We start from the raw sequence: 57,671 nt of genomic DNA, 5'->3' as shown, positions 1-57,671 counted from the left end.
TTTGTGCATTATTACCGCGATACCGTGGATGGACGTTTGATGCTCGGCAAAGGGGGCAACCATTTTTCGTACGCGAATCGCGTCGATCCTATGTTTAATAAACCGAGTAATTATGTTGAATTGCTGTCGGCTTCATTCCAAAAGCTATTTCCAGATCTTAATCAGAGTCAGTTTGCTTACCATTGGACTGGGGCATCGGATCGCTCAGTGACCGGTTTGCCATTTTTTGGCCATTTGGATCAGCAGAAAAACATTGTGTACGGTTTTGGTTACTCAGGTAATGGTGTGGCACAAACTCGGATTGGCGCAAAAATTCTGACCTCACTGGTGCTTGAACGGCAAGATATTTGGTCGCAATGCGGTTTAGCACAAGGCCCGCTAGGACACTTTCCACCAGAGCCCATCCGTTGGTTAGGGGCGATGTTGGTCAGAAATGCGGTGCGCCGCAAAGAAGAGGCTGAAGATCAAGAACGCAAGCCGATGATTTGGGATAAATGGCTAGCCAAATTGGCAGGAGCAGCCGGTAAGGCAGATAAAGTAGTGTAATCGGATTGTCATATTTGCTTGGCACTATCAGCGTTGGTTTTATTACATCGTTTATTTATGTCGCCTCGCGCTTTTGACCAACACTGGCAACGTTTTTTGCCGCCACTTAATGCGCTTAAGGCTTTTGAATCTGCCGCTCGACTCAAAAGCCTGACCAATGCGGCGGCTGAGCTCAACGTGACGCGCGCCGCAGTCAGTCAGCAGGTTAAACAGTTAGAACTTTATCTTAATGCCACCTTGTTTGAACGCAGTGGCTCTAAATTAGTGCTGACGGAGGAAGCTGAATATTACTTACCGTTACTGACTCAGGTATTTGATTCCCTTTCGGTTGGAACCGAGCAGCTATTTGAACGCAAGCGCCGCCGTTTATTGACCCTGCACATTGCCCAGAGTTTTTGTCATCAGTGGTTGATCCCTCGTTTAGCCGAGTTTCGACAACAAAATCCACAAATTGAACTGAAGATTTCCACTACCTCTAACCCTTACCCCAATTCTAATCAGCGTGCCGATATTGAGATCATTAATGGTACGTTACCGATTGAGCAAACGGAGGCCATATGCTTAATTGATGAGCATTGGATTGTGGTTGCCGCCCCGGATTATTTACAGCAGCACCCGATTGATGATTTGGCCGATTTGGCACAAGCGGCGAAATTGGCAACCTCTGGCTATCGAGAAAATTGGAAATATTGGTTGGCCAGTTTGGGCTATGATCAGTCCGTGAGTAAGCCAATCATGCAGTTTGATCACTCATTACTCGCCATCGAAGCGGCCACATTTGGATTAGGTATCTTATTAGTCAAAGACATTTTAGTGCAACAGCTTCTAGATCGAGGTGAATTAGTGTTGGTGGGAGAGTGGCGCATCGCTTGTGAAACTCGCCATTATTTGTTACGCCATCACGTCAACCATCACGATGGTAATCTATTTATCGAGTGGTTAAATTTCAATCTCAATCAATAAGCTATGCGCCGATCGAGCTTAAACCTGGCTTGTGTATTTCGCGGAGATCAATATTTTTTGATGTCTGTCTCATTTATGCAACGCGGATAACAGGCGGATAGCAGTAAATCATTATTCACTGAGCTGATTTTTATTAGGTCTTCCTATACAATTTCGTTCCACAATAAATTGATGAAAATCACACCATGACCCAGCTATCACTCTCGGCGGCGAGCAGTGCCGATTTAGAGCAACTCAATCAATTCATGTTTGAATTGCATGATGAGCACCATCAGCAGAGTCCTGAACATTTCAAAACCGCCCACGAGATTGAACAAGAAAAGAGTATTGCTCGGTATTTGGATGATCCTCAGTGTTTGGTATATGTGGCTAAGCATGCAGGGCAATTGGTTGGTTTTATTTCGGGACACTTTTGTGAACTAATTTCAACCGTCAGCCAGCCAGTGTCGATGGGCAGTGTTGATGAACTTTATGTGGTTCCAGCATTTCGTGGCCAAGGGATTGCCAGTCAGTTATGCCATAAATTAGAGCATGTTTTCAAAGATTACGGCGTCAAACAGATGTTTGTTGAAGTGTGGGATTTTAACCGTGGCGCACAAGATTTTTATCAGGGCGCTGGATTTGTTCAGCATATTCATTGGTTGCGTAAGCCGCTGGTTTAAGTCAGTTCATTTTTTAAAAGGAAATCGTACCTTGTTGGCACATGTTCGCGTACTTTTGCTGGTGTTAATGGTTTTTTTGAGTATTGGATCACCTGATTTTGTACAAGCGAATCAAGGGGATAGTGCCGCTTATCGTGGCGCACTGTGTCTGATCCGAGCGGATAATAAATTGGTGTTAACCAAAGAAGTTTTGACCGGAAAACTGTCATTGCCTGGTGGCACAATTGAAGCCGGAGAAACACCTCCGATGGCGGCGCAACGGGAAACTTGGCAAGAAACAGGCATGGTTGTTTCTGTTGAACGTTTATTGGGGCAGACTGCTACGGCATTAGTGTATGAGTGTGTCAGTGAATCGCAGATCATTGCTTATTCTTATCAAAATGCTTTAGGTGGTAATGAGCTGCCAATCTGGTTTGCCCCGGATTATGGTGTAGAAACCGTATCGGCGATGTTGATCAATCCTCGTCATATCAAACCCGAGCAGTATCGCTATACCCAACAATGGGCAGCGATTGTCGATTTAGCTAAACAAGCCGAAGATCAAGCGGTCGATTATGTGGTTGAACTGAGTCGGGCTGCACCACGCTTTCAGCAAGTGGAACTGGAGTGGCTCAACCATCTACAACATGCGCTGTCTTGGCTGCAAAATTCTATGCCGTGGTTATCCAATCTAATCTTAACCGGTATGCTTTTTAGCCTGCCAGTGATTAGCCTAGTACTATTGCCATTAGTGTATTGGCAACTAGGTAAAGCATATTGCTACAAAATCTTATTTGCGATGAGCGTGACCTCGCTACTTTGCTTAGTCGCTCAGCAAGGCTTTGCCTTAGTAAAACCGCACGTTTATCAGCCGGGATTGGCATTATTTCCTAGTCACGGTTTTTCTTTCCCAAACTTACCGATTGCACTATGGAGTTGTTTTGGTGTGCTGCTGTGGCATGCACGAGAAGAGTTGACTTTACGTTGGGTGATGCGCCTATGGGGCGTTATTTTTGCTTGGCTAGCATTGGCCTCTTTTTATTCGGCTAGCGCTTTTGTCAGTGATATCGCCATCGGTGCGCTGTTTGGTGGTTTAGTTGCTTGGCATATTATCCGGCTTGATCTCAAACCTGAGGTGAATGTTCGGGCGTTATTAAGCACCCAGCCGATTTGGTGGGGGTTGGCGCTCGGTTGTGCAATATTACTGGTTATTTGGCCACAGCCGATTTTTACTCAGTGGCTGGCGGTATTAGTCACGATTTCAGGTGTGGTCACTTGGCTTAAACCGGCGCCAAGCATGCTTTCACTGCGCGATGCTCTGCTGATGATAGTGAGCTTACTGGTGGTCAATCAGGGAATTTCATCGGCGATTGAGCCATTTAGCTATAGTGGATTGTATACTTTGATTGGTGCGACTTTACGCTATCCACTGTTGATCTTGCTGTTTGTGGGTTTACTACGTTTACGCAGCAAGTCCGACTTAGTAACGGATACATCGAATTAATCCACATCAGCAAATACAAAAAACCGGAACCGTTGATGTTCCGGTTTTTTGTGGGCCGAAATGGATTTAAGCTGTGGTGTAAGCACAAACAAATTCGGCAATTTTGACCATATCGGTAATTGCGATATATTCCTCGGTGGTATGCACTTTCGCCATGCCAGTTGAGAGGTTAACCGTGGTTAAGCCTTTGGCATTAAAGTTATTGGCATCGCTACCGCCACCACTGAGCTTGGTTTGTGGCTCAATACCAATCGCGTTAAAACTGGCTTTGATCGCTTGAATATGCGGATGATCGTCTGCCAACTTAAACGCGTTATAAGCACGGGTTGAGGTGATCTCGACTTGAGCGCCATGTTTTTGTGCCGTGCGCTCGAAAGTTTCAATCATGTGCTGCACTTGCGCTTCCAATTTCTCGTCATTCAATGAACGAGCTTCTGCAACAATTTTCAACTCAGGCATCACAATATTGGTCGCTTGACCACCCTGCACAATACCAATATTGGCGGTGGTTTCTTGATCAATGCGTAGCAGTTTCATCTGTGTGATCGCATCGGCGGCCACAGCTATCGCGCTGATCCCATCTTCCGGAACTAGGCCTGCATGAGCCGGTTTACCTTTGATCACGGTGGTAATCGTTTGTTGACCTGGTGCGGCACGTACGATAGTACCAATTGGGCCACCGGTATCTAATACGATAGCGGTTTGGGCTTGAACTTGGCTCATATCAAAATGTTCAGAACCTTTTAAACCGCCTTCTTCATGCACAGTAAACGCGATTTCAATCGTTTTATGCGCTTGTTGACGTTCTTTTAATCCGCGTACCGCTTCTAAGATAGCGGCAATTCCTGATTTGTCATCGCCACCTAAAATTGTATTGCCTTTAGAGCGAATAATGCCATCTTCGATGATGGGTTCAATACCATTGCCCGGTGCGACGGTATCCATATGGCAGCTAAACAGAATGCTATCATTAAGAGTGCCATCGAGGCGTGCATACAGGTTAAAACCATTGGAGACGTCCGCAGGAACCGGCAGTTTGTGCACCGTAAAACCAAGCTCACCTAATTGCTCTGCCAGTGTTTCAGCAATTTGCTTTTCATTGCCAGTTTCACTGTCAATTTGAATGAGTTGTAGAAAGTGGTCAACCAAACGTTGGGTATTAATCAGGCTCATAGGAATACCTCTAAAAAAATAGAAGCCGTCACCATGCCTGTAATTACAGCATTAGGCGATGCGTTAAATCAATAAAGGGTGAAAAAGACGTGCTTGAAGAGTGTTGAGGCCAGGTGGGTGATAGGGGTACTTCGATTTTTATGTAACTAAGGTCGAAAATAATTGGCTGAGTAAAAACGATCTCAATTGAGATCGTTTTTTGATGGCCGCTCTGGATTCTGCAACCAAACAGCGGCTTATTCGCCAGTTATAACACTTTGCAAGCAAAGCCTTTGAGATAAAAACCTTCCGGATAAGCGGTATCGGTTGGGTGATCGGCGGCTTGCTCAAAGCGCTCCACAAATTTGACATCACGCCCAGCATCGAGAGCGGCATCAGCAATGATTTTTTGAAACAGCACTTGATCCATAAGGCCAGAGCAAGAGTAGGTGAGTAAAGTGCCACCCGGATTTAAAATCTGCATCGCGAGCATATTGATGTCTTTGTAGCCACGGCAGGCACCATCAAGCTGCGCTTTTGACTCAGCAAATTTAGGCGGGTCCATGATCACTACATCAAAACGAGTGCCTTGATCGCGGTATTCGCGTAGCAATTTAAACACATCGGCATTTAAGAATACCGCGCGCTTTTTACTGATATCAAAACCGTTTAATTCGGCATTGAACTTGGCCGTATCCAATGCCGGTTGCGATACATCGGCATTGATCACGCGTTTGGCTCCACCTTTGAGCGCATACAAGCCAAAACCACCGGTGTACGAGAAGCAGTTGAGCACACTTTTATCTTGTACATATTTCATCGATTGCAAACGGCTATCACGCTGATCCAGATAAAAACCGGTTTTATGTCCACCAACGATATCAACGCTGATTTTGACACCATTTTCTTCAATCACGACTGATTTTGGTGGTAACTCACCATGCAATACGCCAACCCGCTCTGGCAAGCCTTCTTTCTTGCGCACTGCTACATCGGAACGTTCATAAATATGACATTCAGGGAAGCAGTGGCGCAGGGCCTCGATTAAGGTTTGCTGATGATATTCCGCACCCGCGCTCAGCAGTTGGCAGACCAGAAAATCTTGATATTTATCGATGGTGATGCCGGGTAAGCCGTCAGATTCGGCGGCAATTAAACGATAACCGGTTAATCCATCACGTTGGATTATATCGCTACGCAGCAGTTGAGCCTGTTGGATGCGTTGAATAAAAAAGGCGCAATCGATCGGTTGTGGTTCAAAGCTCCATACCCGAGCCGAGATTTGCGAATGCGGTGAGTAGGCCGCTTTAGCTAACCACTTACCTTCAAAGGAGTAAACATCGACGGTTTCACCCAAGGTTGGGTTTCCTTCGACTTTGCTGATCCCACGAGAAAAAATCCATGGATGTTTACGGCGCAAAGATTTGTCACGGCCTTTGACCAAATAAATTGCTGAAGTCATTACGCTACTCAGATCGAAATAAACAGGGCGGCTATTGTCGTGGAACTGGGCCAGAAAAGCAAAGGAAAGCCGTATGCTTGCTCACTCGGTGGTCGGTGCGATTTATTTTAGCAACAGTCATCATATTGAGCCGGTTTAATGGGGGAGAAGCGCTATCTTGACTATGCTTTACAGGCAGCCGCGGATGATCGGCTGCTAAAGGTTCAGTACCGGCCTGAGCTACTGAGTTGGCGAGGAGTGAAGCAATGGATAAACAGTGTCACCAATTTATGGTTGCAGGACATGTGCAAGGTGTCGGTTTTCGTTACCACACCGCTCATCAGGGCTTGAAGTTAGGGCTCACTGGTTATGCTAAAAATCTGCCTTCGGGTGAAGTGGAGGTGGTTGCGTGCGGCGGATTAGCCGAGTTGGACCAATTGCATGCCTGGTTACAAATTGGCCCCAAAACGGCCAGAATCACTAAGGTGACACGCTCGGTCTCTTTGCCGCGACAACGCTATGTTGGCTTTGCTATTTTGTAGTGGTAATCAAGCTATAAACACTTAGCCGGTTTAGGTAAGCCCGCGAGCTTAGTGGCTTGTTTGGCTGGGCCTTTAGGAAACAGTTTAAACAGATATTTACTGTTGCCTTTTTCTGGGCCGTGCTGCTTTTCCAGTGCTTTGACCAACATACGAATCGCCGGAGAGGTTTTAAACTCAGCGTAGAAATTACGGACAAAAAGCACGACTTCTACATGCGCGTCAGTCAGCTCAATGCCTTCTTGCTCTGCAAGTAGGGCAATCATCCCTTGTTGCCATTGGGTCGAATCAAGTAAGTAACCTTGTGCATCGGTTTCAATTGTGTGACCGTGATATTCAAACATATTCACTATTCTAAGATGGGGAGAGTTGGGGCTAGGGTAGCGAAGCTCAGGCTAAGGCTCAAGTACAAAAAAGCCCGATGGTTTTCCATCGGGCCTAGAGCGAGCTCAAACGCTGGATTAATCGTCGTTCATGATACCGAGAATGCTCAGTAAGCTTGTAAACAGATTAAGAATATTCAGATACATCGAGATAGTGGCTGAAATATAGTTGGTCTCTTCACCGCGCACGATGCGGCTGGTATCAAATAAAATGAAACCAGAAAACACCAGCGCTGAGATGCTGCTGATCGCTAAGTGAGCGACGGTTGAACCAACGAAAATGTTGATCAGCGCAGCAACAATCACAATGATCAAGCCTGCGAATAAGAAATTACGCATGAAAGAGAAATCTTTCTTGCTGGTGATGGTGTAAGCCGACAGACCGAGGAACACCATACCGGTCAGGCCGAGTGCTTGAGCAATCACAACCGGACCATTTGGCATCGCCGCATAGAAATTGAGCATTGGACCAAGGGCTGCCCCCATCAATCCGGTAAACACAAAAGTCCATACCACGCCTGACGATGAATTAATCGCTTTTGGCATCACGAAAAACAGAATGCCAATCGCGGCTAATTGCATCACTAACGCGATGATAGGAGAAATGCCGATAGCCATGGTCGCCATCGCAGCAATTGCGCTGGTGACAAGGGTCATCGAAAGCAGGAAATAGGTGTTTTTCAAAACCTTGTTGGTTTCAAGGGTCCGTTCCAAGCTGGACGTTCTGGTAAATATTGGCGTGTTCATACTTTTCCTCTGTTAAAAGTACTGATTGCATGGCAACAGTTATGAGGCTCTCGGCTATAAATTTCAAGCCCTTTGTGCTGTTTGAACTCATAATAATCAAAATTGATGACAAAAGTGATGATGAGTTGTAACGCAATATTTCATGGGTTTTACGGCCGGTGAATGCTGAGCAAATCCATAAGCTCAATCCCCGAGCCACTAGCTAGGCTTTTCGGGGATTAAGTGGCTTTTAGTGAATTGAATGGCAATGGCGGCCGCTAATGGTGCAGAATTTGAGCAAGAAAATTTTGAGTACGCTCCGATTGTGGATTGGCAAAGAATGCTTGTGGGTGGTTTTGTTCAATGATCTCTCCAGCATCCATAAAAATCACTCGATCCGCTACTTCTTTGGCAAATCCCATTTCATGGGTAACACACAGCATGGTCATCCCTTCTTCTGCCAGTTCGACCATCACATCCAGCACTTCGCGTACCATTTCTGGATCAAGCGCTGAGGTTGGTTCATCAAACAGCATAATTTGTGGATTCATGCACAGTGAACGGGCAATCGCCACCCGTTGCTGCTGACCTCCGGATAACTGCCCCGGATATTTATCCGCTTGCTCAGGAATCCGTACCCGGGTCAGGTATTTCATCGCGATCTGTTCCGCTTGTTGCTTGGGCATTTTTTTGACCCAAATCGGCGCGAGGGTACAATTTTCTAAAACCGTGAGATGAGGAAACAGATTAAAGTGCTGAAAACACATGCCCACTTCACGGCGTACCAATTCGATGTTTTTTAAATCTGCCGTTAATTGGTGACCAGCAACGGTAATTTGCCCAGTTTGATGCTCTTCAAGACGATTAATACAGCGGATCATGGTGGATTTGCCAGAGCCTGAGGGGCCACAAATGACGATTTTTTCACCTTTTTTAACGGCTAGATTAATGTTTTTTAGGACATGAAATTGGCCATACCACTTATTCATATCGGTAATTTGGATCATCAAGGGAGCGTTGAGTGGTTGCGTCATACTAGATTCCTTGCAAAGTGACTTATCGTTTGTGACCGGTATGGAGTTTGCCTTCGAGCCAAATCGAATATCTCGACATGCTAAAGCAGAAGATCCAGAACACTAACGCGACAAAAACATAACTTTCGGTAGCAAAACCGAGCCAATTCGGGTCGGTGTTGGCGGCTTGGCCGATGCCTAATACATCGAACATGCCGATGATCAGCACCAAACTGGTATCTTTAAATAGGCCAATAAAGGTATTCACAATCGGCGGAATGGTGATTTTCAGCGCTTGCGGCAAAATGATCAGCCCGGTTTTTTTCCAGTAGCTCAAACCGAGTGCATCCGCCGCTTCGTATTGGCCTTTAGGGATCGCTTGTAGACCGCCCCGAATCACCTCTGCGATGTAAGCAGCACTAAACATTGCAACTCCAATCAAGGCACGCAGCAGTTTGTCAATGTCACTGCCTTGCGCTAAAAACAGCGGCAGCATGACCGAGGCCATGAACAACACCGTGATCAGCGGAACGCCACGCCATACTTCAATATATACGGTGCACAAACTGCGAATGATCGGCATGTTAGAGCGTCGTCCTAAGGCCAACACGATGCCAATCGGTAGCGAAGCAATGATGCCGACTAAAGCGATGATTAAAGTGACTAACAATCCGCCCCATTGGTGAGTTTCGACCACTTGGAGTCCAAACATGCCACCATACAGCAGTAGGGTGGCAAACAAGGGATAGATATTGACGAAAAATAGCCAGAGCCAGCCTTTTTTCGGTGTTTTTTCATAGGCCAGTAAGGCGATTAAGAGGGCGAGTGTAAAGAAAAACAGTCGTGGTCGCCATAGTTCGCTGGCTGGGTAGAAGCCATACATAAATTGCTCCCAGCGCATACGAATAAATACCCAACAAGCGCCGTCGAGCGTGCAATCCTCACGGGTGGTACCACGCCAATTGGCATTAATGATTGCCCAATCAACAAGCTGCCAAATACCTTGCAGTGCGAAATAACCTAAAACTAACGTCGCCATCGTGTGCCACGGGCCATTAAATAAGTTTTTATGCAGCCAACGGACTAACCCGGTGTGATTGACTGGCGGTGGTAGGTTCGGCTGAAATTGATGTCTGTTCATAATTATCTCTCCACCAGAGCCACTTTGCGGTTGTACAGATTCATCAAGGCCGAGGTGATTAAACTCAGGCTCAAATAAACCAGCATGGTCATTGAAATAATCTCAATTGCTTGGCCTGTTTGGTTAAGGGTGGTTCCCGCAAAAACGGACACCAAATCGGGATAACCGATCGCCATTGCCAGAGAGGAGTTTTTGGTTAAATTCAGATATTGGCTGGTCAGCGGTGGAATAATAATGCGTAGCGCTTGAGGAATAATGATCAATTTCAAGGTGTGCGAACGAGGCAGGCCAAGGGACATCGCTGCTTCAGTTTGGCCGTGATTGACCGCGTTGATCCCTGAGCGCACAATCTCGGCGATAAATGACGCGGTATAGATGGTTAAGGCCACCAATAATGCCGCAAATTCCGGCAGAACCGAGATCCCACCTTGGAAATTAAAGCCGCGTAGAACCGGATATTCCACCCCAATCGGTTGACCTAGCAGCCAATACACCATCAATGGCAATGCCATACAGCATAACAAAACATAGCGATAAATTGGGGTTTGCTGACCTGTCAAGCGTTGACGGTTGTGGGCCCAAATGCTCAATAGCCAGCAGGCGAGCCCCCCAATAATCAGCGCCATTGCTACCCATCCGCTGCCAGTGCCAAACACCGGTTTGGCAAGATACAGTCCCTTAATATTAAGATAGAACCATTCACCAAAGTGCATGCTTTGTTTGGTTGAGGGAAGGGCTCGTAACACCACGAAGTACCAAAAGAAGATCTGCAGCAGCAATGGAATATTGCGGAAGGTCTCGATATATACCGTGGCCAAGCGGCTGATCAGCCAGTGACGAGATAAACGGGCAATGCCTAATATAAATCCGAGTAATGTAGCAAAAAGAATCCCCAGCACGGAAACCAGCGCAGTGTTCAGCAGCCCAACTAAAAATGTGCGCGCATAACTGTAGGTTTCATCATACGCCACTAGAGATTGGCTAATACCAAAGCCCGCGGGCTGCTCTAAAAAGGCAAATCCGGTCGCGATACCGCGCGATGCCAAATTGGTGAGCGCGTTATTCACGATAGTGAATAGCACAAAAGCGACGATACCAACGGCGATCAATTGAAATAGAGCAGAGCGAAAAGTTGGGTTATACAGGAAATGGGTATGCTTAGTCTGCTCGTCAGAAGGGTGTGACATCGCTTTATTGATAGGCTTCATACAGCGATAACCTCTTATCCATTTTGTGTGTGCGGCGACAAGCCTTGTGCCGCGTTGTTAGTGGCCGTGCTTGTGCGCAACACAAGCCACAAGCACGGTCAGAGGGTGACAGATTATGATGATCAATTAGCGGATAGGTGGGGCATACATGAAACCACCCGCATTCCACAGCGCATTGACACCACGGTCAATTTTAAGTGGTGAGCCTGTACCCACGGTACGCTCGAAGATCTCACCATAGTTACCGACTTGTTTTACGATCTGATAGCCCCAGTCATCACGGATCCCTAGTCCGCTACCTTTAGGGCCATCTAAACCTAAGATCCGTTTTACATCTGGATTGTCGGATTTCAGCATTTGTTCAACGTTTTTCGAGGTGATGCCATATTCTTCGGCATTGATCATGGCGAACAGCACCCATTTGGTCACGCTGAACCATTGATCATCATTTTGACGCACCACGGGGCCAAGCGGCTCTTTGGAAATAATTTCCGGTAACACCATTGCCGAATCGGGTTTTTCTAGATTGAGGCGCAGCGCGTAAAGACCGGACTGATCGGTGGTGAGTACATCACAACGACCCGCATCAAAACCTTTTGAGGTTTGAGCTCCGGTATCAAACACTACCGGTTTATAACTCATGCCGTTATTACGGAAATAATCGGCAAGATTAAGTTCGGTGGTGGTACCGGATTCAACACAAACCGACGCACCATCCAATTCTTTGGCACTTTTTACCCCCAACTCTTTTTTGACCATAAAACCTTGGCCATCGTAGTAAGTGACCCCAACGAAGTTAAGACCTAGGGTGCTGTCACGTTGTAACGTCCAAGTGGTGTTACGCGATAGCACATCAATTTCGCCCGATTGCAGCGCAGTGAAACGCTCTTTGGCGGTGAGTGGCACATATTTGACTTTGGTTTTATCCCCCAGCACCGCTGCCGCCAATGCTTGGCAATACTCCACGTCGAGCCCTTCCCATTCCCCTTTAGCATTAGGGTTAGAGAAACCGGGCAAACCAGTACTGACACCACAAGTCAGTACGCCTTGAGATAACACTTTGTCGAGCGTGCTGGGTGCCGCGGATGCCGAATAAGACAGCAACGCAGATGAGGCAGTGACGACAGAAGCAAGAATCGTGAATTTATTCGCCATTTGTATCCTTCCTGTTTACTCTGTTTTGGGTAATCCATTGTTGACTGAGTGACACCTGATACCAGGGTTTTACAATGTTGTGTGATGGTGCTTTATAAGTTGAAAGTGATTTGTTGGTTAAACCTCACCACCGTGCTTGCACATTAATGAATCAATTCGCAGTAAGCGTAGGTAAGGATGTCCGATTTCTCAAACCATTCATGAAAAGAGTGAGTTAGTCGCTCCCGCCCAGTTACGCTACTCAGCATGGCGAACTGTTAAATAAATGTAAATGGTGCAACAAGGCAACAAAGTGGTGCAACAGAATGGCGTGAGGGTGGGAAAATCGAGTGCCATTTATTTATGCTGCTGTTAGGTTGAAATTTGGTCGCTTTCGCTGGTTTGGTGGCAAAATTTGCACAGATTTTATTTGCTTTCGGTTATTGGATGCTTTTATTGCCCCATTTTTGGTAGCATGGGCCAATTCAGGATGGATACCGATAAGATGGACTATGCGCTATTTCCCGTTGTTTTTGGATTTAACCAATAAACCGGTATTGGTGGTGGGCGGTGGAGAAGTCGCTTGCCGAAAAATTGATGCGTTACTCCGAGCGGATGCCAAGGTGACGGTGATTTCACCGCAAGTTAGCGCCACTTTGCAATCGTGGATTGAGCAAGGTAAGTGTACTTGGATCCAGCATTTTTACTCATCCCATTGGTTAGATAGCCGTTATGTTCAAGTCTGGGCAACCACGGACAATCCCCAACTCAATCATCAAGTTTATCAAGATGCCAAACAGCAGGGGATTTTAGTCAATGTGGTGGATGATCAACCCTACTGCGATTTTATTACCCCCTCGATGATCGAAAGAGGGCGCATTCAACTAGCTATTTCTAGCGGTGGTGCATCGCCAGTATTGGTGCGCAATATTCGTCAAACCTTAGAGTCGGTATTGGCGCATAATCTGGCGCTGTTGGCGGATTTTGCTGCATCAAAACGTAATTCGATTAAGCAGTTTCTGCCTAACGTTGATCTGCGCCGCCAGTTTTGGGAGCGTTTTTTTGCCGACCCACAAGTGCAGCATACGCAAGATCGAGACGTGTTAGAGTCGATTTATCGGCATTTACTCACTCAACCCAGTGCTAAGGTATGGAGTACAACATGGATTGAGTTTGGATCGGATGTTGAGTTGCTCGCACTGAAAGCGCTGCGCTACATGCAGCAAGCCGAGCTGGTGTTGCATACGCAAAATTGCCCGTTTGAGTTTATTGATCTGTGCCGCCGTGATGCGCAGCGGCAGAGTTTTGACTCACCGGTTGAGTTGAGTGCTCTGTTAGCTCAAGCCCAGCAGCAGGCACAAAACGTGTGTGTGTTGATCCCCGCTGCCAGTCAGCAATATGCGTTATTACAAGGCAAAGCGCGGTGCTTAAAATTAGCCACGCAGGTTTAATGCCACTCATTTTCCACCGATAAAAACGGCAAGCAATGTTCAAACCGTTGCTTGCCGCTGAGTTTTCCGCCTCATTCAATTCAACGGGCAGATGATGTTTCGTGTGCCGAGATCGTTAAGCGTGCTGCGAGCCTCTGAGCGCAAAGCGTTCAATTGCAATCGCTACGCCATCTTGGTCATTACTCAACGTGATGTGATCGGCCAGTTGTTTGGTTTCATCCATCGCATTGGCCATCGCAATACCGAGTCCGGCATATTCGAGCATATGGTGATCATTTTCGGCATCACCCATACAGATCACTTCATGGGCTGCAATCCCTAAATGTTCCGCGATTGCTTTAACCCCAACCCCTTTATTGCTGCCGAGATTGAGAAACTCTAAGAAAAATGGCGCGCTTTGCACCACCGTAAACTCTTCTCGCCACTGTGGCGCTAATTGAGCAATCGCCTGAGTCAGTTTTTCTGGCTCACCGACAATCATCGCTTTAATGATCGGGTGATCGTCTGCTAACTGTTCAAAATCCATTTCGGTGATGTTAAGACCATTGATGTTGGCTTCAACTTGAGTGTATTGGCTGGTTTGTGGGGTGATCAACCCATGCTCTTGGCTAAACGCATGGCAATTGAGTTCAAGCTGTTGTGCCAAACGTGCAACGCGTTTCGCTGCGTGGCCATCAATGATCTGCTGATAAATAATTTCACCACTGGCGACATTCGCTACCATAGAACCGTTGTAGTACAGCACATAATCTTGATCGCTGGTCAGTTGTAATTCTTCCAATTTACTGCGCATACCATCAAGCGGGCGGCCAGAAGCCAGCACGACCTGAATGCCTTGTTGACGTGCGTCGGCAATTGCCTGTTTGGTGCGGGGAGAAATTTGTTTTTGGCTATTGAGCAGCGTGCCATCCATATCGAGTGCAATCAATTTGTACATCAGATACCTAGCTAAAATTGAACAACAAGGCGTGTGATTATATACATTTTCACCCTCAACAGTGAGCAAAGCTGCTCAAAAATGAAAGTCGCGGTGATTTTGCTGGCGGGTTAGGTATTTAAATTGAACTTGATCACCTTCTCGATTATGGTCTGCTCGCACAGCGTGGCCACTGATCCAAGCCTATCACAATATCAATATTGCTTATAAAGGAGCACAACATGAAAAAAGCGGTCGTCGTGTTTAGCGGAGGACAAGATTCAACCACTTGTTTGGTTCAAGCATGCCAGGAATTTGATGAGGTACACGCGATTACTTTTGATTATGGTCAGCGCCATAAATTAGAGATAGAAGTGGCACAAAGATTGGCAAAGCAGCTAGGTGTTGCAGCGCATAAAGTGATGGATGTCGGTTTGCTTAATGAATTGGCGATAAGCTCACTGACGCGTGATGACATTCCTGTATCTCATCAGTTGCAAGCGAACGGTTTACCCAATTCATTTGTGCCTGGGCGCAATATTCTATTTTTAACCTTGGCCGGTATTTATGCCTATCAAATTGGTGCGACCACCATCATTACTGGGGTATGTGAAACCGATTTTTCAGGGTATCCAGATTGTCGCCATGAGTTTGTACAAGCGATGAACCAAGCGTTAGCCAAGGGGATGGATCTGCCATTGACGATTGAAACTCCGCTAATGTGGTTAAATAAAGCGGAAACGTGGGCTTTAGCCGATCAACTGGGAGCGCTAGAGCTGATCCGTCATCACACGCTAACTTGTTACAACGGATTGATGGGTGATGGCTGCGGTGAGTGTCCTGCTTGCCAGTTACGTCATGCTGGACTGAATCACTATTTGGATCATCGCACCACTGTGCGCAATGCGCTTAACGACAAGCTACTTTCCTTATAGGCGCTTACAATGAGCGAGCGATAGATAGCATACCGGTTCTGCTGGTTTACTTAATTGCAGCATCATTAAAAAATACTGTATGAAAATCCAGTATTTGATTGACAAGTCAACAAAGTGGACTATGCTGTAATTATATACAGTGAAGGAGGGCTTAATATGTTTTCTGATCGACTCGAACGTGTTAACCGTTTGCGCCAACAGGCGATGAACAACCCTGATTTTCTTCAAGCCGCCAAGCAGCATGAAGAGACTTTACAACAGGTAGAACAGCATTTTGAAGCCAAGCGATCGCGCAGAAAGCCGCTTAAACGGCAAAAAACATTGGCCGATATTTTTGAACAAGCGGAGTTTGGCCGCCGACCAGATGATGTGACTCACTAAGGTGATCTTGTCACGCTAATTAAGCCGGAGCTCGCGCTGACCGGCTTTTAGTACCTTTGGCATCCTGTTTTTATCTTGTGTTAAGGATCGCGATATTATGAGTGAGGCATTGCTTTATGAGGGATAGCGTGGCTTTTGGGGGCTCGGATGTTTGCCATGAAAATCCCTGTTCGACTTATGCTGCGCTGAGAATTTTGCATGGTTAGATTTGGTGTTGCTAGTTTTGCTGTGATTAGCTTTGCCACGATGATGCGCCGATTTTTTTTGCTGAGCTTGAGCATGTTTGGCTAATGCATTTTCATCTGGCAGCACAAAATAAGGGTCTTGATAATGCGCTGCCGGCCCCAATTCTTGAACAACCAAACGATTCCATAATTCACGATCAAAGCCTTGCTCTGGAATCGCAGGGTAGAGTGTTTCAATTTCCTCTTGCGCATACTCAAGAAAAGCGTTCTTTTGAATTTGGTTAAAACGCACCGCGACGCGGTTATGTTGGTTAATCCATGCCATTTTAAAGCGTTGCAGCTCCGCCTTCGCTTCCTCAAGCGTCAAACGAGATAAATAGAGGCGTTTATAAGAGACTTTTCTATCCAGCATAGTGCGCATGGCTGTTTGGATATAGTCACCGTGGTGGGTAATCGAAATCTCATTACTATCAAACAGATTGACGCACCAACCTTTGGGTTGAAACTCGGTTTGTTGATAGTGATGATTACGTGCCACTAATGCCTGATGGAGCACTAAATCAGATTTACCGCGAAAGGTTTGTTGCCATTTAGCGATTCGGACTTGAATTGAACCCGGCAAACGAAAAATATGTTTAAATTTATCTTGTTCCATAGGCTTATTGGCAACCCAAGCGGGTGTGTTTTATCGAAATTTCGATTTCCACCGGCGTAATAATAGTCATGATATTGTTGAATGAAGCATCAGCTAACGGGTCACAGTAGTGACGACCCCACAACACTTAATACGCTTTGATGGTGGGCGGCAGCTGTTATTCCCTTATCTGGCAAGCCATGCTCGCTGGTTTGGGATTGTTGGGGCACGAATTCTACACCTTTTTTAATACCTAACGCGAGCTTAAGTAGTTATATTTGTCGCCTAGGTAGTGCAATCATGACAAGCAGGGGGTGTTTCCCCTGCATTGTAAAAGGTTCCGGTCGGTTATGGTGTTAGTCATATCAAGCTGACACTATAAAACCAACCGTATAAGCCTAATCGTATAAACCTAGCAGCATTAACCGAGTAGCATCAAGCCATGCGGTAAACTTTCCCCAAATGCTCGTTGGGTTTCGTTGGCATTCAATTCCATCACCTCACTGACCAAATTAATCCATGATTCACTCACTCGGCTCTGTTTAAGCTTGCTCACTACTTGGGCTCGCCACTCTTCATTGACGTCACGGCTACGATCGCCGGTTTTGCGACACATCATTACAACAGCAAAAGCGCACATTGGCTGTTGTTGCCAATCTTGCTGCAATAGTTTGGGTAACCAATCCTCGATCTGATCTTTGGGTAGTATGGTATGCAAACTACCGTACAATGGCGTGCGCGCGGCCAAACGACCGCAAGCCCACCAATGGGCTTGTTGGTACTGGTTATGATTGAGGGCTTTATTGAGAAACCAAGTCGCGAGCAGGGTTTTATCGTCGACATGCAGATGTTCGAGTGATGCGGCCAAGCGTACCATCGCCTCATAGCCTTTATCTTGAGTTTCTTTGCTTGAAGCCACGCTGCGCATTGCGCTTGGATGTAAATATTTAGCGATATCGGCCAGCACGGTTTCTTGTTGGGCTTGATTTAAGCCTCCCGCCACTCGCCGCCACAATACCCACCAATCGGTCCAACCTTGCGAATTACTAAATTGGATACCAGCTTGATACAGCGCCCAGAGCTGCTCAATCCGCCAACTGTCGCTCGCATCACCAAATCCAGGGCGCAAACTAAATCCAGCAAGGCGTAGCCAGTTTTTTTCATGCAGCTCTGAGCGGCGGCGACGTTTGCGACCGAGTAACAGAGTATCAAATAGGCTACGCAGCGTGGCAAAATCCCATGCGTCCCGCTTGCCTAAGCGTTGTTCTAAGGCTTTAGTCAGGGTTTTAATGGCTTGTTGATCAGCATTGGTTTTATTGGCGCTATATGCGGCGCTGATTAACGCTTTGGCCGCTTGTAATTGTGTTGAATCACCCACTGATTCAGTTTGCTGTTCAGGGCTGGTCATTGCCTTGCCACGAACATCAAACTCCACTTGCCAGCGCTGAGTCTCATCATCGGGATTGATACACACCATGTTTAATGTGCCCACTTCGGTTAATTGGCAGGCCAGTTGCACTGCAATGCGCTGTTTTTGATTGGCGGCCAATTCCCGGGTATTCAAGGCTGGCAAGCTGACAATATAAGGTGGCAATGGCTGAAATTTATCAGGGTCGATCGCGACCAATGCTCCATTTTGTATTTTGCCATCAGCGCTGATCTGACCATGGGTTGAAGTCAGCAAATTAAAACGGACTGGTTCACCAACAGTAAGTGCAAAACGGCGGCTAGTGAGGCGAATTTCTTGCCCTTCGCGACTGCCTTTCGCGAGCAAACAGAGCGCGTTGCCGAGTCGGTTTTTTTCCGGTAAATGCAGAAAATAAGAGCGAGCGGCTCCGCCGCCAATTTTCAGTTGTGCGCCGCGTGTGGCTTTGGCATAGGCGACCGCGCCGAGTGCCACAGACCAGTCGGGATGTGGGTTATCGAGTAGGGTAACTGGCCGCCCTAGCCATTCGCTGAGCAGAGTGACCAGACGTGATCTAATCAGTTCACTGTTAAAAACACCGCCATTGAGCAGCAGAGCTGTCGGTAGGCGTGAGGGATTATCGGTTGATGTTTGCTCAGCCGTGTGAGGTTGACTGAGAAACTCAGCAATGTGTTTGCTCACCGCCGGATCTGCCGCATATGGCAAGCCAAACTCAACCACCGCACGGCGGCGTTTTTCTGGTCTGGTTTCTCGGCTTGTGAGTGGGAAGAAACCGTCAAGCGCGAGTTGATGTACTTCAGCACGGCTTAGGCTAACACTTTGAGCTCCACTGAGTAATTTTGAGCCACTGCCCAGCAAAGTGATGTTGATCTGCTCTGGTGGATTAGCGGCCAGCAGACGTTCTTTGGCTTGGCGGGTTTGCTGGATCAGTTTGGATAAGCTCGCCGTGCTTAAGGTTTTCGCTTGATTGCCCTGCTGTTGTTTAAGTCGAGTTTCAACGATATGCGCCAACGCAAGATCGAGGTTATCTCCGCCAAGCATCAGATGATCACCAACCTCGATCCGATTTAACTGTAGGATTTGTTGCGGATCAAATTGAGCGGCGATCAAGCTTAAATCTGTGGTGCCGCCTCCCACATCACACACTAAAATCAGCGGTGCTGAGTGTAAAATATCGCTGGCTGTAGCCTGATGGCGATGATGCCAGTCATAGCAGACCGCTTGTGGCTCCTCAAGCAGCAGGATCTCAGGCAGCCCAGCTAACTTTGCCGCTTCAAGCGTTAATTTTCGGGCGCTTTCATCAAACGAAGCGGGGACGGTAACCACAACTTGCTGCGCGGCTAATTGATCGGAAGGATGACGATGATCCCAAGCTTGACGAATGTGATTGAGATAACTGGCACTGGCAATCAGTGGTGAGACTTGCTCAACATCTGCAGCTGCGCCCCAAGGCAGAATGGGCTGAGTGCGATCAACATGCGGATGTGACAACCAACTTTTGGCACTGGTGACTTGTCGGCCTTCGATTTTCGCACCTAGTTCACGTGCCCATTGGCCAATGATCACTTGGGGTAAATCACCATCAACCGGTTGTGATGACCAAGGTAGGGTTAAATCTGCATCACTAAATTGATTTGGAGCGGGATGATAGCGAAAAGAGGGCAGCAGTGGTTGGCGTAACACTTCACCGGGACCAACCAACTGATCGACTGGAAAAATTTCGATTGGAGATTGTTGCAGGTTATCGTTCAGCTCACAGAAAGCCACCACAGTGTTGGTGGTGCCAAGATCAATGCCGACCAAAAAACGAGCAGATGACATGTGCTACCTCGTCGTAATAAACGTTCAGCGGCACCGCAAGCGATGCTGCACTCCATCGGGAGTCATAACTCAATGATTAAGCGTGATCAGTCTCAGAGCTTGGCTTATCACGCACATCAAACTCTACATGCCAAGTTTGACCGTTATCAGCGGCAATCGCTTCAAGACACAGAGTACCCAATTCTGTCACCCGAGTGGCGAGAGTGACTGGCACCACGTCACCGATGCGGCGACCTTGCTCGGCTGGTAAGGTGATCTGAATCGGTGGTAGCTCAGTTAACTCATCATAAGTCCAGTCGACTAAATGGGTTCCCGGATCGTCATTACGGCGTACCGTTGAACCATAGAATTGGAAATGTACCGGCTGGCCAATCACTAAGCCAAATTGACGCTGAGCCACTTGCGTGCTGGAGCCTTCTTCCATGCCAAATGGAGCCACGCAAAGTGCTTCCATTGGCGGCGCGAAGCCCGGAATGGCCGGCATTGCGCTTTCAATGCCCACATAATAAGCCGAAGCGATCCCACCACGGATGCGCACCCCTTGTCCTTGCCGTACTACGCCGTAATAGGCGGCACCGCGTGCCACAGCCAGATCGAGATCAATCCCTTGCAGCAATTTCGCCGCCGGGTGATTGGCTTGGCTTAACCAGCCATTAATCGTTGAGATCAAACGCTCGGTAAGCAGTGGTGATTTCAGCACCCCACCATTGAGCAAAATCGCATTGGGTTTAATAAAATCGCTGTGCGCGGCTGACATACTGCTCAGCCCTGGCATGGAAAATGGCAATGCGTCGGTTTGCGCTTGGGTCGATTGGCCTTGCGCATTCGCTTGTTTGCTTAAAAAGGCTGCAATGTGGCGCGTGATACCGGCATCTTGTGCGTAGGGCAAACTCATTTGGGTCAAAGCGCCGCGCATTTTTTGTTGTGGTTGCTCGTGAATAGCCACGGCTGGGAAGAAGCCATCGACTAAGGTTTGCTGTAAATGTTCACGAGTTAGCTCGGTTTTCAAGGTGCTGCCGAGCAGTTTTGAGCCACGACTAGGGACTACAATCGGCACGGCGGCTAAATCGGGCTGGCTGAGTAACGCTTCTTTAGCATCACGACAAGCATGAGTCATCGCTTGTACTTGCCACATTTGTAACTCTTGACCTTGTTGAGCCAACTTCATTTTCAAGCCATAGGCGAGGGCGAGATCCATATTATCGCCACCGAGCAAAATATGCTCGCCAACCGCGATCCGTTTCAGGGCGAGAGTGCCTTGATCTTCGGTCACTTCAACCAAAGAGAGATCAGTGGTACCACCACCAATATCGATCACCAACACCACATCGCTGACACTCACTTCGCTGCGCCACTGTTCATGGCGATTATCGATCCAACTGTACAGTGCGGCTTGTGGCTCTTCGAGGAGAGTTACTTGCTGCAGGCCAATATTACGTGCCGCTTCAACGGTGAGCTCGCGTGCTGCTGGATCAAATGAGGCCGGTACGGTGATGGTGACTTCTTGCTCGGCTAAGCACGCATCAGGATGAGCGTGATCCCACGCCGCTTGCAGATGGGCTAAATAGAGTTCAGTGGCACGCAGTGGCGAAATTTTGCTGACTTCTTCAGGGCTAGCCAATGGCAAAAACGCCTCGCGCCGATTGACGCCTGCATGACACAACCAAGATTTGGCGCTTGCCACTAAGCGAATCGGGGTTTTGCTACCAAGGTTACGCGCAATCGCTCCCACCAGCGCATTCGGTTCGCTGCTCCAAGGTAAACGGCGCGCTGAGGCTGCCATTTCATGTTCATGTGGCTGATAGACAAAAGAGCCCAGTTGGTGGAGATTTTCCACGGTGCCCGGCGCGGTCATTTGTGCAATCGGTAACACTTGAATCGGTGGCGTGTCACTGTGATTGGTTGCTAGCGCTTGATAGGCTAGCACGCAGTGGGTGGTTCCTAAATCGATACCGACACTGTATTGGGCTACAGAAGTAGAGCTGTGCATTATAATTCCACCTCGGCTGGGGCAAGAATTGCCGTATCATAGTGCCCTGCCAGTTTTGGCAGCGTGATAGAATCGGCGCGCCAGCCTTGGTGGATCAGCGTGCCGACAAATGGTGCTTGACCAGTCACTTGCCCGGTGAGACGAATCGCCTGCGCATTAAAGCCCGCTTCAATAGTGATACGGCTCTCTTCTGGCTCGCTGCAAATCGGCGATAAGGTTAGATATTCGCGTAATACTTTTTGCCCACCACTGTGGATCACGCGAGCGGCTGCACCCACTTCTTGATCAGAAAACTGGCTGACTTCTTGCTGTAAGAAATCGATCAAGCGCGCTTCTTTTTGTAGTATCGCCAGCAGTTGTAGAGCTGAGTCGGTCGAAGCGGTTGCCAGTGTTGACTCTACTTCCACCACTTTTTCCCGCACCTTCTCTACTTCAATGATTTTTTCTACTTCGACGATTCTTTCAACCGGCTTTTCAATCGTGACGATTTTTTCTACTGGTTTTTCAATGGTTTTTTCTATCACTCGCCCTTGGCGGGTTAAGGCGACAATCAGCATCAATAGTGTGGTGGCCGCAAGACCAGCATGCAGCATATCCAAAGTGGTCGGGATCAGGTTTAGGTCGATATTCATCGTTAATTCTCTGTAGCAGACGCGGTGCAAAGCACAACCAGTTGCAATGCTGAGCGGAAAAACATTAAGCGAAGGAAGCGCGGAAATTTTAACTATCCAGAGCCTCTCAATGGCTTATTACGCTAGACGGTATATTAGCGCTAAGTTTAAATGGGGGTGGATAGTAGCACATTCAAGACGAAAGAGAGTGAACAATCCTGATTTCATCGCGCAACGAAAGATTATTTGGCGACTTGTTGAACAATTCAATTGTATGATTTTTTGATTAAATTTGGTTAACATCGTCGGCCCCGAATTTTGCAATGCATATTTCGGTGATGTTGTAACCTTGAATCGTTTGAAATGATCGTTTTAAGTGACAAAAGATGTTGTGATATAACGCGTCTTGCTCATGGTTGTTGTGGTTGATAATACAAGTAAGTAAAAGATGGATGATCGGCCGTTTTCGCGTAACAGTACCTCTACTGGTGTTTTTGTTTTCTCTGCAGCTCACCGGGCTGGTTGTTTCCGCATATAAAGTGCAACTGCGTTATAACCGCACGATGTTAGAAAATCTAGCCGATCAACAGACGATGACTCTGCAACAGTTTGTGGATAGTGATATTCATTTTATCGGCTCGGCGGCTAATTTTTTTCGCTCCAGTTCAAGCGATGATTGGTGTCGTTTTCATACTTTTGCTGAAGAAGCATTGAAAGGTTCGCAAAGTCTGATCGCCCTGCAGTGGTTAGTCAAAGTGGAGCCAGAGCAAGCCGAAAGCTTTAGCGTACAAATGCGCCAACGTTTCCCAGAATTTACACTATTTACTCTTCTGCCTGAAAGCGGGCAAGTGCAGTATGGTTTTGGTTCAGAGCAAGAGGCAAAATATATCTTATCGGATATCTATCCGCTCAATGACGATAATCAGAAACTGTTGGGTTTTTATTCGGCACGGCAGCGTTTTAAGCTGATACAAGAGGATATCGTGACTCATCGTCGTCCCAATGTATCGGATAAAGTTCGGTTGCTGCAAGACGGGTTTGAACCATTGATAGATAAAGATGGGATATTGGTTTATCACCCAGTTTTTTCTGCTGAAGATGAGCGAACATTACAGGGTATTATGGTTGGTGTTGTACGTTTATCCACTTATGTTGAAAAATTAGTTCAGCTCAGTGCGATGGATAATCTTGATATGCGTATGATCGATACTGGATTTAGCTCCGAAGATAATCCGATCCTTTATCAAAGTCCGACATGGCGAGAAAATGAGCAAGAAGGTCTGCTGGTTGCTCGTAACTTGGTATTTCCTAATCGTGATTGGGTGATTGAGTTTGCGTTGTATGAGTCGGTAACTGTCCGAGAATGGTGGGTGTTGCTGGGGTTAGGCTTGGGTGGTGCCACTATCTCATTTTTGCTCAGTTATATCCTGTATATGCAGACAAAAGAGAAACAACATTTGACAGCGGTGATTGAAGAACGCACGGCCGAGCTACGTTATCTGGTGGAGCACGATAGCTTGACTAAGCTTTATAGCCGCCACTTTTTCAATCAACGATTGTGTAAAAAGTTAGACGGTAAACAATTATTTACCTTGGTGTTATTTGATGTTGACCGTTTTAAACAGATCAACGATAGCTACGGACATCTCGCTGGCGATCATGCGTTAGATCATGTTGCACGGGCGGTGGAGCAACAGCTTAACCACGCAGACACTTTTGCCCGCTTTGGTGGTGATGAGTTCGCCATTTTATCCTCAGTGATCGAGGTTAATGAGCTGTATGAGTATTTAGAGCGAATTCGTAACGCGGTGGCAAGTCAGCCATTTGTGGTCAATTCCGAGGTACAACTGACATTAACCATTAGTGTTGGTGCCAGCGTTAACTGTGGTTACAGCGAGCCTGAAATTCTACAAAGTGTTGATGATCAGCTCTATCTAAGTAAATCGAAAGGGCGCAATCGGGTTTCGATTGCGGAACAATGCTGCAAGGTGGAATCGAAATATGCTTTCAATTCAGGTAGGATGTCGGCCCCCACTTTACAGCAAAAGAACTCACAATGAATTACCACCGTGTCGTATGCTTCGATTTAGAAATGTGTTGTTGGAATGAAAACGGAGTCGGCACCACGGGTGAAATTATAGAAATTGGTTTAGCGGAAATTGATCTGTCGGCGGGTGAAATTGTCAAACGAGCGCAATATTTTGTTAAACCCGAGCAGGATCAAATCTCGCCGTTTTGTGCCGAATTAACCGGGATCACGCCACGTAAAATTGATAAACAAGGTCGGCCACTTGCTGAGGTGATCCAGTCGATGGTCAAAAACTTTGGTGGTTCGAACAAAATCTATGCCTCGTGGGGGCGTGATGATCTTATTTTGATCAAAGAATGCCAAGCCAAAGGAATTAAACTTCCATTTCAAGAGTTTATTAACCTTGCCACCTTATTTCGCATTCAACAGCGCTTAAAAGATCAATGGATTGGTCATCGCGCCGCACAAGAATCACAAGGTATTGCATGGGAAGGGCGTCAGCACTCCGGTTATGTGGATGCGTATAACTTAGCCAAGTTAGCTTTAAGCATGTTGTAGTCGTAGGCTTGCGGGTCAGCAAATAACGTCTGCTGCAGCGAGCCAAAGATTTCGATAAATTGCGCGCTGGTCGTCTCATGCGCCAGCGTGATCAGTGCCAAAAGCGCCTCGGCTTTGGTTGCAGGGTCACATTGGTCATCCAAAATCTGTAAAATTTGCGCGCGGATCAGTTCAAGCTCATGTGCCACAAAGCCGCGTCCCTCTTCTTCACCTTCTTCTTCCTGCGGTGCATTATCGAAGGTCAGAAACAGCATTTCATCATCGATCCGAGCTTCAACCAGACGCTCTGGCAGCCAGATTTCGCCCATCACCACATCAGGGTCAAGGTCGGTGGGCAGTTGATTTAATATAGCTTTGAGTTGAGAGGCTTTCACAATCGCTAGGTATCCTTAAGTATCTGGTACTATTTTAACGGCCAATGGCGGGTAAAAAGAAGCTTCTTTTCAGACTAGTAGCGCTGAAAAGGTCATTTCATGACATCGATTGCTGCTTGTATCGCCAACTAAGGGCACAAATGGTGCGATGGTAGCCGTATTGCGAAAACTCTGTGATACAATTCGTGCAGTTTTTGCCAAGATAATCATAGGAAATGCTTTGACCTCGTCACAGCCCACCCATTCCGCCGCTCAGCCTAAAGCCAATAGTGCGGCTAGTTTAAAGCAGGCACTGGCTCAGTGTCTGATCAAAGACCGCTTTCGCCTCAGCAAACGAATTGATGGCGCGAGCAAAATCAAACATGAATCCGCTCGTCATGCGGTTTTTGATGAGATAGCACTGGATATTGCACAGTCGATGATGGTAGTTGCGCAGCGTAAACAGCAGATGCCGAAAATCGACTATCCCGCTTTACTGCCCGTTAGCCAAAAGCGCGAGGATATTGCTCAGGCGATTGCCCATCATCAAGTGGTGATTGTGGCGGGTGAGACAGGCTCAGGTAAAACCACTCAGCTACCGAAAATTTGCGCCGAGTTAGGGCGCGGCAAATATGGCCTGATTGGTCATACTCAGCCGCGTCGTCTGGCGGCCCGTTCGGTTGCCAACCGGATTGCCGAAGAGATGGAAACCGAACTCGGCGGTTTTGTGGGTTATAAAGTGCGCTTTACCGATCAAATTTCTGATCAGACCCAAATTAAATTGATGACCGACGGTATTTTACTGGCCGAGATCCAAAACGATCGCTTTTTGAGTCAATACGATACGATCATTATCGATGAGGCGCATGAGCGCAGCCTCAACATCGATTTTATCTTGGGTTATCTCAAACAGCTGTTGCCGCGCCGGCCCGATCTCAAAGTCATCATCACCTCGGCAACCATCGACCCAGAGCGTTTCTCGAAGCATTTTAGCCATGCGCCGATCATTGAAGTCTCTGGCCGGACTTATCCGGTTGAAGAGCGTTATCGCCCACTGGCGAGTGAGGATGACAGTGAAACGGATCGCGACCAACTGGCCGGTATTTTTGACGCAGTGGATGAACTGTGCGCGGAAGGCTTAGGTGATATTCTGATCTTCATGAACGGTGAGCGCGAAATTCGCGATACCGCCGATGCCCTTGCAAAACGTAACCTACGTGATACAGAAATTGTGCCACTCTACGCCCGTTTATCTGCCGGTGAGCAGAACAAGATTTTCCAATCTCATGCGGGCCGTCGTATCGTGCTCGCCACTAACGTTGCAGAAACCTCGCTGACCGTACCGGGTATCAAATATGTGATTGATCCGGGAACCGCGCGCATTAGCCGTTATAGCTATCGCACTAAAGTGCAACGCCTGCCGATTGAACCGATTTCCCAAGCCAGTGCTAACCAACGTAAAGGTCGTTGTGGGCGAACGGAAGAGGGGATCTGCATTCGACTGTATTCGCATGACGACTTCCTCTCGCGACCTGAGTTTACTGACCCGGAAATTTTGCGCACTAACTTAGCATCGGTGATTTTACAAATGACTGCGCTCGGTCTGGGGGATATTGAAGCTTTCCCGTTTGTGGAAGCGCCGGATAAACGCAATATTCAAGATGGGGTACGCCTGCTCGAAGAGCTGGGCGCCATCAACGATCAAGTCAAAGATCCGAAAAAACGTCTTACCGAAAGTGGTAAGCAGTTGGCACGCCTGCCGATTGACCCGCGTTTGGCGCGCATGGTGCTAGAGGCGTCTCACAATGGCTGCTTAAAAGAGCTGATGATCATTGCTTCGGCACTGTCGATTCAAGATCCACGCGAAAGACCGAGTGATAAACAGCAAGCGGCGGATGAAAAACATCGTCGTTTTAATCATGACGAGTCGGATTTTTTAACCTTAGTTAACCTTTGGCTGTATATCGCTGAGCAGCAAAAGGCCTTGACCAGTAACGCGTTTCGCCGTCAGTGTAAATTGGATTATCTCAACTATTTGCGGGTGCGTGAATGGCAAGATGTGTATAGCCAACTGCATCAATCCACTCGTGAAATGGGCTTTAAGCTCAATACTGAGCCGGGCAGTTACCATGCGGTGCACAGTGCGATCTTGGTCGGTTTACTTTCGCACATCGGGATGAAAGATCAGGAAAAAAATGAATACCACGGCGCGCGTAATGCGCGGTTCAATATTTTCCCTGCTTCTAGTTTGTTCAAAAAACAGCCCAAGTGGGTGATGTCGGCAGAGCTGGTGGAAACCTCAAAATTGTGGGCGCGTGTGGTGGCGAAAATCGAACCCGATTGGATTGAGCCGCTCGCCAAACACCTGATCAAACGCAGCTATAGCGAACCGCATTGGTCGAAGAAAAATGCCGCAGTGATGGCGTATGAAAAAGTGATGCTGTACGGCATCCCGATTGTGCCGAAGCGTTTGGTCAATTACGGCGCTATCGATCCGATACTGTGCCGCGAAATTTTCATGCGCAGTGCATTAGTTGAAGGCGATTGGGAGACCAAACATGCGTTCTTTAAACAAAACCGTGCTCTGCTGGCGGAAGTGGAAGAGCTTGAACACAAGTCACGTCGTCGGGATATTTTGGTTGATGATCAAGCGCTATTCCTATTTTATGACCAACGAGTGGGAAGCGAAGTGGTGTCAGGGCGTCATTTTGACGCGTGGTGGAAAACCACTAGCCGCAAAACGCCCGATCTGCTCAGCTTTGAAAAAGAGATGCTGTTTAAAGGCGATGCCAGTCATATCACTGAGCTGGATTATCCCAACTTTTGGCATCAAGGCAATTTGAAACTCAAGCTCAGTTACCAGTTTGAACCGGGTGAAAATAGTGACGGTGTGACGGTGCATATCCCGCTACCGATCTTAAACCAAGTTGAACCACAGGGTTTTGATTGGCAAATTCCTGGCCTGCGGCATGAGCTGGTGGTCAGTTTAATCAAATCACTGCCCAAAACCCTGCGTAAGAATTTTGTGCCGGCACCCAATTATGCTGACGCTTTTTTAGCGCGGGTGACGCCGTTGGAAATGCCGCTACTCGATGCATTGGAAAAAGAGTTGCGCCGGATGACGGGGGTGACCGTGCAGCGCGAAGATTGGAAGTTAGATCAGTTACCTGCACATCTGAAAATGACTTACCGTGCGGTGGATCATCGCCAGCGTAAGCTCAATGAACACGGCGATCTGCATGAACTGAAAGAGAGCTTAAAACAGCAAGTGCAACAGACACTTTCCCAAGTCGCTGACGATGATATTGAGCAGCGCGATCTGCACACTTGGTCATTTGGTGAACTGCCGAAAATGTACCAGCAAAAGCGCGGTGGGTTTGAGGTTAAAGCTTATCCTGCGCTGGTGGATAAGAAAGACAGTGTCGAAATTAAACTGTTTGAAACCGAGCAAGAGCAGCTCAGCGCGATGCGTGCTGGTCAGCGCCGTTTGATTTTGCTTAATGTGCCATCGCCGATTAAATATCTGCACGCTAACTTGCCCAATAAATCGAAACTCGGTTTGTATTTCAATCCGTATGGCAAAGTGCTGGATTTGATTGATGACTGCATTGCTTGTGGCATCGATAAGCTGATTGAAGAGCGTGGTGGTATGGTATGGCAGCCGCAAGCGTTTGAAGCGCTTAAAGAGCATGTACGTGCTGAGCTGGGTGATACGGTCGTCGAGATAGCGAAGCAGGTGGAAACCATTTTGACCATCGCGTACAACATTAATAAGCGTTTGAAAGGCAAGGTGGATTTCACCATGGCGTTTGCGCTATCGGATGTGAAAGCACAAATTGAAGGGCTAATTTTTAGCGGTTTTGCTACCGAGTGTGGTTGGAAACGCCTGCCCGATATTCTGCGCTATCTGCGCGCGATTGAACGGCGAATGGAGAAACTGCCGATCGATCCTAATAAAGACCGTCTGCATATGTTGAAAATTGAGTCAGTGGCTAAACAATATCAGCAATTACTCAACAAGATCCCAAAAGGGATGGCGCTGCCAGAGTCTGTCAAAGAGATCCGTTGGATGTTCGAAGAGCTACGGGTCAGCTATTTTGCGCAACAGCTTGGCACCCCGTATCCGGTTTCGGATAAACGAATTATTCATGCAATTGACGCTGGTTAGTCATCTTGGCATGTTTCAGTTAGGTATGAAATTTGCTTAACAGAGGCGAATCGCTAAATTGGCACGTAAACTAGCAACTACTTGGAACAAGGGTTGCTCAATGATTAAAAGAAGGTTAACGATGAAAAAAACATTACTGGCTCTGGCATTACTGGGTGCCTCTTCAACGGCCCTGGCCGATTCTTGGATCTATGGTGGTGCCTCGATTGGACGCTCAGATTTTGAAGGCAAAAGTGGCACTTCTTACTCGGTACATGCCGGCACTGGCATTCTGCCCATCATTGGCCTAGAAGCTGGCTATGTTAACCACGGTGATTTTGATATTGGTGCGGTGGAATATTCAGCCTCTTCGCTGTACTTTGCGGTGAAACCAAGCTTTGATTTTGGCCCATTGCATGTGTATGCCAAAGGCGGCATCCATTCATGGGATATTGATGCTAATCGTGGCAAATCCGATGACGGGGTGGATGTAATGTACGGCGTTGGCGCGGAATACTTCATCATGGGCCCACTATCGGTTGGTGCAAGTTATATGAACTACACCATGGATAGCCGTGATGTGAGCACGATTGCTTTGAATGCCACGCTGCACTTTTTGTAATTGAAAGCGATATTTGTCAGCCAGCCCATTTTCGGCTGGCTTTTTTGTATGTCAATCGGGGGATGCGTCAGTGATATGGCTGCCAGCGCAGCTGCGTTTCATTAAATTGACATCGGTTAGACACCAATTTGTCATCTTGCCTTACTAGGGTAAGCGCCAGTTGATGAATAAAAAGGATTTCAAATGGCCCGTTCTCCCTTTCGCTTAACGGTTTTGGCTACGCTATTGGCCAGTGTTGCGCTGCCAAGTGCTGCGAATAGTTTTAACTCTATCAATAGTTTTAACTCTATCAATAGTTTTAACCGGATTGCCAGTTTTTCCGTGGCGAACAATATCCCGCTCAATCAAGATGTCAAGCAAACCACCTCGGCGGAAATTATCACCGCCACCCCTGATGGTAATACCTTAATTTATTCTGATAGCCCGCTGGGTGGGATCGGCTTTGTCGATATCAAAGATCCTGCTGCGCCGCAAGCGGCCGGTTTTTTATCGCTCAATGGTGAGCCAACGTCGGTTAGTGCGTTTGGTCAATGGGTGTTGGCTGGTGTGAATACTTCGCCAAGTTATACCCAGCCCTCTGGCTATCTGGCGGTGATTTCTAGCGCGAGTCGTAAGATGGTTGCCCAGTGTGATCTGGGTGGCCAGCCCGATTCCGTCGCAGTGTCAAAAGATGGTCGTTATATTGCAGTCGCGATAGAAAATGAGCGTGATGAAGATCTCAATGACGGCGCCATGCCGCAAATGCCGGCCGGCTTTGTGGTGATTGTGAGCACAGATGCGCAAGGCAAGCCAGATTGTAATACATTACAGCGGGTTGAATTGACCGGCTTAGCTGAGATTGCCGGTGACGATCCTGAGCCAGAGTTTGTCGATTTTAATGATAACCATCAAATTGCGGTCACTTTGCAAGAGAATAATCATATCGTGATCATTGATGCACCAACTGGCAAAGTGGTGAATCATTTTTCTGCCGGTGCGGTTGATTTGACTCAAGTCGATACCCAAAGAGATGGCGCGCTGCAGTTTGACGGTGTGATCAAAGCTGCGCTGCGTGAGCCAGATGCCGTTAAATGGCTGGATAATGAACGGCTAGTGATCGCCAATGAAGGGGACTACCAAGGTGGTGCACGCGGTTTTACCATCTTCAATAAAAATGGCAGCGTGCTATTTGAAAGCGGTACCGAGCTTGAGCATCACGCGATCCGCGCTGGCCACTATCCAGAAAAACGTTCCAATAAAAAAGGCATCGAGCCAGAAGGGTTGGAAGTCGCGACCTTCAATGGTCAGCAGTATATTTTTGTATTAGCGGAGCGGGCTTCACTGGTGGGTGTGTATAAAGATACCGGTGGCAAACCAGAATTTGTGCAGGTTTTGCCGTCTGGGATCGCGCCTGAATCGGCGATTGCGATTCCCAAGCGCCAACTGCTTGCCACCGCTAATGAAGCGGATCTCGGTGAAGATGGCGGTGCACGTTCGCATATCATGATCTATCAGTTGAGTGACAAGCCTGCTCACTATCCACAGATCGTTTCAGCCAATGATGCGCAAGGTTTACCGATGGGTTGGGGAGCGCTGTCGGGGCTTACGAGTGATGCCCAACAAGCGGGTAAGCTGTATGCCGTCAATGACAGCTTTTATGCTGCGCAGCCGTCGATTTTTACCATTGATTCAACCAAGCAACCAGCGGTGATTGAGCGTGCGATCACGGTTAAACGTGACGGTAAAGTCGCCAAACATCTTGATTTAGAAGGTATCACCAGCGATGGAAACGGCGGTTTTTGGCTCGCTTCCGAAGGCAATCTCGATAAAAAAGTGCCCCATGCTCTATATCGAGTCGATGCGAATGGCAGCATCACCCAAACCGTGGAATTCCCCGCCGAGTTACTTGCCGAGCAAACTCGCTTTGGCGCAGAAGGGATCACCCTGGTTGGGGATACACTCTGGGTTGCTATCCAGCGGCCATGGCAAAACGATGATAAAGCACTGACCAAGTTACTGGCGTATAACACCAAAACTGAGCAGTGGTCAGCGGTGCATTATCCGTTAGAGAAGAGTGCGCAAGGTTGGGTCGGTTTATCGGAAATCACTTATTTTAATGATGCGTTATATCTGGTAGAGCGGGATAACCAAGTCGCTGAACAAGCCAAAATTAAGCGCCTTTACAAAGTGGCACTGGCCGATGTAAAACCGGCGCCATTAGGTAGCAAGCTGCCGGTGGTCACCAAGCAATTAGCCTATGATTTCCTGCCGGACCTTAAAGCAGGCAAGGGTTATGTGCTGGATAAGATTGAAGGCTTTGCGATTGATGCGTCAGGTCAAGGTTACGCTGTGACGGATAATGATGGCGTCGATGATAGCAGTGGCGAAACCCACTTTTTTAAAGTGAATAAGGTTTTTTAACGTTAACGCATCATTTCGTTAAGCACATCGCCAGTCGCGATATTGCTCTAAATTTCCTAAGGCCAGCCGTTGCTGGCTTTTTTCATGCTTAAATCACAGCTACAGCTCTGATACCAATCTGGAAAATTAACTGGTCAGCTCTATCCACCTTCTCGAACACATCTGTCTGACTCTGGCCGAGCATTCCAAAAAACTATTCCAAGCCCGACATACTTTGGAGACAATGTCTTCGTAATCCGTAAAAGACTGGTTGGCTAGATAGTGTTGTCTTAACCAACTCCATACTTGTTCTATTGGATTCAACTCAGGGGAATAGGGCGGGAGTTTGATGATACTGAGGTTCTGAAATTCATTGGCAATATCTTCTGTGTGCCAGCTTGCACCATTAAATTTTTTTAAAATCGTCTTGGATTTGCTGGGATTGACGAGGATGTTTGGAGCGAGAAGTTACCCAAGAGAACCCCATGTGCTCGAGCAGGTAATAGATAGAATCAGGGTGGTAGTGCTGGCCAAATTCTTTCACGATATAAGCGTGGATGTCGGCCCCAGTGAGTCGTCCGCCTAGTGTATCATTGGCTTTATCTTTGATGTATTGGCTCAATTGCTCTCTTTGCTTGGATGTTAAGAATGGTGGTCGTCCCGTTCTTGGTTTTTCCTTGAGGCCTTCTAATCCTTCCTCAAGAAAAGTGTGAACCCACCGATTAACACTGGTTCGGCTGACCTTAAGAAACTTGGCGATTTGGGTGCGAGAGTGCCCATCTTTGAAATGGTCGAGGGCCAGCAGTCTCATTTTCATCTGAATAGATTTCTGCTGGCTTGCGAGCTTTTTAAAGTCGATATTATTGAGGCTGTCCATAGTGAATAAGTTCTATCGTTGAATGTCCTCAATTAGATCATATTTTTTCTTTGATTGGTATGACAAGGATTCCTGGTGTTGGTGCAATGGTCGCCAACCCGCCAAGCTTGGATACCCAACAACAACTTCTGCTAGAGATAAACCAAAGCTTGCGGTAGTATCGCCGGCCTTTTTCGTGCAAGAGTAGGAGTATGCAGATGTTTATCGGGTTTGATTACGGTACCGCCAACTGTTCAGTGGCCAGCATGCAGGGTGAGCATCCGCAGTTGATTGCCCTTGAGCATGACCGTTTTTATCTTCCCTCAACGTTGGCGGCGCCAACTCGTGATTCGGTAACTGAGCATCTATTTCTACATCGACACATCGCGCCTACGGATCCGCTTGGCGAGCAATTACTGCGTCGTTCGGTAGCGGCTAACCGCGAGGAAGGGATTGATCTGCAGTTTGATGATGTGGTGTTCGGTCAGGCGGCGCTGGATCGTTACTTGTCGGATCCACAGCAAGTTTATTACGTCAAATCGCCGAAATCGTTCTTGGGATCGATCGGATTGCACGCGATGCAACTGCGATTTTTTGAAGATCTGGTGTGTGCGATGATGGCGAACATTAAAACTCAGGCCGAAACGCGTTCAAATACGATCATTGATCAGGCGGTGATTGGCCGTCCGGTTAATTTCCAAGGCCGAGGCGGCGCGGATTCCAATCGTCAAGCGGAGAATATTTTGCGCCAAGCGGCCACTCGCGCCGGATTTCGTCAGCTTGAGTTTCAATTTGAGCCGGTAGCTGCTGGCTTGGAATACGAAGCCACCCTAACTGAAGATAAAACCGTGTTGGTGGTGGATATTGGTGGCGGTACCACTGATTGTTCGTTGCTACGCATGGGGCCATCTTGGCGCGGCAAAGCAGATCGCAGCCAAAGCTTGATTGCGCATAGCGGGCAACGCATCGGCGGTAATGATCTGGATATTCATTTGGCTTTTAAGCAATTAATGACACCGTTTGGGTTTGGTAGCCAAACCCAAAGTGGGCTCGATATGCCGATCACTCAATTTTGGAACCCGATCGCGATTAATGATGTGAGCGCGCAAAGCAAGTTTTTTGCTCGTGAAAATTTGGCAGATTTAAAGCGTCTGCACAAAGAAGCGCGTGAGCCAGAAAAACTGGCCCGTCTGCTCGCGGTATATCACGATAAACTCGGCTATAGTTTGGTCAAAAAAGCTGAAGAAGCCAAGATAGCGCTGTCAGATCTGGCGCAAGTGACCACCCAAATCAAGGTGTTATCCGAACAGTTGGATGTCGCTATCGCGCGTGAGGCGATGATGGAGGCGATTGAGACGCCAAAGAGCAAAATGATTGAGCTGGTGAGCGAAGCAGTGACTCTTGGTGGTGTGATGCCAGATGTGATCTTTATGACCGGCGGTAGCGCCCGTTCACCGATTTTACGCGCCGGGGTTGAGCAGGCATTGCCTAACATTCCGTTGGTCAGTGGTAATTACTTTGGCTCGGTCACCGCCGGTCTAGCACGCTGGGCACAAGTCTGTTTTCGTTAACGGTTTGTGTTAACTGTTTGCGTGAAATAGCGCTGTTATGCTGCCAGCTCCTGTGAATAAAATCCGCCCGTCAGTCAGCGCTTGGTGTTAGAATCAGCGCAACTTTTTAGGCTGAGCTTTTTAACTCAGCCCTTTTATTATCGATTTAGAGTCTATTTATGTCTTTTGCTCAACTTGGTTTAAGTGACGTTCTGGTACAAACCGTAGCGCAACTGGGTTACCAAACCCCAACCCAGATCCAAACCCAAGCGATCCCGCTGATCTTGCAAGGTCGCGATGTGATTGCTGCCGCGCAAACCGGTACGGGTAAAACCGCGAGTTTCGTACTGCCTATCTTGGAAAAACTGCGCCAAGGGCAAACGCAGCGTAAAAAACGCGTGCGCGCGCTGATTTTAGTGCCAACTCGTGAGCTGGCAATGCAGGTGGCGGAGAAAGCGGAGCAATATGGCCAAGCTACCGGTTTAACCAGTTTAGCCGTGTTTGGTGGGGTGGATGAAAAGGCGCAAAAGCAGCGTTTGCTGGATGGTGTGGATGTGCTGGTTGCGACCCCAGGCCGTTTGATGGATTTGTATGGCCAACGTGCGGTCTATTTCGAAGAGATCGAGATGGTAGTGCTCGATGAAGCCGACCGTATGCTCGATATGGGCTTTATTGAAGCGATCAATAAAATCATTGACTGCTTGCCGCGCGAGGTGCAGTTTTTGCTGTTTTCTGCGACCCTGTCACGTAAAGTGCGTGAGTTGGCGAAAACCGCGGTACATGATGCCTATGAAATTACCATCGCTGCCAATCAAGCATCAAAAAGTAATATTAGCCAGTGGCTTATCACGGTCGATAAAGACAAAAAATCAGCCTTGCTCAGTCACTTAATCACCGAGCAGCAATGGGATCAAGCGTTGATTTTTATCGAAACCAAACATGGTGCGGCCAAGCTGGCGGCTCAACTGGAAAAACGCGGTATTCAAGCCGAAGCGTTTCATAGCGGGCGTAGCCAAGCGATCCGTGCTCAGTTATTGGAAGATTTTAAATCAGGCAAAATTAAGTACATGGTCGCAACCGGAGTGGCCGCACGCGGGATTGATATCGACCAGCTTTCTCGTGTGGTGAACTACGATTTACCATTCCCTGCCGATGAATATGTGCACCGAATTGGCCGTACCGGACGCGCTGATGCAACCGGTGAAGCGATTTCTTTTGTTTCAAAAGACAACTTCAAAAACCTGTGCATGATTGAAAGCCGTTTAGGCCATTTGATTGAGCGCCGCGTGGTTGAAGGGTTTGAACCCAGCAAACCCGTGCCGATTTCGATTTTGAACTACGTGCCGAAACATAAGCGCGAGCCAGTTTAGTCAAGCGAGCGACACCATAAAACACTAAGCCGGGACATGCCCGGCTTTTTTATACGCCGAATTAGTGTTAACTGGCGGCGTATAAACACAAAAAAGCATCTACGGCACATTGTGTGGTGCTTTTTAGCTCACTAGGGGTTGGTTTGGCCACCGCTTTTAATGCGTAAGGTTCAAAATATTGCGCAGAAAGCAGTGCCTTAAAATGCATCGCAGCAATCCAAGGATCGCACGCTTTTAAAGCACCAGAGGCGATTTGGCCATCAATATAACGGCTTAAGCGTGTCCAACCCCGTTTCGGGCCATTTTCATAATAATGGCGGCCGATTTCCGAGCGCTCCGCTTCGTGGATCGCCATCCGATAAATCGCCATCGCTTCTGGGGTTAAGACGGAGTTCAAAAAATTGTAACCAAATTCTAAAAGCGCGGTTTTAATTTCTCGATCTTGATCCAGCGAGAGGAAAGAAAGGGCGATTTGCTCGGTGGCGGAGGACTCCATCACCGCGGCAAAGATCTCCTCTTTCGAGCTGAAATAGTTGTACAAGGTCGCTTTAGAACCGCCCAGCATCTTGGCAATATGCGACATGGAAGTTTGCTCAAAGCCTTGTTGTGTAAAGGAATCTTTTGCAATTTCTAAAATTGCCTGCCTTTTTTCTTCACTTTTTACGCGCATGATGATGTCTATGTTCAATTAGCAATTGGGCATAAGTTTCCCTTGACGATGTCCTGCTGTCAAGGGTATAACCGTACTGTATGGTTTAGTTATAGGGTGTTCAAATGTGAAAAATAGCGTTCAAGCGGCCAGTTTACTGCGTAAAACTGCGCCTTATTTTGCCGTTTCTTTACTGAGTAGCTTGATGTTAGTCGGCTGCTCGGTGGCGGATGATTATCCTGATCTGGCGACAATCCGCGATACCAATCAACTGGGCGTCACCGGCACCTTTTCTCATCAAGCTGCTATGGACTGGCCATCAGCGAATTGGTGGCTGCGTTATCAAGATCAACAATTAAATCAATTGATTGAACAAGCTTTACTCCATTCACCATCATTGGATATGGCGATGGCGAGATTAACGCGCGCGCAAGGTTTGGCTCAGCAAGCTGGCGCGGCGCGCTCATTCGATTTAGGGCTAGCGGCATCGGCGACTCAAAGTAAAGTCAGTGAGCGTTATCAAACCGCTAATCCACCGGATGGATGGAATGATTACGGTACCTTGACGCTTAATTTTCAATATGACTTTGACTTTTGGGGGAAGAGTCGTGCTGTGCTGACGGCGGCGACTTCCGAATTAGCGGCAGCAACTGCAGAAAATGCGGCTGCTCGGTTAATGATCAGCACCGCGATTGCCAATGCGTATGCGGAATTGGCGCGGCTGTATGCTAATCAACATACCGTGCATGCTGCACTGGAAGTGCGTAGCAAAACCGTTGAGCTGCTGGAGATGCGTTACCGGAATGGTTTGGAGACGCAAGGCTCCGTCAGTCAAGCTAAAGCGATTGCGGCTAGTGTTGAAGCTGAATGGCTGGCTATCAATGAAGCGATCCAACTGCAAAAGAATCAATTAGCGGCTTTGGTTGGGCAGGGGCCTGATCGTGCACTCACGATTAGTGAGCCACACATTGCGCTAAATGCGGATTACGGTTTGCCTCAAGATGCTGGCATTGGCCTGTTAGGGCATCGGGCTGATATTACCGCTGCACGTTGGCGTGCCGCGGCGGCGGCCCAGCATGTGGGTATTGCGGCTGCACAATTCTATCCTGATGTGACGTTGTCGGCGTTTATCGGTTTTCAAGCCTTTGGCCTTGATAACTTGTTTAACAGCGGTAATGACGCGGGGGCGATCGGGCCTGCGATTTATCTACCACTGTTCACGGGTGGGCGTTTAGAAGGGCAGTTAACCGCGGCGCAAGCTCGTTATCAAGAAGCGGTAGCGCAATACAATGCCACCCTAATTGATGCATTGCACCAAGTGGCGGATGTACTTACCAGTCGCCAAGCCTTACAGGGACGGATCAGCAAAACTGAGCAAGCCGTACATCAGGCAGAGCTTGCTCACCGTATTGCGACCAATCGTTACCAAGGTGGATTAGCCACTTATCTTGATGTGTTGGTGGCTGAAGAGTCACTACTCAATAATCAAACCGCACTGGTTAATTTACAGTCACGGGCTTTTAGCCTTGATCTGGCGCTGATCCATGCGCTGGGCGGTGGTTTTACTACAACAGAATCTTAATGGGTTTCTTTGCTATGAATTCAAATAATACTAATGCCGAATTTGATGGTGAGCGTGCGGCACAATCACGCAAAACCGGTTTTCTCGCTTTAGCGGCTGCGATTGTGGTTGCCGGTGGCGGGTATGCCGCTTATTGGCATTTTATCGGCTCGCGTTATATTTCAACCGATAACGCTTATGCTGCTGCTGAAATTGCGGAAGTCACGCCGGCGGTGAGCGGGATCGTTGCCGAAGTCAAGGTGGTAGACACCGAATACGTAAAACAGGGCGATGTGCTGGTGCAATTGGATGATAGCGATGCGCGACTGGCCTTACGTCAAGCGGAGGCGGATTTAGCCTTGGCACAGCGCCGAGTGCGCAGCTATCTGGCTAACGATGAAGGTTTAAGCGCGATGGTTGAGGCACAGCAAGCCAATCAGCAGCGAGTTAAGGCTCAGTTAAACGCGGCCCAAGCCGATTTTGCACGGGCAAAGATTGATTTGTCACGCCGTGAAGATTTGGTGCGCTCTGGCTCGGTTTCCGGGGAAGAGTTGACCAATGCCAAAACCAGTTATGCCCAAGCCGAGGCCAATCTTAATGCAGCTCAAGCTGCGATGGCGCAAGCACAGGCCACCAAGCTTTCCGCGATCGGTTCACAAAAAGCTAATGCCGCTTTAACCGATAACAGCACGCTAGAGAGCAACCCAGAAGTGTTGTTAGCTAAGGCAAGATTTGAGCAAGCAAGCATCGACCTTGAACGCACGATTATTCGCGCCCCGATGAGTGGGGTGATTGCCAAACGTCAAGTGCAAGTGGGACGCCGTGTTCAAGTCGGCACACCGCTGATGGCGATTGTTCCGACCCATCAGATGTATGTCGATGCCAATTTCAAAGAGGTCGAGCTACGTCAGGTAAAAGTCGGGCAGCCGGTCACTTTAACTGCCGATCTGTATGGCGACAACGTAACTTATCATGGCGTGGTCGCTGGTTTTTCTGGTGGAACCGGATCCGCATTTTCGATGATCCCCGCCCAAAATGCGACGGGTAACTGGATTAAAGTAGTGCAGCGCTTACCGATCCGTATTGAGCTCGATCCCAAAGATTTGCAAGCCTATCCACTGCAAGTTGGGCTTTCGATGGTGGTGACGGTCGATACCGCTGCCAATACCGATCCGCAGACTCTGGTTCAGTATCGTGCGGCAAAAGCATCCGAGCAAGGCTAAGGTGAAGCCATGAGTCATCGCTCTGAACATCACATCCAACCGCTATCAGGCTGGGCACTGTTTTTAGGTGCCCTGTGTTTGGCGATGGCCAACTTTCTGGCCATTTTAGATACCACGATTGCTAACGTATCGGTTTCGAACATTGCTGGCAGTTTAGGCGTCTCGACCAGCCAAGGCACCTATGTGATCACCTCTTACGCGGTCGCCGAAGCCATTTCGGTGCCACTGACCGGTTGGCTCGCCTCTCGGTTTGGCTCGATTCGTGTGTTTGTCACCTGTTTTATACTATTTGGAGTATTTTCTCTGCTGTGTGGTCTAGCCAATAGCATGGGCATGTTGGTGACGTTTCGCGTGTTACTTGGGTTTGCGGGTGGGCCTTTAATGCCACTTTCACAAACCTTGATGATGCGTATCTTCCCCAAAAACAAAAGTCATACCGCGATTGGCATTTGGTCTATGACTACCTTGATTGCGCCGATTATGGGGCCGATCTTGGGTGGTGTATTGTGTGATCAATTCAGTTGGCCCTACATCTTTTTCATCAAAATGCCGCTAGCGATTGCCGCTGCGTTATTGGCTTGGAAACTGCTGAAAAAATTTGAAACCAAAGCCCTGCCATCAAAAATTGATAAAGTGGGCTTGGCTCTGCTAGTGGTGTGGGTGGCGGCGCTACAGTTGATGCTGGATGAAGGTAAAGATCATGATTGGTTTGAATCGTCGCGCATTATTACCCTTGCGGTGGTGGCCGCGATTGGTTTTGTGGCCTTTTTGATTTGGGAATTAACCGAGCGCAATCCGGTGGTTGATCTGCGAGTGTTCCGCTATCGTGGCTACAGCATCAGTATGGTGACATTGTCACTAGCATTTGGGGCTTTTTTCAGTATTTCGGTGGTGACACCGTTATGGCTGCAAATTTATATGGGCTACACCGCCACGGTTTCGGGTTATGCCACGGCCACCATGGGGATTTTAGCGGTATTTTTAGCGCCGGTTATCGCTAATTTGTCGTCGAAATTTGATCCGCGACCGTTTGTGTTTGTTGGGGTGATGTGGCTCGGCGGCTGGACCTTGATGCGCGGTTTTAATACGGTGGAGATGACTTTTGCACAAATCAGTTGGCCGATGTTTGTGCAAGGCATTGGTATGCCGCTGTTTTTCGTACCGCTGACCGCGATTGCCCTCGGCAGTGTGAAACCCCATGAAATGGAATCGGCGGCTGGGTTAATGAACTTTATCCGAACCTTGTCTGGCGCATTTGCCACCTCGATGATCAATACCTCGTGGGAGCATGAAACGCGTTATGTCTATGCGGAATTGGCAGGATTAACCGATAAGGTCGGGATTGCGACGCAAGCTATGCTTAATAGCGGCATGAGTATTGATCAGGTTCGTTCATCGATGGATTGGACGCTGCAAAATCAAAGTGTGATGGTGGCAACCAATCAATTGTTTATGGTGATTGCGCTGATTTTTGCCTGCGCCGCAGGCCTAATTTGGCTAGCACCAAGGCCCAAACAAGCGGTCGATACCTCCGCAGTACATTAGCGTCATTAGTTGTGGCATTACGTGAAATCCGCCTGCTAGACAGGCGGATTTTTATCTGCATCGTGCTTTAACCTAAATAACGCGTCTGCAGATGACGCTTAAAATGCTCAGGATTCAGTGTGTCACCGGTCGCCGCTTTTATGCAGCACTGCTTACGCAGAGCATTGGCCAATGATTTGCATTAGCCACTACAAACACTATCCCAGGACGCGCACAGCACTTTTTCTATGACGTTACTAACGCCACATTTTTGAATAACAGCCCTGATTTTGCGGTACTAGATTACTGACCCGATCTGCAACATCCTGTACAATCTGCACAATTTTTTTATATTCAATGTGCTGATCCCCTATGTCCCAAGATACGACTAACAACAACTTCTCTTCTGTAGCGGCGTTTTTATGGTCGGTGGCTGACCTTCTTCGTGGTGATTTCAAGCAATCTCAATACGGACGTATCATTCTCCCTTTCACACTGCTAAGACGCTTAGAGTGTGTGCTAAAAGCCACCAAGCCAGAGGTACTGGCAAAATACGAAACAGTCAAAGCCATGCCGATTGAGGCGCAAGATAAACTGCTCACCCACGCAGCGAAATTAAGCTTTTACAACACCTCAAAAATGGATTTAAACCACCTTGGTGAAACAGGCGTAGCAAGTAACCTAGAGAGTTACATTCAATCGTTCAGCCCTAATGCGCGTGAGATTTTTGAGCATTTCGATTTTTTCAATACCATCGACAAACTGGAAGAGGCCGATCTGCTTTACAAGGTAGCAAAACGTTTTGCTACCACCGACCTTCACCCGAATACCATCAGCAACTATGGTATGGGTTTAGTGTTTGAAGAGTTGATCAGACGCTTCGCGGAGAGCAGTAATGAAACTGCAGGGGAACACTTTACCCCAAGAGATATTGTTGAGCTGACCACCTCATTACTCTTTGCCAATGAAGATGAACTAACCAGTTCGGGTTTAGTGCGCTCGATTTATGACCCTACGGCGGGTACAGGCGGCTTTTTATCATCGGGTATGGAGTATGTTCATAAGCTGAATGAAAAAGCCTCTTTATCTGCCTTTGGTCAAGAGCTAAACCCTGAGTCTTACGCTATCTGTAAAGCGGATATGCTGATCAAGGGGCAGAAGGTCGATAACATCAAATTGGGTAATACCTTATCGAATGACCAACTGCGCACCGATAAGTTTGACTATATGCTGTCAAACCCACCGTTTGGTGTGGATTGGAAAAAGATCCAAAAACAAATCACTGATGAACACACGCAAAAAGGCTTTGAAGGTCGATTTGGTGCTGGTTTACCACGCGTGTCTGACGGTTCATTGCTGTTTTTACTACACCTGATCAGCAAAATGCGCCCTGTCAGTGAGGGCGGTTCACGTATCGGTATTATCTTGAATGGCTCGCCACTCTTTACGGGTGGTGCGGGTAGCGGTGAAAGCGAAATTAGACGCTACATTCTGGAAAATGACCTACTTGAAGCGATTGTGGCTCTGCCTACTGATATGTTCTACAACACAGGTATTGCCACTTATGTGTGGGTGCTATCTAGCCATAAGCCTGCTCATCGCAAAGGCAAGGTTCAACTTATCAATGCGTCAAAAGAGCGTGCCAAAACAGGCGGTCGTGGTCGCAGTGGTGGTGAAGTTGAAGGCGGCTCTTCACAAGAGAATGAGAACGTATTCTATGCCGCAATGCGTAAATCACTCGGTAGCAAGCGCAAAGAACTGACACCTGAAGCGATTGATAAAATCGTGCAAACGTATGGTCAGTTTGCCGAAAACAATTTTAGCAAGATTTTTGACTACAAAGAATTTGGCTATCGCCGCATTACCGTTGAGCGCCCGCTGCAATTAGCAATTTACCCGAAAGACGAACTACGCCTAGAAGCTCTGCAAGCGGATAACGCTTGGGAGAAAATGGATGAAACTACCCAACAAGCCATTCTGGATGCGCTCGCTTCATTTGAACAAGAGAAATATTTGTCGCGTGATAAGTTCCTCAAACAACTCAAAGTTAAACTAGAGCGAGAAAGCGCACAAGAGCAGCAAGAAAGCGCAGCAAAAGCCGTTAAACTCAGCGCAGTTCAACTAAAACTGATCGTCAAACATCTTGGCGAACACGATGACGAAGCGGAAGTATGCAAATCAAAAGGCCAGATTGAAGCCAACCCAGACTTACGTGATAACGAGAACGTGCCACTAACTGAAAGCGTTGCCGATTACTTTGCTCGTGAAGTGCTGCCGCACGTGCCGAATGCGTGGATTGATGAAAGCAAAACTGATCCTAAAGATGGTGAAGTGGGGATTGTCGGCTATGAAATCCCATTTAACCGCCATTTTTATGTGTATGAACCACCAAGAGCATTAGAAGCAATTGATGCGGATTTGGATGCGGTATCGGCTGAGATTATGCAGCTACTGCAAGAGGTGCATTCATAATGACAGTTCGTTATAAAGCATATCCTGAGTATAAGGATTCAGGGGTTGAGTGGGTTGGTGACATACCAGCTTCTTGGACTGTAAAACCGACTTTCTCAGTATTTGACCCATCGGTGAAAAAAAATATTGAAGGACAAGAAAGTGCTAAGCTATGGGCACATCGTTGAACGAGATGTAGACACTAATTTTGGTTTACTGCCAGAATCGTTCAATACATATCAAATTGTTAGGGATGGAGACCTAATTCTACGATTAACCGACCTGCAAAATGATAAAAAAAGTTTACGAGTAGGCTTGGTTAAACAAACTGGGATTATTACATCGGCATATCTAAAACTGAGATCTAACCAATCTATTGATTCTCGTTTTGCTTACCGTCTGCTTCATTCTTACGACACAACAAAAGTATTCTATGGTATGGGTGGTGGCTTGAGACAATCAATGAAGTTTGAAGACTTCAGACGACTACCTGTTCTAGTGCCTCCATTGGAAGAGCAACAAAAAATAGCCAGCTTCCTCGATCACGAAACCGCCAAGATCGACATCCTAATCGCCAAGCAAGAAAAACTGATTGAGCTGTTGAAAGAAAAACGCCAAGCAGTGATTTCTCACGCTGTGACCAAAGGGCTTAACCCAGATGCACCAATGAAAGATTCTGGTGTGGAGTGGTTGGGTGAAGTGCCTGAGCATTGGGAGAAAATTGCTTTTAAACAAGTTATTAAAACGAGGAAAGGTGTTGCTTTTAGTACCTCCGACTTCTGTGATAGCGGTATTAGAGTTGTAAAAGCAAGTGATATTAAACAGTTAACTCTGAGGGAGTCAGACGTTTTCCTTCCAGATACTTTTACTCAAAAATACCCCAAGGCATTTTTAAACCAAGGTAACATCATACTCAGCACTGTAGGCAGTACACCCGATGTTAAGAATAGTGCTGTTGGTCAGATTGCAATGGTTCCAAAAGAACTAGATGGAACCCTACTGAATCAAAACACAGTTATTTTTGACCCAATTGTGAAAACTATAGACAGAAACTACTTGTTTTTGCTATTGCAAACTAGAGCTTACCGTGATCATTTGGATTTACACGCCCACGGAACGGCAAATCAAGCCAGCCTGAATGTTGCTGATATGCTTGATTTCAAATGCTTTATACCGCCAATAGATGAGCAAAACCATATTGCTGAATATTTGAATCAATTCTTGAGAACAGTTTCAGGTCTTGAAACCAAAGCCATCAGCGCTATTGAGTTGATGAAAGAGCGTAAAACCGCCCTTATCTCAGCAGCCGTAACAGGCAAGATTGATGTTCGACATCATGTCTCACACCCTGCGGGCAACGCTGAAAAGCAACAATTAGAGCAAACGATATGATTCGAGTATTTCAGCGTTGTCCAAAACGGCCATCCATGGCGTTTTGTGATGTGCGTCACTTTGTTGCAGAGCAGGAGCAGCCGCAAGGAGTGCAAGGATGAGTAACCTAAATAACCTGCACCCCTTAAGCCAAGAGGTGGCCGCGCTGATCCGCAGCGCCAAGCAGCGTGCGGCCGCCGCCATTAATAATGAAATCACCTTGCTCTATTGGCAGGTCGGCAACCGAATCCGTCAAGAGGTGTTAGGCGGCGGGCGGGCAGATTATGGCAAACAAGTGATCGCCACCTTAGCCACTGAACTCACGGCACAATATGGTAAAGGATGGAGTAAACGTAACCTTGCCCAAATGGTTAAATTTGCGGAGGTGTTTACTGATGCTCACATTGTGCAGACGCTGTCTGCACAATTGAGTTGGAGCCATTTTGTTATCCTTTGCGCTATTGACGACCCACTCAAACGGGATTTTTACACCAGCATGGCCATGCAAGAGCGTTGGTCAACCCGTACCCTTGATGAGCGCATTGGCGCATTGCTTTTTGAGCGCACCGCCATTTCTAAAAAGCCCGACGAAACCATCGTCGCCGAGCTAACTGAGCTGAGAGCCTCGGGTCAATACAATAAAAACTTGCTGCTAAAAGATCCCTATATATTGGATTTTCTAGAACTGAATGATCGCTATCTCGAAAAGGACTTAGAAGATGCCATTCTAAGAGACATTGAGCAGTTTTTATTAGAATTAGGCGCGGGCTTTACATTTGTTGCCAGACAAAAACGCATTCAAATTGATAACGATGATTTTTACATCGACCTACTGTTTTACAACCGCAAATTAAAGCGCTTGGTGGCGATAGATTTAAAGCTAGAGAAATTCAAACACAGCCACAAAAGCCAGATGGAACTTTACCTTAGCTGGTTAAAAAAATACGAAACCGAAGAAGGTGAGAACCCGCCGCTAGGCATAACATTATGCTCCAGTAAAAAACAAGAACAAATTGAGTTACTCGAGATGGAAGGCAGTGATATTCACGTGGCTGAATATTTGACCCGCCTGATAGACGTTGAATTACTAGAGAAAAAGCTACAACACTCGATTGCCAACGCCAAGCAGCGACTCAACAATCCGGGCGGATAAATGAACCAAGAAAAAGCATTAAAAGAGTTTCAGTTTCAAAACGACATCCTTGAGCAAATGCAGTCTCACGGTTGGTTACTGGGCGAGTCGAACAAATACAACAAAGCGTTGGCACTTTACACCGATGATGTGATTGCCTTTGTCAAAGCAACACAGCCTGAGCAATGGGAAAAGTTGGCTCAGCACTTCCCAGAGACGGAGCGTAACCCCAATGCAACGGCTGACGCTCTGCTCAAGTCATTAGAACAAGAGCTAAAAAATGAAGGCACGCTGTGGGTGCTGCGCAACAAACTCAGTAATCGTGGAGCGAAGTTTGACCTTTGTAGTTTCAAGCCTGATCACGACTTAAACGAAGCGGCAACGGCCCGTTATGAACAAAACATTCTGCGAGTCGTGCCAGAGCTGGTTTACTCACCCAATGGCTATGATGGGCGTTTAGATTTAACCCTTTTCGTCAACGGTATCCCTGTTGCTACTTGTGAGCTGAAATCCGAGTTTAAGCAGTCGATTGATAACGCCAAAGTCCAATATATGAAGGACAGGCAGCCAAAAGACCCAAAAACGCGTAAACCAGAGCCGTTATTAACCTTTAAACGTGGTGCATTGGTTCACTTTGCTGTGAGCCAATACAATGTCGCGATGACCACGCGCTTAGATGGCAAGAAAACCTTTTTCCTACCGTTTGATCAAGGCACAAGTGAAGGTGGTAAGGGGAATGATGTTCCTGCCTCTTTATCCGCTGAAGGCTCCGATAGTTATGCTACTTCTTACCTTTGGAACGAGATTTTCCAAAAAGATAACCTGTTACTGATCCTTGGCCGCTACATTCACCTTGAAGTGAAAGACGTTGAAAACCTAGACGGTTCAATTACGCAAAAAGAAACGATGATTTTCCCGCGTTATCACCAGTGGGCGGTCGTTTCTAAACTGCTTAAAACGGTGGATAGTGAAGGCACAGGGCATAAATACCTTATCCAGCACAGTGCAGGCTCTGGCAAATCAAACTCGATTGCGTGGCTGTCTCACCAATTGGCTTCTAAGCATTACTACACCGATCATCCTGAGCTTAACAAACAAGCTGGGGATAAGGTTTTTGATTCTGTTATTGTCATCACTGACCGAACGGTACTGGATAGCCAGCTACAGGACACGATTTATCAGTTTGACCATAGCGAAGGTATGATTGCGCGTGTTAACCGAGAAGAGGCGCAAGGCTCCAAATCCAGCCAACTGGCAGGAGAGCTAAAAGCAAGCACCTCAATCATTATCGTCACCATTCAAACCTTCCCTCACGTTTTGGAAGCGATCCGCAAAGACTCAACCCTTGCAGGTCGAAGCTATGCGGTGATAGCAGATGAAGCACACTCCAGCCAAACAGGGACAACCGCTCGCAAATTGCGTGAAGTGTTGATGAGCGAGCAGCTTGAAGGTAGTGAAGAGAGCGCCAGCGGCGAGACTGAATTGTCGAGTGAAGATATGCTGCGTTTATCACTGGAAGCACGTAAAGGCTCAAACAAGCTCAGCTACTTCGCTTTTACTGCTACGCCCAAGGCGAAAACACTAGAGCTGTTTGGTCGCAGACCAAACCTTGATGAGCCAGCAAGTGACACCAACAAGCCGTTACCATTCCACGTTTATTCAATGCGTCAAGCGATTGAAGAGGGGTTTATTCTGGATGTATTGCAAAACTACACCAGTTACCGAGTCGCTTACCAGTTAGCGCACAACAACCCAGATTTGGATCACGAGGTGGACAGTAAAAAAGCCGCTTCTAAAATGGCGAAATGGGTTCGCTTGCACCCGTATAACATTGCTCAAAAAGTAGAAACCATCATTGAGCACTTTAACGAGAAAGTGAAACATCTGCTGGGCGGTGAAGCAAAAGCGATGGTTGTCACCAGTAGCCGTTTAGAAGCAGTGCGATACAAACTCGCCTTTGAAAAATACGTGCAGGACAAAGGCTATACCAACGTCAATGCCATGGTGGCCTTTTCAGGCGAAGTGAATGATCCTGATTTGCCTGACCATCCTTTCACGGAAACCAATATGAACCCGAATCTGCGTGGTCGTGATATGCGTAAAGCATTTGATACCACAGATTATCAGGTGATGCTGGTGGCGAATAAATTCCAGACGGGCTTTGATCAACCCAAGCTGGTGGCGATGTATGTCGATAAGCCATTAAAAGGCGTTGAGTGCATTCAGACTCTTTCAAGGCTAAACCGTACCTACAAAGGAAAAGATAAAACCTTTGTGCTCGATTTTGTGAACGACCCTGAAGAGATCTTGGCAGAGTTTAAGGTTTACTTCCAAACCGCAGAGCTGGCAGGTGTATCCGATCCAAACATCGTTTATGAACTGATGAAGAAGTTGGATAAGGTTGGCATTTACCAGTGGCGAGAGGTTGAGGCATTCGTTGAAGCGTATAACAACAAACAAGCAAACCAAGCCAAATTAGCCAACTTGTGTAAACCTGCCGTTGACCGTTTCTCCGTGCGTTACAAAGAAGCAACACAAGTGCTTCAATCCGCACAAGCGGAACTGTCTAAAGCGAAAATTGAGCACTCTCTACCTAAAGAGCGGGACAAGAAAATCAAGTTTGCGGAAAACAGCGTAAAACACGCCAAAGAAGCACGCGATATTCTGGAAGTGTTCAAGAAAGATTTAATCTCTTTTTATCGCTTCTACGAGTTTACCTCTCAAATCGTCAATTTTGATGATTATGATCTGGAAAAGCTGAGTATCTTCGCCAAACATCTTTACCCGCTGCTGCGCCTTGATGTGGTGGAGGATGAAATTGATTTATCCGATGTGGTAATGACGCACTACCGCTTGCACGAGCAGCGTGAAGCCGATCTACAGCTTGGCGTGAAAATCGGTGAAGAGCCAAAGTCTTACTTGCCAGCCGCAAAGGAAGGCACTGGTGCTGTGCCCAAAGATCCTAAAACTGAGCTGCTGAACGAGATCATCCAAAGAATGAACGATTTGTTTATCGAAGATGGTTTGTCTGAAAACGATATGCTCAATTACGCCAATACCATTGCAGGCAAGATCTCGGAAAATGAAGTGGTGATGGATCAACTCCGCAGCAACACCAAAGAGCAAGCGATGCTCGGCCAATTCCCAGAATCGATCAACAACGCCATCATCGAGAGTATGGACGTACATAACGAGATGGCAATGAAACTTCTATCTAATGAAGCAATAGCGAAAGGCTTTGCTGGATTGATGTTTGATGTGTTGATGAAGGGGTTAGGCAAATCGGTTTCAGAGTCGAACTCATCGTTAACATAGAGATGAAAGATGCTTGTATGACGGAGTTTGTTTGGTCACTAAAAAAGCCAGTGTGTAGTGGCTGCGTTCGTTCACCCCAATCACATAGCCTATCTATGTGATTGGGGATTCACTCACTGTACCACTTACCGCCTACCTGCAACTCCAAGTTGTTTGGGTATACTTGTGAAAACTAATTTAACCCAAGTAGCGAGATTTAAGGTGGTTCTTAAAATGCTCAGGGTTTAATACTTCACCGGTCGCCGCCTTTACCAGTTCATCGGTTGTGAGCAAACTACCTTTACTCCAGATATTTTCAGACAACCAAGCAAAAATCGGTGAGAGATCGCCACGGCGAATCGCGCCATCCACATCCACGCTTTTCTGCATTGCCGCCATAAACTGCGCCGCATACATGGCTCCTAAGGTGTAGCTTGGGAAGTAACCAAAGCTGCCATCGGTCCAGTGAATATCCTGCATACAGCCATTTTGGTCGTTACCTTTGGTGCTTAGGCCTAAATAAGCCTGCATTTTTTGATCCCAAAGTTCTGGCACATCAGTGTGTTTGATATTGCCGTTCATCAAATCCCGTTCGATTTCAAAACGCAGGATCACGTGGGCTGGGTAGGTGAGTTCATCGGCATCGACCCGGATAAAATCTTTTTTGACCCGTGTGTAGAGTTTTTGCAGGTTAGCGACCTGAAAAAGCGGGTCGCTGATCGCATTAAAATGCTGCCCAGCCAGTTTGGCGAGATGAGTAATAAACGCAGGGCTACGGCCGAGTTGCATTTCAAAAAACAGCGATTGCGACTCATGAATGCCCATGGAGCGCGCTTCACCAGCCGAAGTGCCGGCCAGATGCTTAGGTAAACCTTGCTCGTAACGCGCATGGCCCGTTTCATGCACAATGCCCATCAGCGATTGCACAAACTCGCTTTCGTTGTAGCGTGTGGTAATGCGCACATCACTCGGCACGCCGCCACAGAAGGGGTGCACACTTTCATCAAGTCGGCCGTGGTTAAAATCAAACTGAAGTAGCTTCATCACATCCAGCCCCAGCGCTTTTTGGCGCTCAGCAGGATAGTGACCTTTAGGTGCGATAAAGCTTTCGCTACTCTGCTTTTCAATCACCACATCAATTAAGCTTGGTAGCCAAGTTTTCACATCACTAAACACGCGATTGAGCTGTTCAGTTGTGGTGCCAGGCTCATAAAGTTCCAGCATCGCATCGTAAGGAGTTTTACCCGTTGCTGCGGCACGGATTTGTGCTTCTTCTTGGGAAAGCTTGACCACTTCCGCCCAGTTTTTCTCAAAACCTGCCCAATCGTTATGTTTGCGTTGGCTGCGCCAAGCGTGCTCACATTTGGAGCCAGCTAGGGATTGCGCTTCAACTAAGGCTTCAGGCAGAACCGTCGCTTGTTGCCATTGGCGCTTCATTTCGCGCAGCGTGGCTTGCTGCTCGATATTGAGCGTTTCACTTTCTGCCTCGGCAAACCAATCAGCCAGTTGTGGCTGGGTCATTAGGCCATGGATATGCACAGAAAGCTCTGCCATGGCTTGCGAGCGCGCTTCAGCACCGCCACTGGGCATGACGGCGGCTTGGTCCCAGCCGACAATCGCTGACAAATGATTGAAGTTCGCTACTTTTTTCGAGTGTGTGACTAATTGATTAAATGCATTCATGACATAGCCTGCCGTGGTGATAAGCGAAAGTGCAGTGTAGCAATCTCGGGTGTGATCACCAACCATTGTGCGCATAAACAGCAGAGCGGTAGTGAAACCAGAAAATCGCCTTATGGTTATTAGTTATTGGTTATTTTACAGAGCGCGGCGATTGCCCGCTGTTGAACGACTCCCGTTACCGGGGCAAACACTCGGTGAGGATTTGGTGTCACTTAGTGAGGGTGATTTTGTGATCGTGATTGGTGGCATAATGACTTGCTCATTTTTATTCATAAGACAGGTGTCACGATTTGCGGTATAAGCAAAGTTTGCTGATGTGGTTACAAGGATTGATATGGTTATCCAGAATTTCGAAGCTTTTCTTATTGCGATTACGATTTTAACGCTCACCCCAGGGCTAGATACCGCTTTGGTGATCCGCAATACCACCCGAGCTGGATTTGTTGATGGTTGTGCCACCAGTTTGGGAATTTGCTGTGGGTTATTTGTACATGCCACCTTTTCTGCGATAGGGATTTCAGCGGTGTTAGCCCAATCCGCCGAGCTGTTTAATTGGGTGAAAATGGCCGGTGCGCTGTATCTGATCTGGCTTGGTATCTCGAGCTTACGTGCGCTAATAAAATCAGGGCAGGGAATGGAAGTGGCGAATTTAAGCCATGTACAGTTTCAACTGGCTCGTTCGCTGCGTGAAGGTTTTCTTTCTAATGTGTTAAACCCCAAAACGGCGGTGTTTTATCTGGCTTTTCTACCGCAGTTTATTAATCCGCAATTTTCACCATTAGTTCAATCTTTACTGATGGCCTTAATCCATTTTGCGATTGCGATGGTTTGGCAGTGTGGTTTAGCTGGTGCGTTGAGTAGTGCTAAGAATTTGCTGAAAAATGCGTCATTTATGCGTTGGATGGAAGGAACTACGGGATTAGTGTTGGTGGCATTGGGGATCAAACTGTTATTAGAAAAACCGCAAGCCTGACTTGATATTGCCTCTATATAAAAACGACCTCCGGTGATGGAGGTCGTTTTTATTCATTTTATGATGTTAAAAGATTATTGAGTTTGCGTTTCTGCTGTGGCGTATTGATAGCGTGCAAAATACTGCTTAGTTTCTTCGACCACCACATGGCGCAGTGCGATGAGGCCGATCAGGTTAGGGATCGCCATTAACCCATTGACAATGTCGGCAATAATCCAGATCAAATCGAGATGTAAAAACGCACCAGAGGCAATCAAAGCAATAAATACCACTTTATAGGGTAATACCGCTTTGGTGCCGAACAGAAACACCATGCAGCGTTCGCCGTAATAGTTCCAGCCGAGGATGGTGGTAAAGGCAAAAAACATCAAACCAATCGATACCAGCATCGGACCTAAGGTTTGGGCGTTTAATCCTTCTGCAAACGCATAGGTGGTCATCGCCGCGCCAGCTAGATCGCTTTGCCATGCGCCAGTCAGGATCAGGGCTAACCCCGTCATGGTACAAATAATAATGGTGTCAAAGAAGGTGCCGGTCATTGAGATCAGTCCTTGTTCCACACAAGAATCGGTTTTGGCAGCGGCAGCGGCCATTGGTGCGCTACCTAGCCCAGACTCGTTAGAGAACACGCCACGCGCAATTCCTGATTGAATCGCTAGCATGATGCTCGCGCCTAAGAATCCACCGGTTGCCGCGCTGGAAGTAAACGCAGAAACCACCACTAATTCAAGAGCATACATCAGTTTATCTGCATTGGTGATGATCACGCTCAGACAAGCGACAATGTAAAATAGCGCCATGGCGGGTACCACTTTACCTGCGACTTTAGCGATCGATTGAATACCGCCAATGGTCACAACAGCAACCAATAAGGTGAGTACCACAGCTGAAGCTTCACGCGGTACACCAAAAGAGATTTGGGTCGCATCTAAAATTGCATTAACCTGTGGGAAGGTACCGATACCAAAGCAAGCCACGCCAACTGCAAAAATCGCAAACAAAATCGCCAGCGTATTAGAGCCAACTCCATCACGCAGATAGTACATTGGGCCGCCGACCATTTGGCCTTTGTCATCCACTTGGCGATATTTTACTGCCAGTAGACACTCGGCGTATTTAGTCGCCATACCGAATAGCGCTGCGAGCCACATCCAAAATAGTGCGCCAGGGCCACCGAGTTTGATCGCGGTAGCAACCCCGACAATATTGCCGGTACCAATGGTGGCTGAAAGGGCAGTACACAATGCGGCAAAGCTTGAGACATCACCTTGTTTATCGGAAGATTTGTCACCACCAAACACCATGGCTAACGCAGTGGGTAGGCGACGAAATTGCAGTAAACCAAGACGGAAGGTGAAATAGACACCGGTACCGACCAATAAAATTAATAATGGTGGTCCCCAAACTAAACTATCAACAGTTTGTAGAAATGATTGTAGGTTATTCATAAATTCCCCTTAAAAAATAAACATAAGGAGAAGAGGGAAAGGATGCAAAAATGCACAGCAAAGCCCTAGCGAGCTTACTAAAAAGATTGGCCTTTCACTCCTCTGTCCTTTTGCCTGAGAGTTTCACTCTGCTATGCGCAGAGCTTGCTCCTTCGGCGACCGATTTAACGGTTCTCTCCAGAGGTTCCTCCAACTACAGTCCTCGCATACTCTTGCCAATAAATAAATGGCGAAGAATAATGCACCTGAAAGATTTACTTCTTCGGTAGGTTGTTAGGGCCAAATGTTAAAATCTGGTGAACAACCACTCTCCTGCAGTCTTCAACGGAACAATCGTCTTACATAAAACGATTTGCGACAGGAATATTAGCGAAAACAAAATGTGATGTCATCAACAAAAGCAATCACTTGCTGGATTATTATCCAACTCTATCGGTAATCAACTTTTCTCTGACGCTAAACCGGGTATAAGTGGTATAAGATAAGCGCGCTAGGAGGCGAGATGGTGAGATTAATAGCAATAGCCTTACTGATAACTTTAGCATTGGTACTGATCCGCTATCGTACCAATCAGAAATTACAGAAAGGGGTCGTGATGGTTAGTGTGATGATCTTGGTTTTGTACACCACCTTCTTAGTGATTTCTGAATTGATTCGCTGATGTAAGAGGAGCGGGCGTGAATAAACACGATGAGTTTGACGACAACGACGAAGTTGTGGTGATCGAACGCAGAGATAAACAGAGTTATCTTTATATTGCCATTGCGGCGGTCTTGGGTATCGCAATAGGTGGTTTGATTGGGTCATCGCTCACCACCAATCGTTGGGAAGCTTCTTATCAAGCACTACAGACGCAGTTAGAACAATTAAAGAGTGCTAATAGTGAAGTGGCGAAAGCGGCACAAGCCAGCGAACAAAACCAAGCACAAGCGTGGCAGTTGCAAATGGATCAAGCGCTAGCCAAGCAAAAAGAGCAGTGGCAAACGGAATTGGTGCAGCGTGATAAGTATGTGGCCGAATTAGAGAAACACAATCTCGATTTGGAGCAGCAGCTCGGTGAGCAAAAAATAGCATTGGAGCACGTCAATACGCAAAATAATCAGCTTCATCGTCAAGCCGATATGCAAGCCAGCATATTTGAACGTTCTCGAGAATTGTTTCAACGTGAGCTAAAAATCAAACAAGAGCTGGCGAGTTTGCAACAAGAGCGAGATTCACTGGCACCGAAAATTAAAGCCTTAAAGGCAGAGTGTGATATTTACCTTGAAGGTAAATCTTGGGATGCCACATCAGACTCTTGCGACAAACAAGATGAAGCTAATTCTCGGATTAGCCAAATTAACCAACTGATCCGTGTTCATCAACTGGATCTTGAGCAGATTAAATCCTTGTCCAGTGAGATTGGTTTGTAATCGAACCCTATTACCAGTCGGGTTTAAGAGGCTGTACCAAGAAATTTTAGTTGACCACTACAAATATAAAGAAAGCCACCTAAGGTGGCTTTCTATTTTGAGCGTGAATCTTTAGCGAGGCGTGCTAATTATTGACCTTCAACTTTTGAAAGTATCGATCATACAGCACACTGGCTTCACCCACTTGATCTTGCCATTCACCGTTATCGATAACCGATTGCGGTGGATAGATATTCGGATCATCGGCAAATTCGTTTGGTAACAGATCATAGGCGGTTCTAACTGGAGTTGGATAACCAATTTCTAAAGCAATTTTGGCTGCATTTTCAGGACGCAGTAGGAAGTCAATCATCTTATGTGCTGCATCAATGTTGCGTGCTCCTACGGGGATTGCTAGGCTATCCATCCAAAAAATGGTGCCTTTTTCTGGCCAAATGATCTCTATCGGTGCGCCTTCTTGACGAGCCATATAAGCCGATCCATTCCATAACATCCCTAACGAAACTTCACCTGCCAGAAACGGATTGGCGGGAAAATCAGAATTGAACACTAATACATTTGGCATCAGTTTTTTCAATTCATAATATGCCGCTTCAATCTCTTTAGGATTGGTGGTGTTTGGCGAATAACCCAATTTAGTCAGCGCAATATGAAAAACTTCACGGGAATCATCCATCAGCATCAACTGACCGACCCATTTGGCATCCCATAAATCACTCCAATTTTTGAGTGATTTTTTATCCAGCATATCGCTGTTGATACCGATCCCGGTGGCTCCCCAGATATAGGGAATCGAGTATTGGTTATTGGGATCAAACGGCTTGTTCAGATAATTGGTATCAAGATCTTGGAAGTGTGACAGTTTGGTATGGTCAATCGCCTGCAGCATGCCTTCTTGGCGCATCTTAGACACAAAATAGGTGGAAGGTACCACTAAGTCATAGCCTTTACCTTGCGTTTTAAGCTTGGCATACATGCTTTCATTGGACTCATAGGTGGCATAAATTACCTTGATACCCGTCTCTTTGGTGAACTCTTCTAAGATCCCGCTTGGGATATATTCAGACCAATTGTAGAAGTACAGCTCTTGGTCTTTAGCCATTGCATTGGAGGTGAACAAGGCTGCTGCGCATAACGCACTCGCAAACAGTTTATTTTTCATTACGTTCCCATGGTAAATAGAAAGAACCTAACTCGGCGTAGAATGGAGCAAGTATAACAAGATAAAAAAAGATAGGCAGCAAATGCTGCCTATCGGGTTCTCTTGGGCGGTGTTATTGACCGGCTTTCAGCTTCATGAAGTAATCTTCATATTTGACGGTCTTATCGCCAACGGCTGATTGCCATTCCACGCGATCCAAATCTTCTTGTGATGGGAAGAGTGGGGCGACATCTTGGAATTTGTCGTTAGAGGCTTTAACGCCAGTGAGGTAGCCAGTGTCACGTGAAATTTGCTCAGCAATTTCAGGACGCAGCAGAAAATCGATCATCTTATGTGCTGCATTGACGTTTTTCGCGCCAGAAGAAATCGCAAAGTTGTCCACCCAACCAATACCGCCTTCTTTCGGGAAGACTAGCTTGATCGGTAGACCTTCTTTTTGTGCAGCAGCAGCAGAGCCGTTCCACAGCATACCAAGACCGACTTCACCAGAAAGATAAGGTGCGGCTGGGTTATCAGAGTTAAACACCAACACATTTGGCATTAATTTGCGCAGTTCCGCATAGGCTTCATCAATCTGCTTATCGTCTGTAGAGTTACCTGAGTAACCAAGCTTACGCAGAGCAATGTGGAAAACTTCACGCGTATCATCCATCAACATCAGTTGACCTTTTAGCTCTGGTTTCCAGAGGTCAGCCCAACTTTGGAAGTCATTGGGATCATACATGTCGGTGTTAACCGCTAAGCCTGTGATCGCAACAACGTGTGGAATAGAGTAGTCGTTGTTTGGATCATAAGCTTTGTCTAGGTAATTAGGATCAAGTTGGTCAAAGTTGCTCAGCTTTGATTTGTCAATCGGTTGTAGCATACCTTCATCACGCATTTTGGCTACGAAGTAGGTCGATGGAACAACCAGATCATACCCTTGATTGTGCGTTTTGAGTTTTGCATACAAAGTTTCGTTTGACTCATAAGTTGAGTAGATAACTTTGATCCCCGTTTCCTTGGTGAATTGCTCTAAGATACCGCTATTGATATACGGACCCCAGTTCATAAACACCAGTTCCTTATCTTCCGCTGCCGCTGTGCCAGACAACAGAGAAAGCGCACATGCGCTACCCGCTAAAAAAGTAGCCAGTTTTTTCATCGACGTTAGCTCCAAACTAAACGTTGCCCTAATGGGCGT

General features: G+C 47.2%; 43 protein-coding genes, 2 pseudogenes and 1 riboswitch (1 of these 46 only partly in view). Of the genes and pseudogenes, 25 read left to right on the top strand and 20 right to left on the bottom strand.

The features are described from left to right. The 4 genes from G7083_RS00505 to G7083_RS00490 form a co-directional block, all read left to right on the top strand. Window positions 1–546 carry the final stretch of an FAD-dependent oxidoreductase gene (locus G7083_RS00505; protein ID WP_166013073.1) on the top strand. It extends 858 nt beyond the left edge of the window, so the window shows 546 of its 1,404 coding nt (coding positions 859–1,404); its start codon lies off the left edge, out of view; the stop codon is at window positions 544–546. A 57-nt stretch (window positions 547–603) separates the two neighbouring features. Next, window positions 604–1,509: a LysR substrate-binding domain-containing protein gene (locus tag G7083_RS00500; RefSeq protein WP_166013072.1), complete on the top strand. Its 906-nt coding sequence runs from the start codon at window positions 604–606 to the stop codon at window positions 1,507–1,509. 185 nt (window positions 1,510–1,694) lie between these two features. Further along, on the top strand, window positions 1,695–2,171 hold the full coding sequence (locus G7083_RS00495; RefSeq protein ID WP_166013071.1) for a GNAT family N-acetyltransferase: 477 nt from the start codon (window positions 1,695–1,697) through the stop codon (window positions 2,169–2,171). A gap of 67 nt (window positions 2,172–2,238) precedes the next feature. Continuing rightward, window positions 2,239–3,654: a bifunctional NUDIX hydrolase/phosphatase PAP2 family protein gene (locus G7083_RS00490; RefSeq protein ID WP_166014959.1), complete on the top strand. Its 1,416-nt coding sequence runs from the start codon at window positions 2,239–2,241 to the stop codon at window positions 3,652–3,654. 66 nt (window positions 3,655–3,720) lie between these two features. On the opposite strand, the gene G7083_RS00485 is transcribed toward G7083_RS00490, so the two are convergent. Together G7083_RS00485 and G7083_RS00480 are read right to left on the bottom strand one after the other, a co-directional pair. Further along, window positions 3,721–4,827: a M20/M25/M40 family metallo-hydrolase gene (locus tag G7083_RS00485; protein WP_166013070.1), complete on the bottom strand. Its 1,107-nt coding sequence runs from the start codon at window positions 4,825–4,827 to the stop codon at window positions 3,721–3,723. Between the two features lie 247 nt (window positions 4,828–5,074). Beyond that, window positions 5,075–6,268, bottom strand: coding sequence for a class I SAM-dependent methyltransferase (locus tag G7083_RS00480; protein WP_166013069.1), 1,194 nt, complete (start codon window positions 6,266–6,268; stop codon window positions 5,075–5,077). A gap of 245 nt (window positions 6,269–6,513) precedes the next feature. On the opposite strand from G7083_RS00480, the gene yccX reads away from it, so the two are divergent. After that, window positions 6,514–6,789, top strand: a complete 276-nt coding sequence (yccX, locus tag G7083_RS00475; RefSeq protein ID WP_166013068.1) for an acylphosphatase — start codon at window positions 6,514–6,516, stop codon at window positions 6,787–6,789. An 11-nt stretch (window positions 6,790–6,800) separates the two neighbouring features. Here the strand turns inward: yccX and G7083_RS00470 are convergent, their stop codons facing one another. The 6 genes from G7083_RS00470 to G7083_RS00445 form a co-directional block, all read right to left on the bottom strand. Next, window positions 6,801–7,130: a TusE/DsrC/DsvC family sulfur relay protein gene (locus G7083_RS00470; RefSeq protein WP_166013067.1), complete on the bottom strand. Its 330-nt coding sequence runs from the start codon at window positions 7,128–7,130 to the stop codon at window positions 6,801–6,803. A gap of 117 nt (window positions 7,131–7,247) precedes the next feature. After that, window positions 7,248–7,916, bottom strand: a complete 669-nt coding sequence (locus G7083_RS00465; RefSeq protein ID WP_166013066.1) for a Bax inhibitor-1/YccA family protein — start codon at window positions 7,914–7,916, stop codon at window positions 7,248–7,250. Between the two features lie 257 nt (window positions 7,917–8,173). Further along, window positions 8,174–8,929 carry an amino acid ABC transporter ATP-binding protein gene (locus G7083_RS00460; protein ID WP_166013065.1) on the bottom strand — a complete coding sequence of 252 codons (756 nt, stop codon included), beginning with the start codon at window positions 8,927–8,929 and terminating at the stop codon, window positions 8,174–8,176. A 22-nt stretch (window positions 8,930–8,951) separates the two neighbouring features. Further along, window positions 8,952–10,049 carry an amino acid ABC transporter permease gene (locus G7083_RS00455; protein ID WP_166013064.1) on the bottom strand — a complete coding sequence of 366 codons (1,098 nt, stop codon included), beginning with the start codon at window positions 10,047–10,049 and terminating at the stop codon, window positions 8,952–8,954. Between the two features lie 2 nt (window positions 10,050–10,051). Beyond that, window positions 10,052–11,236, bottom strand: coding sequence for an amino acid ABC transporter permease (locus G7083_RS00450; RefSeq protein ID WP_346776876.1), 1,185 nt, complete (start codon window positions 11,234–11,236; stop codon window positions 10,052–10,054). A 147-nt stretch (window positions 11,237–11,383) separates the two neighbouring features. Next, entirely contained in the window at window positions 11,384–12,412 is a 1,029-nt protein-coding gene (locus G7083_RS00445; RefSeq protein WP_166013062.1) for an amino acid ABC transporter substrate-binding protein, read from the bottom strand. 491 nt (window positions 12,413–12,903) lie between these two features. Here G7083_RS00445 and G7083_RS00440 point away from each other — a divergent pair, with 491 nt between their 5' ends. Continuing rightward, on the top strand, window positions 12,904–13,842 hold the full coding sequence (locus tag G7083_RS00440; RefSeq protein ID WP_166013061.1) for an NAD(P)-dependent oxidoreductase: 939 nt from the start codon (window positions 12,904–12,906) through the stop codon (window positions 13,840–13,842). A 115-nt stretch (window positions 13,843–13,957) separates the two neighbouring features. Here G7083_RS00440 and G7083_RS00435 read toward each other — a convergent pair whose 3' ends face one another. Then, window positions 13,958–14,779: a Cof-type HAD-IIB family hydrolase gene (locus G7083_RS00435; protein ID WP_166013060.1), complete on the bottom strand. Its 822-nt coding sequence runs from the start codon at window positions 14,777–14,779 to the stop codon at window positions 13,958–13,960. A gap of 200 nt (window positions 14,780–14,979) precedes the next feature. On the opposite strand from G7083_RS00435, the gene queC reads away from it, so the two are divergent. Then, window positions 14,980–15,693: a 7-cyano-7-deazaguanine synthase QueC gene (queC, locus tag G7083_RS00430; protein WP_277347093.1), complete on the top strand. Its 714-nt coding sequence runs from the start codon at window positions 14,980–14,982 to the stop codon at window positions 15,691–15,693. Window positions 15,694–15,849: 156 nt separating this feature from the next. After that, window positions 15,850–16,074, top strand: coding sequence for a hypothetical protein (locus tag G7083_RS00425; protein WP_166013058.1), 225 nt, complete (start codon window positions 15,850–15,852; stop codon window positions 16,072–16,074). Window positions 16,075–16,188: 114 nt separating this feature from the next. Here G7083_RS00425 and G7083_RS00420 read toward each other — a convergent pair whose 3' ends face one another. The 4 genes from G7083_RS00420 to G7083_RS00405 all read right to left on the bottom strand — a co-directional run bounded on the left by G7083_RS00420 (window position 16,189) and on the right by G7083_RS00405 (window position 22,762). Continuing rightward, on the bottom strand, window positions 16,189–16,914 hold the full coding sequence (locus G7083_RS00420) for a hypothetical protein (protein ID WP_166013057.1): 726 nt from the start codon (window positions 16,912–16,914) through the stop codon (window positions 16,189–16,191). Window positions 16,915–17,314: 400 nt separating this feature from the next. Beyond that, window positions 17,315–20,140 (bottom strand): Hsp70 family protein, encoded by a 2,826-nt coding sequence (locus tag G7083_RS00415; protein ID WP_166013056.1) that lies wholly within the window; start codon window positions 20,138–20,140, stop codon window positions 17,315–17,317. 76 nt (window positions 20,141–20,216) lie between these two features. Next, window positions 20,217–22,130 (bottom strand): Hsp70 family protein, encoded by a 1,914-nt coding sequence (locus G7083_RS00410; protein ID WP_166013055.1) that lies wholly within the window; start codon window positions 22,128–22,130, stop codon window positions 20,217–20,219. Continuing rightward, complete coding sequence (locus G7083_RS00405; RefSeq protein ID WP_166013054.1) at window positions 22,130–22,762, bottom strand: DUF2760 domain-containing protein; 633 nt, start codon at window positions 22,760–22,762, stop codon at window positions 22,130–22,132. Before G7083_RS00405 ends, G7083_RS00410 begins: the two co-directional genes overlap by 1 nt. Window positions 22,763–23,193: 431 nt before the next feature. Between G7083_RS00405 and G7083_RS00400 the strand changes: the two genes are divergently transcribed. Further along, window positions 23,194–24,801, top strand: a complete 1,608-nt coding sequence (locus G7083_RS00400; protein WP_166013053.1) for a diguanylate cyclase — start codon at window positions 23,194–23,196, stop codon at window positions 24,799–24,801. Beyond that, the gene (locus G7083_RS00395; RefSeq protein ID WP_166013052.1) at window positions 24,798–25,328 is read left to right on the top strand and encodes a 3'-5' exonuclease; all 531 of its coding nucleotides are present in this window, start codon (window positions 24,798–24,800) and stop codon (window positions 25,326–25,328) included. Before G7083_RS00400 ends, G7083_RS00395 begins: the two co-directional genes overlap by 4 nt. Before the next feature lie 29 nt (window positions 25,329–25,357). On the opposite strand, the pseudogene G7083_RS00390 reads toward G7083_RS00395, so the two are convergent. Next, window positions 25,358–25,702: pseudogene (locus G7083_RS00390) on the bottom strand (hypothetical protein); the annotation flags it as partial. Window positions 25,703–25,922: 220 nt separating this feature from the next. Here G7083_RS00390 and hrpA point away from each other — a divergent pair. The 3 genes from hrpA to G7083_RS00375 all read left to right on the top strand — a co-directional run bounded on the left by hrpA (window position 25,923) and on the right by G7083_RS00375 (window position 32,850). Beyond that, complete coding sequence (hrpA, locus tag G7083_RS00385) at window positions 25,923–29,849, top strand: ATP-dependent RNA helicase HrpA (protein ID WP_166013051.1); 3,927 nt, start codon at window positions 25,923–25,925, stop codon at window positions 29,847–29,849. Between the two features lie 121 nt (window positions 29,850–29,970). Beyond that, on the top strand, window positions 29,971–30,450 hold the full coding sequence (locus G7083_RS00380) for an outer membrane beta-barrel protein (protein ID WP_166013050.1): 480 nt from the start codon (window positions 29,971–29,973) through the stop codon (window positions 30,448–30,450). A 183-nt stretch (window positions 30,451–30,633) separates the two neighbouring features. After that, window positions 30,634–32,850, top strand: coding sequence for an esterase-like activity of phytase family protein (locus G7083_RS00375; RefSeq protein ID WP_166013049.1), 2,217 nt, complete (start codon window positions 30,634–30,636; stop codon window positions 32,848–32,850). 126 nt (window positions 32,851–32,976) lie between these two features. Here G7083_RS00375 and G7083_RS15045 read toward each other — a convergent pair. Next, a pseudogene (locus G7083_RS15045) lies at window positions 32,977–33,706 on the bottom strand (IS630 family transposase). A 197-nt stretch (window positions 33,707–33,903) separates the two neighbouring features. On the opposite strand from G7083_RS15045, the gene yegD reads away from it, so the two are divergent. Beyond that, window positions 33,904–35,256, top strand: coding sequence for a molecular chaperone (yegD, locus tag G7083_RS00360; RefSeq protein ID WP_166013048.1), 1,353 nt, complete (start codon window positions 33,904–33,906; stop codon window positions 35,254–35,256). A 158-nt stretch (window positions 35,257–35,414) separates the two neighbouring features. Further along, window positions 35,415–36,605, top strand: a complete 1,191-nt coding sequence (locus tag G7083_RS00355; RefSeq protein ID WP_166013047.1) for a DEAD/DEAH box helicase — start codon at window positions 35,415–35,417, stop codon at window positions 36,603–36,605. 67 nt (window positions 36,606–36,672) lie between these two features. On the opposite strand, the gene G7083_RS00350 is transcribed toward G7083_RS00355, so the two are convergent. Further along, on the bottom strand, window positions 36,673–37,275 hold the full coding sequence (locus tag G7083_RS00350) for a TetR/AcrR family transcriptional regulator (protein ID WP_166013046.1): 603 nt from the start codon (window positions 37,273–37,275) through the stop codon (window positions 36,673–36,675). 106 nt (window positions 37,276–37,381) lie between these two features. On the opposite strand from G7083_RS00350, the gene G7083_RS00345 reads away from it, so the two are divergent. From G7083_RS00345 to G7083_RS00310, 7 genes are all read left to right on the top strand, one after another. Further along, complete coding sequence (locus G7083_RS00345; protein WP_166013045.1) at window positions 37,382–38,836, top strand: AdeC/AdeK/OprM family multidrug efflux complex outer membrane factor; 1,455 nt, start codon at window positions 37,382–37,384, stop codon at window positions 38,834–38,836. A 14-nt stretch (window positions 38,837–38,850) separates the two neighbouring features. Further along, entirely contained in the window at window positions 38,851–40,038 is a 1,188-nt protein-coding gene (locus G7083_RS00340) for an HlyD family secretion protein (protein WP_166013044.1), read from the top strand. Between the two features lie 9 nt (window positions 40,039–40,047). Next, complete coding sequence (gene vceB / locus G7083_RS00335) at window positions 40,048–41,583, top strand: multidrug efflux MFS transporter permease subunit VceB (protein ID WP_166013043.1); 1,536 nt, start codon at window positions 40,048–40,050, stop codon at window positions 41,581–41,583. 351 nt (window positions 41,584–41,934) lie between these two features. Next, entirely contained in the window at window positions 41,935–44,034 is a 2,100-nt protein-coding gene (locus G7083_RS00330) for a class I SAM-dependent DNA methyltransferase (RefSeq protein WP_166013042.1), read from the top strand. Window positions 44,035–44,160: 126 nt separating this feature from the next. Continuing rightward, a complete protein-coding gene (locus G7083_RS00320) occupies window positions 44,161–45,405 on the top strand; it encodes a restriction endonuclease subunit S (RefSeq protein WP_206212099.1) in 1,245 nt (414 codons plus the stop codon). 97 nt (window positions 45,406–45,502) lie between these two features. Then, window positions 45,503–46,537 (top strand): PDDEXK nuclease domain-containing protein, encoded by a 1,035-nt coding sequence (locus tag G7083_RS00315; protein ID WP_166013039.1) that lies wholly within the window; start codon window positions 45,503–45,505, stop codon window positions 46,535–46,537. Next, on the top strand, window positions 46,538–49,831 hold the full coding sequence (locus G7083_RS00310; protein WP_166013038.1) for a DEAD/DEAH box helicase family protein: 3,294 nt from the start codon (window positions 46,538–46,540) through the stop codon (window positions 49,829–49,831). Window positions 49,832–50,008: 177 nt separating this feature from the next. Here the strand turns inward: G7083_RS00310 and G7083_RS00305 are convergent, their stop codons facing one another. Beyond that, window positions 50,009–51,493, bottom strand: coding sequence for a carboxypeptidase M32 (locus tag G7083_RS00305; RefSeq protein ID WP_166013037.1), 1,485 nt, complete (start codon window positions 51,491–51,493; stop codon window positions 50,009–50,011). A 334-nt stretch (window positions 51,494–51,827) separates the two neighbouring features. Here G7083_RS00305 and G7083_RS00295 point away from each other — a divergent pair, with 334 nt between their 5' ends. Further along, window positions 51,828–52,466, top strand: a complete 639-nt coding sequence (locus G7083_RS00295) for a LysE family translocator (protein WP_166013036.1) — start codon at window positions 51,828–51,830, stop codon at window positions 52,464–52,466. 74 nt (window positions 52,467–52,540) lie between these two features. On the opposite strand, the gene G7083_RS00290 is transcribed toward G7083_RS00295, so the two are convergent. Beyond that, window positions 52,541–53,914, bottom strand: a complete 1,374-nt coding sequence (locus G7083_RS00290) for a sodium:alanine symporter family protein (protein WP_166013035.1) — start codon at window positions 53,912–53,914, stop codon at window positions 52,541–52,543. 92 nt (window positions 53,915–54,006) lie between these two features. Next, a riboswitch (glycine riboswitch) is annotated at window positions 54,007–54,105 on the bottom strand. Window positions 54,106–54,416: 311 nt separating this feature from the next. On the opposite strand from G7083_RS00290, the gene G7083_RS00285 reads away from it, so the two are divergent. After that, window positions 54,417–54,575 carry a hypothetical protein gene (locus G7083_RS00285; RefSeq protein WP_166013034.1) on the top strand — a complete coding sequence of 53 codons (159 nt, stop codon included), beginning with the start codon at window positions 54,417–54,419 and terminating at the stop codon, window positions 54,573–54,575. A 16-nt stretch (window positions 54,576–54,591) separates the two neighbouring features. Then, window positions 54,592–55,326, top strand: coding sequence for a chromosome partitioning protein ParA (locus G7083_RS00280; protein WP_166013033.1), 735 nt, complete (start codon window positions 54,592–54,594; stop codon window positions 55,324–55,326). A gap of 124 nt (window positions 55,327–55,450) precedes the next feature. Here G7083_RS00280 and G7083_RS00275 read toward each other — a convergent pair whose 3' ends face one another. Both G7083_RS00275 and G7083_RS00270 read right to left on the bottom strand, forming a co-directional pair. Next, window positions 55,451–56,488, bottom strand: coding sequence for an extracellular solute-binding protein (locus tag G7083_RS00275; protein WP_166013032.1), 1,038 nt, complete (start codon window positions 56,486–56,488; stop codon window positions 55,451–55,453). 112 nt (window positions 56,489–56,600) lie between these two features. Continuing rightward, complete coding sequence (locus tag G7083_RS00270) at window positions 56,601–57,632, bottom strand: extracellular solute-binding protein (RefSeq protein ID WP_166013031.1); 1,032 nt, start codon at window positions 57,630–57,632, stop codon at window positions 56,601–56,603. Window positions 57,633–57,671: the final 39 nt, after the last annotated feature.

Source organism: Vibrio sp. HDW18, from assembly GCF_011306175.1.
Taxonomy (GTDB): domain Bacteria; phylum Pseudomonadota; class Gammaproteobacteria; order Enterobacterales; family Vibrionaceae; genus Vibrio; species Vibrio chanodichtyis.
This window is presented reverse-complemented; position numbering and strand designations above follow the sequence as displayed.

Coding starts and splice junctions, on each gene's coding strand:
- G7083_RS00500 (WP_166013072.1), top strand. CDS start 604: ATGTCGCCTCGCGCTTTTGACCAACACTGGCAACGTTTTTTGCCGCCA.
- G7083_RS00495 (WP_166013071.1), top strand. CDS start 1,695: ATGACCCAGCTATCACTCTCGGCGGCGAGCAGTGCCGATTTAGAGCAA.
- G7083_RS00490 (WP_166014959.1), top strand. CDS start 2,239: ATGGTTTTTTTGAGTATTGGATCACCTGATTTTGTACAAGCGAATCAA.
- G7083_RS00485 (WP_166013070.1), bottom strand. CDS start 4,827: ATGAGCCTGATTAATACCCAACGTTTGGTTGACCACTTTCTACAACTC.
- G7083_RS00480 (WP_166013069.1), bottom strand. CDS start 6,268: ATGACTTCAGCAATTTATTTGGTCAAAGGCCGTGACAAATCTTTGCGC.
- yccX (WP_166013068.1), top strand. CDS start 6,514: ATGGATAAACAGTGTCACCAATTTATGGTTGCAGGACATGTGCAAGGT.
- G7083_RS00470 (WP_166013067.1), bottom strand. CDS start 7,130: ATGTTTGAATATCACGGTCACACAATTGAAACCGATGCACAAGGTTAC.
- G7083_RS00465 (WP_166013066.1), bottom strand. CDS start 7,916: ATGAACACGCCAATATTTACCAGAACGTCCAGCTTGGAACGGACCCTT.
- G7083_RS00460 (WP_166013065.1), bottom strand. CDS start 8,929: ATGACGCAACCACTCAACGCTCCCTTGATGATCCAAATTACCGATATG.
- G7083_RS00455 (WP_166013064.1), bottom strand. CDS start 10,049: ATGAACAGACATCAATTTCAGCCGAACCTACCACCGCCAGTCAATCAC.
- G7083_RS00450 (WP_346776876.1), bottom strand. CDS start 11,236: ATGTCACACCCTTCTGACGAGCAGACTAAGCATACCCATTTCCTGTAT.
- G7083_RS00445 (WP_166013062.1), bottom strand. CDS start 12,412: ATGGCGAATAAATTCACGATTCTTGCTTCTGTCGTCACTGCCTCATCT.
- G7083_RS00440 (WP_166013061.1), top strand. CDS start 12,904: ATGCGCTATTTCCCGTTGTTTTTGGATTTAACCAATAAACCGGTATTG.
- G7083_RS00435 (WP_166013060.1), bottom strand. CDS start 14,779: ATGTACAAATTGATTGCACTCGATATGGATGGCACGCTGCTCAATAGC.
- G7083_RS00425 (WP_166013058.1), top strand. CDS start 15,850: ATGTTTTCTGATCGACTCGAACGTGTTAACCGTTTGCGCCAACAGGCG.
- G7083_RS00420 (WP_166013057.1), bottom strand. CDS start 16,914: ATGGAACAAGATAAATTTAAACATATTTTTCGTTTGCCGGGTTCAATT.
- G7083_RS00415 (WP_166013056.1), bottom strand. CDS start 20,140: ATGTCATCTGCTCGTTTTTTGGTCGGCATTGATCTTGGCACCACCAAC.
- G7083_RS00410 (WP_166013055.1), bottom strand. CDS start 22,130: ATGCACAGCTCTACTTCTGTAGCCCAATACAGTGTCGGTATCGATTTA.
- G7083_RS00405 (WP_166013054.1), bottom strand. CDS start 22,762: ATGAATATCGACCTAAACCTGATCCCGACCACTTTGGATATGCTGCAT.
- G7083_RS00400 (WP_166013053.1), top strand. CDS start 23,194: ATGATCGGCCGTTTTCGCGTAACAGTACCTCTACTGGTGTTTTTGTTT.
- G7083_RS00395 (WP_166013052.1), top strand. CDS start 24,798: ATGAATTACCACCGTGTCGTATGCTTCGATTTAGAAATGTGTTGTTGG.
- G7083_RS00380 (WP_166013050.1), top strand. CDS start 29,971: ATGAAAAAAACATTACTGGCTCTGGCATTACTGGGTGCCTCTTCAACG.
- G7083_RS00375 (WP_166013049.1), top strand. CDS start 30,634: ATGGCCCGTTCTCCCTTTCGCTTAACGGTTTTGGCTACGCTATTGGCC.
- yegD (WP_166013048.1), top strand. CDS start 33,904: ATGTTTATCGGGTTTGATTACGGTACCGCCAACTGTTCAGTGGCCAGC.
- G7083_RS00355 (WP_166013047.1), top strand. CDS start 35,415: ATGTCTTTTGCTCAACTTGGTTTAAGTGACGTTCTGGTACAAACCGTA.
- G7083_RS00350 (WP_166013046.1), bottom strand. CDS start 37,275: ATGCGCGTAAAAAGTGAAGAAAAAAGGCAGGCAATTTTAGAAATTGCA.
- G7083_RS00340 (WP_166013044.1), top strand. CDS start 38,851: ATGAATTCAAATAATACTAATGCCGAATTTGATGGTGAGCGTGCGGCA.
- vceB (WP_166013043.1), top strand. CDS start 40,048: ATGAGTCATCGCTCTGAACATCACATCCAACCGCTATCAGGCTGGGCA.
- G7083_RS00330 (WP_166013042.1), top strand. CDS start 41,935: ATGTCCCAAGATACGACTAACAACAACTTCTCTTCTGTAGCGGCGTTT.
- G7083_RS00315 (WP_166013039.1), top strand. CDS start 45,503: ATGAGTAACCTAAATAACCTGCACCCCTTAAGCCAAGAGGTGGCCGCG.
- G7083_RS00310 (WP_166013038.1), top strand. CDS start 46,538: ATGAACCAAGAAAAAGCATTAAAAGAGTTTCAGTTTCAAAACGACATC.
- G7083_RS00305 (WP_166013037.1), bottom strand. CDS start 51,493: ATGAATGCATTTAATCAATTAGTCACACACTCGAAAAAAGTAGCGAAC.
- G7083_RS00295 (WP_166013036.1), top strand. CDS start 51,828: ATGGTTATCCAGAATTTCGAAGCTTTTCTTATTGCGATTACGATTTTA.
- G7083_RS00290 (WP_166013035.1), bottom strand. CDS start 53,914: ATGAATAACCTACAATCATTTCTACAAACTGTTGATAGTTTAGTTTGG.
- G7083_RS00285 (WP_166013034.1), top strand. CDS start 54,417: ATGGTGAGATTAATAGCAATAGCCTTACTGATAACTTTAGCATTGGTA.
- G7083_RS00275 (WP_166013032.1), bottom strand. CDS start 56,488: ATGAAAAATAAACTGTTTGCGAGTGCGTTATGCGCAGCAGCCTTGTTC.
- G7083_RS00270 (WP_166013031.1), bottom strand. CDS start 57,632: ATGAAAAAACTGGCTACTTTTTTAGCGGGTAGCGCATGTGCGCTTTCT.